This window comes from Microcoleus sp. AT8-B5 (assembly GCF_036705565.1).
In the GTDB taxonomy this organism is placed as follows: Bacteria; Cyanobacteriota; Cyanobacteriia; order Cyanobacteriales; family Microcoleaceae; genus Microcoleus.
This window is the reverse complement of record NZ_JAUBUY010000027.1, coordinates 1-57,671: the sequence shown is the minus strand read 5'-3', so window position 1 is coordinate 57,671 and position 57,671 is coordinate 1. Positions and strand designations below refer to the sequence as shown.

Sequence of the window (57,671 nt, the reverse complement as noted above, 5' to 3'; positions counted from 1 at the left end):
CAATGTTTCGAGAGCTTGTTAGACCTGCAACACTGTTCCAGTGACCTTAGAACTTTTTAATTGCAGATGACAGAGCAGGGGACTAGCTACGCATCCACAGGGTGTCGTGACTCTCAAAACGTAGGCAATTAAGCCTTAGTCTGGTCAGTATGGCTTGCCAGATTTCTCTTGCAAGCCCCGTGTCTTTAGACCGGGGTTACTGACATTTCCACACCTTCTGCCACCGGAGTGCAATTCGTTTAAGGACTTGTGAAATTCCTTGATAGCACGATCGACAGGGCAGAAACCAGATTGTCTAAAAACTTACGATCGCACAAATACGACTTAGCCTCAGAAACCCGGTTTCTACCAAAATATTGGTTTGGTAACGAAAAATCTGAGAAGAAACCGGGTTTCTTAGGAATAGTGCATCCACGACTGAGGAATTGAAACCAACTGTAACGAAGCGAGCTCAAATCTGGGCGTTCCCCAACTTCGTGTCCCGCAATAACCCAGGAACGAGAAAAATTATTTAAAATTTTGTAGGGCGGACACTCCTGGCCCGCCCTACAAAGCAAAGTTAAATTTGGAACAGCTTACAAAACAGTCCCTATTTCCTTCAAATAAACCCGTGTAAAGGGTTCATCATCCCCCAGAGTATACTGTTCGATCAATCCTTGGCGGCGAATAGAAATACTATTTCCTTCCCTCATCACAACAGTATCGTCATCAGTGCTTTCTCTGACCAACATCATCTCAGTTTCCCCCGGATTGTCCAGCACGACCATATTGCTGCCCCGATAAAACATTCCCTCAGCTTCCAAAATTTCTTCGGGATATTCAGCAATTAACAAATCGAGCTTGGGATTCCGCAGCAAACTTTGCAAGTTCAGATGGTAATTCTTATTCAAAACTTTTTCAGAACGGTTAACAAAAAGTCCACCGCGACAAACAGCACCGATTGTCCAATCGGGATGCTGCAACAGAATATGGTCGATGGTTTCTTGTATGTCATGTACCGAAATTCTGTTGAAAGTAATAATCGGAATTCTGGCTGATTTTCCAGATTCAAAGAAAGTTTCGATAATATGGGAAGGTACATCAACTCCTTCGCCGACAGCAGGGTTAAGGTGCATGAAAATTCCCGGCGCGGCATTGATCTCGATAATCCCAAAATTCCCGGTTTTCCAAGATTTGGCGAGAGTTTCTGTTACCACATCAATTCCCAAACAAGTTAACCGAAAATGTAGGGCGATATCTTGAGCCAAAACAATGTTATCCGGGTGAATAGTGCGGGTAGCGTCGATGCTGACGCCGCCTGCGGAAAGATTAGCGACTTTGCGTAGATACACCGTGCGATCGCGACTTAGCACACTATCTAATGACAGCCCTTGTTCTTCCAGATACATTTCCATCGCTTCGTCGGACTGAATTTTGCTCATCGCCGAAGTAGGCGTATCCAAACGTTCTGGTTTGCGGTTTTCACGGCGGATCAATTCGCGAATTGTTGAGTCGCCATCACCTGTTACCGAAGCGGGTCGGCGTTCAGTTGCCGAAACAAATTTGCCGTCAACGCACAGCAGCCTAAAATCCGATCCTTTGATGCTGTTTTCCACAATTACTCGCACCGGATCTGTTTCGGGAATGGCCTTAACTGCTCTTTTAAAAGCCGCCTGCAATTCCTCACCATCTCGGACATCTGCTGTGACGCCAATTCCTTTATGACCGACTACTGGTTTGATAGCAACTGGGTAGCCAATTTCTCTAGCAACTGCCAGAGCTCCGTTTTCTGTGGAGACGATATCGCCTTTGGGAACAGGAAATCCTAATGTAGCGAGAAAAGCTTTACAATCGTCTTTGCGCGTGGTAAAATCTGAGTCTAAATGGCTGTCAGAATCAAAAGTAGTTGCAGAGCCACGAACCAGTTTTTTACCGTACCCATATTGCATTAGTCCTTCATCCCACAAATAAAATGTGGGAATGCCTTTTTGGGATGCCGATCGCATTAACGAATAAACTGTCGGCCCTCCGTAAACTGACTGCCGGAACATATTTTGCAGCGCGCCCATTTGTGCTTCTAAGGGAAAGTCTTGATTTTGATTAATGGCTTCAAACCAATCCCAAACTGCGTAAACTACGGCTCTGGCGGTGCGGGCGTGAAGTGCTTCTATGCTGATTCTGTTAAAGTAAGAAAATGGCTTGATGTTCCAGTGTTGGAAGTGCAAACCCATGTCGAGTTTTGCTAGTTCTGAGGCGGTACGACCGAACAGTTGGGCATGGTTCGAGAAAGTTTCGTGCAGCAGTTGCGGGTAGCGATCGCTAATAATTGTATGGTAATGTGCGATCGGCAAAGGTTCGCTCCCCCCCGTCACCGCTAAATCAAAAACTAAAGCCGCGGTGTCTAAATAAGGGTTGGGCCCGATATAGTGTTTGAAGTTGAACACATCGAAAATATCGGTTTTTCGAGCATTGACGCGCGCTGTTTCTGTGCTTTTTTCTTGCAGCATTTTCTAACCTCCTTTGAGCTAATTTTTTACGGTAACTTTATAGTTGGTGCAGGGGATACTACCTGGGGGCATAGATATTCCAGCAGTCAGACAAATACTCCGACCAATTCTGCCTTCAGTATTGCCCAATAGGGGGAGTGGGAGAGATGGGGGGATGGGGAGAGGGGGAGTGGGTGAGAGTAGGAAAGTATTCCTTCTTCCTTTAACATCTGACTAAGTATAGATGACTAAGCATTGATAACTAAGCATTGATAACTAAGCACTTATGACTAAGCACTTATGACTAATGACTACTTCTTTCCCCCCTCCCAAAAAAAGCTATAACTTTTGAGAGGTACACTGTGTACTTATAATTGTTTATGACAGTGAAAGAAAATTTAAGAGGCAGCAAATTATGAAGATCGCACAAACTGCTCTCAGAGAAAAAGTTCACCACTTAGCTGAGGAAGCATTTCACCGGAAGCTAATTTCTGGCTACGGCGATGGTCAAAACAGCAACGAATATCAGATTGTCTGGAACGGCAAACCCAGACACCTACCTTTAGAACGGGCGAGTACCATATTGAGCAATTTGATCGATCGATCCCACTAACGAGCGATCGGACTAATTAAGGACTTACGCTCATCAACCGGATTTCTACGAGCAATCAGAGGAGGATTAGCGAAGCATCGGATCAGAAACCGGATCGATCACCGCGCGCGGGTGGGCCCTGTAGTTTAAGCTCATTTCTTGACCCCTCCTATCTCCTGTTAGGGGGGGTAAGTTTGTTTTGTCGATCGTCGAAGATCGGTAAACTCCCATATCACCCTTGCTGTGTGCGTTCTAAAGTGGTAAAAGTCTGAGCTTTTTTTGTATCTATATATACCTTTTGGCAGTTTTCGGAAAAAATAAGTTTGTGTTTTAGTGAAATTAAATAAATGAAAAGTAGAGATAATATGGCGAGCAACGAAGTTCAGGGGAAGTTGCTAATTATTGGTGGCGCGGAAGACAAAGAGGGGGACTGCAAAATTCTGCGGGAATTCTTGCGGTGCGCCGGAGGCACTAAAGCCCGCATTGCGATCATGACTGCTGCCACTAGCCTGCCGGGAGAAGTAGGAGATAATTACATCCGAGTGTTTGAGCGACTTGGCGCTGAAGATGTGCGAGTTGTTGACACTCAGAAACCGGAAGATGCCAACAATCGAGATTATTTAGAAGCGATCGAACAAGCCACCGGCATATTCTTTACCGGCGGAGAGCAAGCGCGGATTATTAGCTGCTTGAAAGACACCATACTCGACGCAGCTATGCACAAACGCTTCTCTGAAGGTATTATCATTGGTGGCACCAGTGCCGGCGCGGCGATGATGCCAGACGTGATGATTATTGAAGGAGACTCGGAGACAAATCCCCGCGTTGATGTGGTAGCAATGGGGTCGGGAATGGGTTTCCTTCCAGGAGTTGTCATCGACCAGCATTTCGCCCAGCGAGGTCGTCTGGGACGCTTAGTTTCCGCACTTTTGCTGCAACCTGCCGTGTTGGGATTTGGTATTGACGAAAATACAGCTATTTTAGTCCACGGTGACGAGTTGGAAGTCATTGGCGAAAACTCTGTAACTGTCATCGACTCGTCTGAACAACTCCACGACAATCTGGAGGGACTGTTGAAGGATGAGGCTTTGGCGATTTGCGGGGCCAAGTTGCACATCCTCCCCCACGGATACCGGTTTAACTTGAAAACTCACCAGCCGGTGCTCCATAACGTAGCAATTACAGGAGAGAGAGAAAGGGCGATCGCCTAATTTACTTGCAACTGGCAAACATCTCAAAATTATGTAAGGTGAGCACTGCACACCTTACCCCTTCTACCAAGTAGGATGGTTAAAAACCCAGTTTCTGTATCCAAAAATGGCGTTGCTTAATTGGGGTATGAAATTTGTAGGGGCAATCCCTCCGTGGTTGCCCCACCGCTGACTTAGAATTACTTCATCAGGCAAAATCATACTTGAATTCAGCAGCACCCCAAAAATAATAAAAAGAAGAGGATTTTACCTCTTCTTTTATTGCTGCGGTTTCGGGTTTTTTAAGCACTTTTCTGTTCGCCAAAAATCGACTGCTGCCCTTCTGCGGTCGATATTAAATTCCACCCTTGAGTTCTCAGCTTCTGATATGTTGCCCATCCCTTAGAACCGCCCGGTTCCCGGTAGTCGGATACAGCGAACTGCGGAAAAGCTGTATAAGGCCGCCACCCTTGACGGGCATCGGTGCGTAAGTGCAATATCTTTTCTCCATTACGTCCCAATCTGGGCAACCAACACATTTGTTTTAGCATTTTTAACACTCCAGAGTTTTACAGTAACGGTAATTCGCCAACATCCCACATTAAACTTTTAGAGCCTTAGAGCCACTGCTCGGAATATCTAACGGGTAATAGGGACGAATGAGATTTTCACCAATTACCAATTACTGAGGTAGCAGCAGTCGTTAAAGCTGATGAAAGGTTCTACAAAGTTTGCAAGTCAAAAACTATAAAACAAGTGATGCCAAGACATAAGCAAAAATAATTATTGCTATTCTCTGCTCAAACTTGACTTAACGTCGCGGGAAAACCGAGTTGAATAAAAGATTCATGGTTCTGGTTTCCCTTGCCCTATAATTACAAGCTCATCCTCCCTGTTTCCGCATAAAATGACATCTTTCTACGGTATTATTCCTGTCCGCTAAAAAATGTTTCTTTAGTTACAAATTTTAAATATTCACCACGATTTATCTAGTTATCAAAAGTTAAATTACTTTTCATACAATACTTCGGACAGTTTTTGATAGACAACCGTAGAATAAGGGTTTCAAGGCTCCAAGGCACGTTCGCTACCAACGGAAAATCTAGGGTTTCAGACTACCAACTCAAAGCAGTCCGGACTATTTTTCATAAATAGCACTTAATAATGTTTAGTTACTTTAACTACATTTTTGATTAAAATCAGGTTTCCGGGTGTCTAGGGGCGCACCTTACTCGCTAGGGTTCGCACTACTAAATCCTCCGGGTGCGCCCCCAAGCACCTTACAACATAAGACTTACAGGTTTAACTCTTAAGAACGATGGCGACAGATTTGCAAAATTGTAAAAATCAATACTAATCACACTTATAAATGCGATCGAACTAATGCCAGTTAATGAATATCCGGGCGATTATAGCTGGGGCTACAAAGTCCGCGATTTCTTTGCTGTAGAGTCCAGCTACGGTGAAACCGCAGATTTGAAGCAATTGATTGACGAGTGCCACGGACGGGGCATTCGGGTGATTCTGGACGGGATTTACAACCACTGCGATGAAGATTGTCCCTTATTGCTAGTCGATCGCAATTATTGGTACTACCGCGACAAACACTATCCCGAATATCCGGCTAACTACTGGGGCCCGGAGTTGAACTACGAAAATTTCGACCCAAAACTCGGCATTCGTCTCGCTTGGAAATTCATCGGCGATGTTGTTAATTTCTGGAGTCAAGAATATCATATCGAAATTTCTTACACTGGATAACTCATGAAGCGAAAAAAACCGCCGGCGACAAGCCATTCTAGAACATAGCAGAACACATTCCCGAAATTCCCGAACTCATCGCTTCGGCAAACTCCCAACCAGCCGCATAAACTGCAATGGTATTTGTTGAAAAATCCGCCCAATCATGAGTTTTTGGAATACTACAAACAGGTGATTCGGCTGCGGCAACATTTGTCGGCACTTTATACCGACAATATTGAATTTATCCACGAAAATCCCGAAGCCAAAGTGCTGGCTTATTACCGCTGGAGCGATGAGGGAACGCGAGCAGTAGTTGTCGTTTATTTTTCGGAGACTTATCTATCTGGTAACTGTATTTCTAAGCTTCCGGCTGCGGGAACTTGGTACGAGTGGATGTACAACAAAATAGTAGAAGTTGGAGAAGAAGAGTTTAAGTTTGATTGGCCGGAATGGTCAGCGCAAGTATTTGTTTGAGAGCCGGAGAATTATGTCTCCAGGCAGATGATCTGCGAAGTTGTACAACTGTAAATTGTATTTAGGATGGGCGCACGCAAGTCAACAAACTGGGTTTTTCTACCTAGGTGGATGGCTGTAACGATACTTTATTGTAAAAAACTCGGTTTGTGCATCCAAGAGTGCGATCGTAATTCCTGGTATTGAGAATAACAATTACAGGGTGACGTGCCAATCGCGAATTAACAGGTCAATAAACACAAACTTTGTCGGAGGAAAAACTCTATGGGCTGGTTAAAAAGATTGTTTGGTTTAGAAAAAAAAGAAAATCAAGAAACTGTTGACGCTCCTGCTTACCAAGCACCTGTAGCTCAAGCTCAAGCTCAAGCTCAACCTGCTGCGAGCGCTCAGACAATCCCGCCGGAACGCATGGGCTTGAACGGAGAATACGATCAAAGCGGTTTAGCTAAACGGGTAGCTCAGGCTTTCGATGCAAATCCCGATGTTGCGGATATTGAGACTGTTTATGTGGCTCAACTTGGCTCTACTGTGGTTCTCAAAGGTACAGTTCCCAGTCAGGAAATTGTCAACAAATTGGTGACAATTGCTAAAGGCGTTAAGGGTGCAACTGGGGTGGAAACTAATCAAGTTACTGTCGGCTAAAGCGACTTTATTTCTAACAGTTAGCAGTTGACTGTTAGCAGTAGTTAAGTTTACTGTAACTGTTAACTGCTGCTAACAGTATTTTTTATCTATCATGGTGTCAATAAAAAATATGACAGGGGAAACCTTAGAACCTACTCGTGGTAAATTAGAACGGACTCTTTCGCAGGGAATTCAAGCTTTGTACCGCTCTCAACTCGGACACCCAACGAGTCAGGCGCTGTGCAATCTTTTGGATAACAAATTGATAATTGTTGTCGAAAATGGGCTTACTCAACCCGAAAAACTGCTGGCTCAGAACGGTCAGCAAGATTTGGCCTTGCAGGTACGGACAGAATTAGAATCACTTCTGGAATTGCCACTGAAAGAATTAATCCAAAAGGTTTTGGGCGTGGGAGTCACTGATTTGCTCCGCGATGCGACCTTGGAGACAGGCCGCACTGGAACGATCGCAATTTTGGACTCTGCACCTCAAGTTCGTGATTCTAACTATAAATCTAAAACTCAACCAAAAGCATTGGAGAGTTGAGGTGCTGGCGCATAACTCTTTCTAAATCTTTGATGTTAAAAGGTTTGGAAAGGTATTCCACGCAGCCTGCTTGGAGAATTCGAGCGCGGTCTTCTGGTTTTGCTAGTGCTGTGACAGCAACAATCGGAATATGTCTGATCTCGGGGTTTTGTTGGGCGCGCTTTACTACTTCCATACCGTCTATATCCGGCAGGCAAATGTCGAGTACGATTAGGTCGGGCTGTCGATCGACTGCTGCGGAAAGAGCTGCGTACCCGTCAACTGCTCCCACGCACTCGCAGCCGAATAAATCGAGTATTTGTGTCAGCAGCTCTAAGTTGTCAGGATTGTCGTCTACCGCCAACACTAAAGGACGCTTTTCAACCGGGGGTTGACCGCTAATGAGAGACGAGGATTCCAATTTATTGTTCCAATTAGGGTAGTTCATAAATGCCGATCGCAACGATCAAAAAATTTGTTACCGAGGCATTCTTCAAGTGGCGCTGCGGCACTTGACACAGATTGGCTCGTATTTTTAGCTCTCCCATGACCAGTTTTTGGTCTAACCCGATACAATATCGCTACAAGCTGCGGGCAAAACGACCGCAGTTGATTGATTCCATAGCATCTGCTTAATTCTACCTCTCCCAGCGCCAATTACCAACTGAGGCCCTCTTGGTGCGTCAGCCATGGTAAAAATACGCAATAAATACGAAAACTCTTACCAATAAAGCATTCTCGCTTAATAGCATTGAAGAGTGGCGACAGCTTCTTCGGATATTAACCACATTAAACATGGGTTTCCCTACCTGGATCTACCTAAAGGAATATTCTAACCGTTACTTTATTTGAATAACTTACACCTGCTGAGAGATACTTGATTACTCTACTTTAGACTTCAATGTTTTTAAGTAGTAATAATCACAATTTAAGCCAGTAAAAAAAATCAGTTTTTACATGAGCTTTACCGGATATTAACCTAGGAGGTTTTAATGACAATTCCAATCAGAGACGACCTGACTTACATTTTGCTCAAAAAGATTGGCAGTGGCAACGGCAGGGGAGAGTCAGAAATTAGGAACGCAGCGGAAGAATATGTGGGTCACACGGTGGCGGAAGCGGAATTGCTCGGTCATTTAGACTACCTCAACCAAAGGGAATTTATCAAAGCTCAGTTTAGTGGCGAGCCTTATGGAGGAACTGAGTTATTGCCGCCTTTAGTGGCATTTCAACAAGCTGAGTTAACAGAAAAAGGCCGCAAACTGTTACACAAAATGGAGACTAATCCTCCGACCTCGCTCCACCAGGAAGGATCGGCAGTTCCTATCGCTTCAAAGGATATGCCGTTTTTGGAAAAAGTGATGGTAAAAGGTCACTTGGAGGATATTTTTGATGCCCGCGACATTACCGAAGTAGTGTACCGGATCATGCGCGATGTGATGACAAAAGAAGCCATCGAGCACGTGGAATCTGAATTGCACACAGAAGTTTTGCCTACGGATGACAAAACCCTGCAACAAGAAATAGCAGACCTCTGGAAAGATACCAATCCGCTGGTGGGATTGCTCAGCCGGATACGTCAGCCTTTGACCGGCCCGCCTGCACCTTTGGGGATCGATGGCAATTTGTTTGCACGGAGGGTGGAACTAGAAGGCGCACTTCCTTCGGGAGTAAAACCGGAAACTGCGATCGCGGCTGTATTTTCGGCAACAAAGGATGAGCTGTCCCAGGAGCGAATTCAGGAAATAGCTGGCTTTTTGCCGGACAGAATTCGGGAAATTTGGGACGCGGCTTAATGAGGCCTTTTAAAGTATAAATACTTACTAGCCGGTTTGAGCAATCAGTATTCTCCCTCCAGAGGGCAGAATACTGGTTGATCAACCCGGTTTCTATATACCTTTTGTCTGGTAGCTCTGCAATTGCTTTGTAGTGAGGACTTGAGTCCTGATTCAACTCGATCGAACTTTCGTCCTCACTAATTGTCCGATCGCTCTTGCCTTGCCTTGTAAGTGCTGTGAAAAACCCGGTTTATCACCCGAATTTGTCTAAAAACCAGAAATATCCCCAGAAACCGAGTTTCGCGCTCTGGGGTAGGGTCAAGCCCCTAGACGGCGCGAAAGTATTGTATTGTATAATACAGGGCAAGTTAAGACTGTGGCTCGCAAAAATGCTGTCAACAGCCCGGGAGATCAAAAGGCATGACCCGCACCAAAGTTACACAAATGTCACGATCGACTTTAGAACAAGAGATTTTACTCAATCGAATTACCAATCGCATCCGCAACTCTTTAGAACTGCAAGAGATTTTGACGACAACTGCGCGAGAAATCCGCAGCTTTTTAGAGAGCGATCGAGTAAAAGTTTATCGCTTTGAGGCCGACGGTAGCGGTGAGGTAATTGCTGAGTCCATCAACGGCGACAATTTGCCATCTATGCTGGGTTTGCGCTTTCCACCAGGCGACATTCCCCATAGTGCTCGGGAAATGTTTCTCAAAGCGCGGCAGCGAGTGATTGTAGATGTGGAATTGAAGCATCAAACAATTAATAGGTTAGATTGTCCCGACACCGGCCAAACTTTAGCAGTTGAAGATATTAGCTATCGTCCTGTAGACCCCTGTCACGCTGAATATCTGAAGGCTATGGGGGCACGTTCTTCTCTGACAGTGCCGATTTTGCATCAAAATCACCTTTGGGGGCTGTTGGTGTCTCACCATAGCCAACCGAAACGGTTTAGCGATCGAGAATTGAAAATGGTGCAGTTGCTTGTGGATCAACTTTCAATTGCGATCGCCCAATCTTTTCTGCTGAGTCAAGCCCGACAGCAAGCGCGTGACGAAGCCGTTATCAACCAAATTACCAGTTTGCTGCATTCTCCTCTGGAACTCAACGAAATTCGGAAAGCAGTTCTCGAACAAACTGTCAAGCATTTGCGTGGTTCAGGAGGGCGACTCTACATTGCAGCCGAGTTTGGCGATCGACCCGCTTTGCTTTATACCTGTGGCCAGCAGCCCGCGGACATCGACCTGGAACTCAGCCCATTTTGGCAGCAGATTATGGGGAGGGCAAACCAAGACGATCGATCGCAAACTGCTAACCATACAAGCCAATTAGGTATTTTTGAAAATCTCTATTCCCAGCATTACAGCTCAATTGACACCAATATTTCCAGTTTTCTCGTACCGCATTTGTACGCGATTTCCGATATTTCTAAAGAACCTCAACTCAAATCTGTATCTGCCAATTTAGTCGCAGCTTCCATTCGATCATTTTTGGCAGTACCGCTGCAATATCGCCAACAGTGCATCGGCTGTCTCACCGTTTTTCGCAGCCCTATACAAACCGAAATTTTGTGGGCGGGCCGTTGCAGTTCGGACGCCCGGAACGATCGTCCCCGACAATCCTTTGCAGCTTGGAAAGAAATCAAAACAGGCGAAGCTCAAAAGTGGACTAGCGAAGAACAGAAGCTAGCACAATCTTTAGGAACTCACCTGTACATGGCTGTAATGCAGAGGCGTGTCGAGGCGATGATCCGACATCAAGCTTCTCACGACCCATTAACTGGTTTACCTAATAGATTACTGTTTAATGAAAGGCTGTCTTTGGCTTTAGCTAGCGCTCACCAAAATGGAGAAATGCTGGCGGTAATCTTTCTAGATTTAGATAGATTTAAAAATGTTAACGATACTCTCGGTCATCCAGTGGGCGATTTGTTGCTGCAAAGTGTATCTCGGCGTTTGACTAACTGTTTGCGCCTGGGGGATTCGATGGCTCGTTGGGGCGGAGATGAATTTACTGTGCTGCTGTACAATATCAACACCCCAGAGGAAGCAACTAAAATTTGCCAGCTCATTATCCAGAGTTTAAGCAGTCCTTTTGATTTTGAGGGTCTGGAACTTTATATTAAGGCTAGCTTGGGAATTGCTTTGGCTCCTTACGACGGAGAAGATGCAGAAACTTTGCTGAAAAATGCTGATGCGGCGATGTACAAAGCTAAACAGAAAGGTCGCAATAATTATCAGTTTTACACGCAGGCGATCGGCAGTAAAGTATCCGAGGATCTTAACTTAGAAAATCATCTGTACAAAGCTCTAAAAAATTCAGAATTTGTCCTGTACTATCAACCGCAAATAAATTTAAATACTGGCAAAATAGTGGGCATGGAAGCTCTGATTCGCTGGCAGCATCCCGAACGCGGTTTGATTCCTCCCGATCGATTTATTCCCTTAGCTGAGGAAACAGGATTAATCTGCCAAATTGACGAATGGGTGATGCGGACTGCTTGCTTGCAAAATCGAGCGTGGCAGTTACTGGGATTGCCGCCGATGCGGATAGCAGTGAATTTATCAGCCCGCCAGTTTCTGCAACCTCACACGGTACAAACCATCGCTGAAATTTTATCAGAAACCAAGTTAAATCCCGAATATTTAGAAATAGAAATTACCGAGAGCATTGCCATGACAGATGTGAGCTTTACGGTGTCGGTATTGCAGCAGTTGCAGGACATGGGAATTAACATTTCTCTGGACGATTTTGGCACCGGTTATTCTTCGCTGTGGTCTCTGAAAAACTTTCCCCTCAATAATTTAAAAATAGACAAATCTTTCGTGGCCGATTTGGTGACTGGCAGCAGCGGTGCTACTATTGTGAAACTGGCGATCGCCTTGGGACAGGGCCTGAATTTACAGGTGATTGCTGAGGGAGTGGAAACAGCAGAACAGTTGGCGTTTTTGCGATCGCATAAGTGCGATATGGGTCAGGGTTACTTCTTTAGCAAACCAATACCGGCGGCGGCCATCACCCAATTGTGCTTAGAAAATCAATCGGGGAACAAACAAAAGCTTCTCTTTTGAGCGATATCTGATAGGGACAAACGCTTTCGCCGTTTCCGGCGCGGGGAGTAGGACACGGCGCCATGCCCATAGGTGTCAACTTAGCGTTAAACCCGCACTCCGGCAGTCCGGCAGGGGTTGAAACCCCTGCCTCAAAGCCGAAGTCCTCTGAAGAGGACTGAAAAACTCATTAGTCCTCATAGCGAGGACTTCAGCTATTAGACAGGGACTTCAGTCCCTGGCGGACTGCCGGGTGGGAGGACTGGCGGACTGATAGATTAAGTTGACACGACGAAAGGCAGTGCCCTTTCCTACATAATGATTATTTTGGGCTAGGGAAACGGCGAAAGCCTTTGTCCTCCGTTGCCTTACTGCCAAACAAACACTTTTGCTTCGTATTCCGGCAAGTCAATCATAATATTGTCATCGCCAGATTCAACATCATAATTCCCAGTCCATTCGTGCCAAGTTCCGTTTGCCGGAAAGTGGGGAACGCTGTAACCTGCTAGATAATTTTCCGACATATTCGCCACTACTACAACTCTCGAACCTTCATCGTTCCAGCGAGTGTAAGCAAAAACTTTCGAGTCGGGATCTTCGTGGAAAAACTCGATGTTTTCTGTGTAAAGTGCTTGGTTATTTTTACGCAGGTGAATCAAGCCTTTGTAGTATTCCCACAAACCTTTATTCAGGTCATTTCCTAGCAGCGTCCAGTCAATTTTAGATTGCTCAATAGTTTTGCCTTTGTATTCGCCAAATTCTTCGCCCATCCAAATCAGCGGCACGCCAACTGCTGTCATTAACAGCACGGTTCCCAACTTTGCCCGCTTGAAGGCGGCTTCATCCAAAATTCCCCGATCGCCAAATTCGGCAAAAATGCGATCGTGATCGTGATTACTCAAATAATTGACTACATTCGTAGCACCCAAGTAACCTTGCCGCTTGCAGTCGATTACCTCTTTGAGGCGTTCTAAATCAAAATTGTCCCCGCACAGTTGTGGAATTATCGAGTGATAGAAACTGTCGTGCCAGCAGCCGTCCATCGGCCCCTCTAGATTAGTGATGCTGGGATCGTCGGGAATGTATTCGGCAACGGTATAAAACGGTTTGGGGCCGGCGACATTTTTGGCTTCTTGAACTACCCAGTGCATGAAATCGTAGTTAGCTATTTGTCGCGCCGCGTCGAAACGAATGCCGTCGAGATGATATTCTTGAACCCAATAGCGGACTGTATCGCCAGCAAATCTGCGCGCCGGGAAAGTTCCTAAATTTTCGTCGTAAAATTCGTAGTTAAATTCCGGGCCCCAATTGTTATCTGGATCGCGGGGTTCGTGGTGATACCAATAATCGTGATCGATTTGAGTGAGGGGGCTCGATGATTCCGAGTGGTTGTAAATACCGTCGATGATGACGCGAATCCCCCGCCCGTGACACTCGTCTATCAGGTTTTTGAGTTCTTCTGTGGTTCCGTAGCTGGACTCGGTAGCGAAGAAGTAGCGAGGGTTGTAGCCCCAACTGTAGTCGCCTGGGTATTCTTTGAGGGGCATGAGTTCGATCGCGTTGACGCCGAGTTCGACTAGGTAATCGAGTTTTTCGACGACGTGCTTGTACTTGCCGCGGGCTAGGGGATCGTCTTCGCCACCGGAAAAGTCGGCAACGTGCATTTCGTAAATCACTAATTCCCGATCGGCTGGTAGCGGTTTGTCATCGTGTTTCCAGACGTAGGTATCGACAATGCGCGAGCCATCTTTGATCCGAACAATGCCGTTTTGAGTAGGATCGTCAATGTCAGTCGCGTAGGGATCGACCACATCTACCCACTGATCGGGTTCCAGAAACCAGCTTTTCGACTGAACGCGGAATTTGTATTGATAAACGCCATCCTCCAACTCAACTCGCGTGCGAAAAAAACCTTCTTCGTCCTTTTCCATCGGAATATCTTCCCAATTAGAAAAAGAGCCAATCACGGCAGCTCCTTTGTTGTAGGGAGCAAATAACTTGAATTCAATTGGGGCAGCCATAATACCTCTTTCTAAAATTTTTCAGTAGCAGTTGATACTTTTAATTTTACAAATTTAAGCGAACTCAGCATCACTCTACGGATATAATTTATTTAAGGCTTAACTCTTCCTAAAAGTATCGTAATCTAGTCTCTGTCTCTGCCTTTTATGAAGTGAAATCGCGCAGTATTGGCAGTGCGATCGAAATTTATCTCACTGGCGATCGCTCAACAATAAGTATTAGTAATATGATAGTTTTTTAGCATCTATCTTAAGGTATATTTACTTTTTAAAATTTTGAAAAAAATATCTGTACTGGGATAGATGCGGATTTAAACTCGATCTTTTTTTTAACAAGAAACAATTGCTCGGCTGGTACACACTGCCTGCCCTAATTTTTTGATAACAATTAGTCATTCGGTGTGCACTGCACACCCTTAATCAGTGACCGAAAGCCTCCAGGATACCCGCCCCGTGATTCATTCCAAAAGCAGACTCAGGACCCAGAAATAAAAAACGTGTATCCGATAAAGGAACCCCCGAATTTATCTCGCGCAAGTCAATGCTTCAATTCTTTAATCTAAAATCTCAAATCTCAAATCGATTGGCCGTAAGGTGCGCCCAGCGCACCCTACTTTTAACTTGATTTTGCCTGACGATCGGGCTTCATCCAACCAAGCCAGAACGCAGGGCGAGAACGGCTGCCTGAGTGCGGTCATCAGCGCACAACTTGTTCAAAATATTGCGGACGTGAGTCTTGACTGTACCGACAGTAATGTACAGCTTTTCGGCGATTGCAGCATTGCTGTAACCCTGCACGATTAGTTCCAAAACTTCTAATTCCCGCTCGGTTAAAGGGTAAGTCTCAATGATGTGACTAAACTCTGGTTCGGCAGCCTTAATGGTGACTCTTTTGCCCTCAGCCTTCGGTTCTTCCGGCGCGGGTTCCTGAGTGCGAGCTTGTTTCAGGACGATACGGGCGATCGCCGGATCGATCCAAGAGTTACCTTCGTGAGTTACTTTTACTACATCTAATAACTGATCGAAGCTAATATCTTTCATGCAGTAAGAGTCAGCTCCGGCGGCAAAAGCTGCCAGAACTTCTTCTTCATTGTCCTGAAAAGTCAGAATCAAAATTTTTGTATCTGGATCGGACTCCTCTAAGGATTTTTTGAACTTTTGTGTCAGTTCAATGCCGTCAAAATCCGGCAACCCAATATCTACAATTGCCACGTCAGGTTTTGAAGACTGAAGCAGTTTCAATCCCTCTGTAGCGTTAGCTGCATCGCCAACAACTTCTATCGTGTCACGCTGTTGTAAAGCTGTGCGGATGCCGACTCTTGTCAGGTCATGGTCTTCTACCAAAGCAACGCGAATTTTACTCATCTTTCTTCCAATAGTCCGCTAAACTTTTAAAATATCGTCAACTGACTCAGCTAAACTGAGTAAATTTGAGAATGTGTCCTGATTTAGGGTTTTACAGGTCGCACATCATTGTTAAGCATACTCATGCAGCAGCCAAGAATGCAAGTTAATTTTTAAGTTATTTTGCGACGATGCCTGCACTATCCGGATCGGGACAGGTAAGCTCTCAATGTTTTAACAGTTTAACTGAATTATCTCCTTGTCCGCCCGTTGATAGAGGTAAAGATACCACTACCCAGATAAATTTAAAGTATAAAAAGTTTTGATGCACCAGGGCGGTCAAAATCAATAAAGCTAGCCGCACGAGTCTTTAGCCGATGTTAGGGCTCTAGTCCAATGCTTATTTATATAACCTGTTATGACTCAGTATCACGGCAATAAGTCTTTTCCCTCGGAGTTTTCCGACTCGGAAATCTTACACAAAGTATCTGAAATAACATCCCCCCAACCGCAAGTTGGCGACCGCGAAACTCAGGACGATCGCCTGTGGTCGGCAATTCCTCACATAGTTTGGAAAACAAAGGCCGACGGCTGGGCTACTTATTTCTGTCAGCGCTGGGAGGAGTACACAGGCGTACCAGCAGCAGCAGCTTTGGGTTTCGGCTATCTGGCGCGCGTCCACCCAGAAGACCGCCCTCGTCTATTGGCGAGATCGCACAGTTCTAAGTTCCCACCGCCAAGCTACGAAATTCTATTTCGCCTGCAGACGCGAGAGGGCACTTACCGCTGGAACGTGGCCAAAGGAAGGCTCGCTAACCCCGACAGTCAGGAAGTTTTGGAGTGGGTGGGAACCTACACAGATATGGAGCCGATCGAACAAACTAAAGCCGAGCCCCAAGCAGAACCAGAGTTTTGGCCGCATCAAGCGTGCTCGGAAGCTAATTTCAAAGTAGAAAAATTGTGCCAAGCCCGGACGGTAATAGAGGCTGGGCGGGAGTTACAGGTGATAGAGCAGTTTACAAATATATTGAGCCAGCGCGCGGGCAGTTTGTGCCAGTTGTTGCAAGCCATCGCGGACGCGACTGTAGAGGCGATCGCGGGAGCGGAATTTTGCCTAGTTGCTCTCCTGGAGTCGGATTGCAGCGGCCTCAAACTCAGCGCTGTCGGGGGTACGGAAAACTTTGGTGGGGGCAAAACCCCGCACGTGCAAAACAAGCTGCTGTGGAAAGCATTTGCGACGGGAGAGTCTGTACTGTGGCGGTCGGAGTGCCGCAAAGGCTTGCTGCCGGCGGCGGCTTGTGCAGCGGCGATCGAGTCGGGGCAAAGCGGGCGTTTGGGTGTGCTCGCCATCGGCAACGGGAAAGACAGCACGGCGATGGACGGGCATACTCAGCAACTGCTGGCGGTGATGGGAAAACAAGCGGCGATGGCCATTAATAACGCACTGGCGATCGAAAAATTAAAAAAGCAGGAACAGCTTTTAGACTTGCAAAACGAGCTGCTAATTCGCCAGCAGGAAGAACTGGAAAATCAGGGGCGACGCATTCAACAGCAAAAATTGGAACTGCTAGAAGCAGCCAAGTTAAAATCGCAATTTTTGGGCATCATGTCCCACGAATTGCGAACTCCCATGAATTCGATTATCGGCTTTTCCCAATTGCTGCTGCGCCAGCACAAACAACTGCTCAGTGCCCAGCAAAAAGAAATGGTGGGGCGCATTTTAGATAACGGCAAAAACCTGCTACTGCTGATTAACGATATCCTCGACCTCTCCAAAATCGAGAGCGGCCGCACAGAATTAACAATTGAAAAATTTGATTTAGCAAATTTAGTAATGGATGTCGCCTTGGAATTCGGAAATCAAGCCACCGATAAGAATGTGGCATTGTCCGTCAGCGTGTGCTTGCAGCATCAGTTTATAGTTAATGACAAGTTGCGCCTGCGGCAAATTTTGGTCAATCTCGTTTCCAACGCGGTTAAATTCACACATGAGGGCAGCATCTATATTGAGGTGCGGGAATTAAATCGCGATCGGCTAATTATCACCGTTCGGGATACAGGAATCGGCATCTGTGAAAAGGCTCTTCCCCACATTTTCGACAAGTTCCACCAAGGCGACCAAACCACAACTCGCCAATATCCAGGCACTGGTTTAGGACTAGCTATTTGTGCCTCTTTAGTCAAGATGATCGACGGCACAATTACTGCTGAAAGTCAACCCAAAAAAGGTTCGATATTTCGGATGGAATTTCCGCGAAAAGTTTATCCTAAAAAACTTACTTCCTGACTAAGGATCGCGAATTAAATAACTTACAATTTTAATTGTTATTGTGGGATGGGCGTCCCGCCCGTCCCACAAACTTGTGGAAGTTATTTAATTCTCATTCCTTAGTGCTTTAAATGCACAACAGCTTAATAGACGAAAAAATAAATAGGACTAAGAGCAAAAAAAGGTGTTACCTACTAATTATAGCGGTAGGGTGCGCCGAGACGCACCCTACATATAGAGGTTTTGGGTAATTCCTTTATTCTTGAGTCCCTCTCTGCTAGGAGGAGAGTTTGTGTAGGATAGGTTGCAACAGCAGACTCTTATCTAAAGACTAGAAGTTTTCCCTACTTCTGCCTGAGTAGCAATTGGTTTAACATCGGTGTAGCCCATATTATTAGCTACGTCGCGCAGCACCGAAATTTGCTGTTCAAAATCAAGACCTTCAATTTGACCCAACACGCCATTGACAGCCTCAGTTGCCTCATATCCGTCGGGGATATCGACAATTGTTTCACCCATACCAATCGCCCAAGCATACCAAACCACCAACTGATTGTTAGCAGTTAAAGCTCCGTAAGCGTGAGAATAGGGCGTGTCGTCGCGGTTGACAATACCTCGCATGATATTCAGTTGTTGATCGGCCGAAAGCTTGTAAAAATCATCCAGCAGCATGGGAGCTAATTCTGGTTCGGCGGCGGCGGGAGCGGCTGGTGTAATTGAATCTCCCATTTTTTCATAAACAAAGTAGAGCAGCGCCAGCTTTTCATCTGTACCCAACCCGTTGATTGTCTGAACGATGTTTTGAGTGTCGTTGGAGAGAGAGTGAGGATTGGTGGCGGCGGGTGAGTTCATAAACAAAATTCCTTAAAAATGCTTTCAGAATATATAAATATCAACATTTGTAAGTGCCAGTCACCATCCCGAAGAGGTAATACGATTTGAGGTTTTAAATTTTAGATTTTAGATGAAAGAATTGAGAATGACAGATGAGGTATGGGTTTGAAGCTTGCATATAGTTGGATTAGTTTAGGAAACTCGTGTAATGTTGACCAGCCACATGAGAATAAATCAGCCTTGAGATAGAAGCGCGCGATATATCTACGGGTAGATGAAAAATTAACGAAATAGAATCACAATAAATACAGTAAATTGTTAAATAAAACTAGAAAGGAGTCGGCTATGTCTCAAATCAATACAGAACCAAATAACACTGAAAGCTTTGACGCTCAGCAGATAACTGAAAGCGTGGAAGCTGGAGAACAAAAGTTGCCGACAGTTGATGTATCAGCAGACTACGAAGCTTCAAAAGAATTTAGTGTTAGTGACATCGATCGCACGGGTGCCGGCGCTCAAGCTGCCGCCGCTGCAACTGCACCTAAATTTCCTATTCCCGCTCCTAAAGATATCGCAAAGCCGGCAGATACAAGCGGCAATCCCGCTGATTTTCGTTCGATGGCTCAGGAAATTAAGCCTGCAGGTACACCGGGCGAAGTTACCGACGATTTGATGCAGAAAGCGATCGATCTTGGTACTCCCGGCAGTTAATTTAGAAATTCTCCATCCTCGACGGACAACCTCTGTATTGTAGGGTGCTTATGACGCGCCTTCCCCCTATAATTCGCGCGTCAAACCACTTTTTATATAAGTCCTGCAAGTGACTGTACGATAAGCTGCAATACAGTAGGGACGGAACAAGGTTTTGTCCTTAAAAGCTGCAATAGGGTAGGGACACAACATTTTTGTGTCCTTAAAGCGTTAATTTTAACTCTCCCTAATCGCTTAATTTTAAGTCGATCGCCCGACAGATTTGGCCGACAGTGCGATCGCCCAAAATTTCAATTACTAAATCCACGCGATCGCCCTCCTCAACCATCGACTTAATAAATAACTCGGGATGCAGCGCTTTCCAGAAATATTCGACAAACCGATTAATTTCCGCTTCTGACATTCCCGACTTCCCCGTCGCCATCATTTCCCGTTCCGCCTGATTGCGCCACACTTGAGAAATGCGATAATCTTGGGGATACAAAACCATCAACCGATCTAATCGGTTCCACAGGGGCAGATAGTCGTGCAGCTTCGCATTCATATCGCGCGCAAACTGACAGTCGCTTTCTGTGGAAATCGGAAACGGTGCAGCCGCCAAAAACTCGTTTAATTTGGCATCAACCACCGGATTCACACCGACAAACCAACCTTCAAAAAGTACAATATCCGCACCGGAAATAATTTCGGGTTGACTTCTATCTCCTGCACCTCCATAGGCTGATTTGTCAAACCTGGGAATTTCTATATTTTTAATTATATCCGGTTTGAGGGCATCTGATTTGGGATTGTCAAATGCTGCTAAATTATGAGTTTGAGAACCGCGCAACTTGTCTAAAACTGCGATTCCCAAGTCAATATCGTGAGTGCCGGGGGGGCCGCGCCAAATTAAACGCGGGTCTGCTTTTTGGAGTTGTTGGCGATCGGCATAAGTCTTGTAAAGATCGTCTAAAGAAAGGCTGACAGTAGAATATCCCAATTTTCCCAGAATCAGCCTCAAAACTTGGCATAAAGTAGTTTTTCCCGTTCCTTGCCCTCCTAAAATTCCTTGAATTAAAGGACGGTTTAAACTTTGTTTGGCAGTCGATAATTGCATTGCCAGCGGCAGCCACAGATTCCACAAAGTTTCGAGGAAAACAGTTGACTTTAGGGGGAAAGTATGCAGTTCGTCAAGAAGAGAAAAGAATAAATCGGTTTTGCAGCGGACAACATCGGCTACACTGTCAGGAGTAATCCCAAAAGCGCGCGTTCGCGAAGCCCTCGAAGAGGATCGCACATCATCCGCAAGTTCCCACAAAGCCAGGTGATCGAAGTCGGGAGCGATCGGGCGATCGCCGGCTTGCCATCGATGTAAAATTTCAACAGGGGTTACAGTCGATCGATCCATATCCTAAAAACTCTCGCTAGCGGGGGCTGGTTTTGTCCAATTACTATCTACAACCGACAAATATTTCCCCTCCTTTTAAGAGCCAAGTTTGAAAGCCTCCACAAATAAATTGTAAGTCACGCCAATTTTCAGAGCATAGAGCATATCCACCCAAAAAGAACGGGCTACAGGCCGCGGGCTGCCGTAAACCAGCCAGCTCGCAAACTCAGTCAACAACACCAACAGCCCGGCCGCGATAATATCCCAATCTGCTGATTGTCCGGCGATAGTCGAAATAGCAGTTCCCAAAAAAGTGCCGAAAAGCAGGCTAATTAGCAGTAGCGAAATCCGCCGCCAAGGATTGCTCAGCCAGCCTCGGAATCGCTCGCCCAGAACATCAATCAATCTGTTAATTCGGGTATTCTGCATAAAAAAAGTTATACCATTGGAGATTCGAGATTGGAGATTTGAGATGCGGAATTACTGATGAATATTGGGTTTTGGAGTACGGGCATAGAGTAGCACTTTTTTTTTCAACTGCTATTAAAAGCTATAACGATGAGTCAACAAATGCCCCTCCAGGCTAAATCCAAATTCTTACCGCGGTCAGTATGTCGCCATCTAAAATATAAAATTTAACATCTAAGATGGTATTAAGCGATTGGCGAATTATAGCAGAGAACGGTTAAGTCATTAAGTGTAACTGTATCTTGTGTCACAGCAGCCCCTGGTTTTACATTAAAAATAGTTAAGACTCATTGCGGGTGCAGTCTATCCTTTAAGCCTAAAATTTATGAATCTTAAAATTTACCAGCTCGTAATTGGAGTGTCGATCGTCCTAATTACAGGAATGTTTCTAGGACGTTTTGAAATCACTATCTCCAACGGTTCAAATCAGTCGAGCGATTGGCCCTCACAAGCCACCGCACTCCCCCCCATACCCCCCATTTCTCCAGTTGCGACAGATTCAGCAGACACCGCTAGCGAGCCCAAACCCGACTCAACACCAACCCCCCCAGATCCAGAGGAGGAAGTGCTTTCCTCAATCCCTGTAGATGCTAAAGCCTCCGGCCGTTTGCGCGTCAGCAACCGCAGCGAACACCCAGTGCGAGTGGCCCTGCTGTCGAAACGGCAAGCCAAGGAATCCTACGGCAAACCGGCGCACTGGGATTTTGCGCCGGGGGAAGGTGGCGGCAAGGGACTGATGCTATCGCTGCCGGAGGGAAAGTTACAAGTCAAACGGGGAGACATTTTAGTGGTTTTTGCTCAGGATGGTTCTCGCCGCTACTGGGGGCCTTTCGTCGCCGGGGAGACACCCTCGCCGGCTTGGAACAGCACAGCCGGAGAATGGCAATTAATTTTGCAGCCGTGAACGCTTAGCTGCAGGTGCGGAAATTTGGGTCGAGAATTCCGGTCGATCCGGTCTTGTTGAGAATGGGCTATGGGAGGTTAAACTCACATATCTTGCACCATTCTCGCTTAACAGGCTTTTGGGCCTGTTCCACAAAGAGTGAATTTTCTTGTGGGGAGTAGGGGTTGGGCAGGAGAGCCAGCCCCTGAAAGGCTTGTTGAGAATGGTGCAACATCTCTGTTTAACTGATATCTTGCACCATTCTCGCTTAACAGGCTTTCCGGCCTGTTCCACAAAGAGTGAATTTTATTGTGGAACAGGCCGGAAAGCCTGTTCATAAAAGCCTTCTTGAGAATGGTGTAACATCTGAGTTTAACCAGATTCGATCGAATGGGGAGTTTCGAGAATGCGAATCTTTCGGTAGACTCTCTATGCGAGCTAAAATTTAAAATCTAAAATCGCAGGAAGTTTGCGTGAAGGAAGTTATTAAAAATTTGTCAGAGTTTAGGAAGCGCCCGTTAGCGTTAGCGAAGCGATCCGAAGGAAAGCCCTCGAAGAGGATCGCACCAAAGCTGCTGTCGCTTTTATGGCTGTGCGCGATCGCCTGGGTAGGTTTCTTGTGGAATCTCGGCAACATCGGTTTAGTTGACGAAACCGAACCGTTGTTTGCCGAAGCCGCCCGTCAAATGACGCTGACAGGGGATTGGATCACTCCTTATTTCAACGGCGAAACGAGGTTTGACAAGCCACCGTTGATTTACTGGCTGATGGCGGTGGCTTACCGCACGCTGGGTGTTAACGAATGGGCCGTGCGTCTTCCCTCGGCCTTGTGTGCGATCGGTCTGACTTGCCTCGGATTCTATACCTTATCGAAGGAAGGAGGAAGTTCGGCAACGGATTCTGTAACGGATTTAACGGATGTCAGGAATAAGGAAGAAGGGCACGATACGGATTCGGACACGGATACACGGATGAATGTAACTGTCTTTTCTCCCTCGTTCTCCCACTCTCCCACTCCCCCACTCTCCCCTTCTCCTAGTATTCCTATTTTTCTTTCTACTCCCTGGATTGGTGCTGCCCTAATAGCTTTAAATCCCCAAACTATTGCCTGGGGACGGACTGGCGTTTCAGATATGCTATTAGTTAGTTGTATGTGTTCGGCACTATTCGCATTTTTTCTCGGTTACACTCTAGAAGAACAGAGAGAAAAAGCCGAATTTTCCACCGTTTCCGCTTCCCGATTTCCCAATAAGTGGTATCTGACTTTTTACGTACTAATTGCCTTAGCAATTCTGGCTAAGGGGCCTGTGGGAATTGTCTTGCCAGCGCTGATTGTTGGCTGCTTCGGGCTTTATTTGGGAAATTTTTGGCAACTTTGGCGCGAAATGCGTCCGGTGTCGGGAATCTTGATTATTCTGGCGATCGCCTTGCCTTGGTACATTTTGGTTATTTTAGACAACGGTCAAACTTATATTGACAGCTTTTTTGGCTATCACAATTTCCAGCGTTTTACTGGAGTAGTCAACAAGCACTCCGCGCCTTGGTATTTTTACTTTTTTGTAGTGCTAGTTGGTTTTGCACCTTGGTCGATTTATTTGCCGGTGGCGATCGCCCGCACCCGTTTTTGGCAGCGCAGTTACTGGCGTCGTCAACCGCGATCGGCTCAGTTGAGTTTATTTGCCCTATTTTGGTTCGTCTGCATCTTTGGCTTTTTTACGATCGCCGTGACCAAATTGCCCAGTTATGTATTGCCTTTAATCCCCGCCGCTGCGATTTTGGTAACGCTGCTGTGGAGCGATATTATTGCAGGCAACGAACCAGAAAATAGGCGGGCAAAGTTAGAAAAAAAACCTAATTCTTTACCGCGAGGGCTGTTAGTTACATACATTTTCAATGTCATATTTTTACTGATTATAGCCGGAGCAACTTTCTACTGCTACAACTGGCTCGGAGACGACCCGGCTATGCCCAATTTTCCCCAAGCAATTCAGCAGTCGGGATTGCTGATTGTAGGCGGTACGATTTGGATAATTACAGCGGTGGCGATCGGACTTTTACTTTGGCAGCGGCAACAGCGCTGGATTTTGGTTGCTAACTTCATCGGGTTAGTAGCATTTATCATCTTTGGTCTTACTCCCGCCTACAAATTGGTCGATATCAACCGCCAGTTACCTCTGAGACAGTTAGCGCAGGTTGCGGTTCAACAAAAACTGCCGGGGGAAGAGTTTATTATGGTTGGTTTCTGGAAACCCAGTCTGGTTTTTTATACCCAAGAGCCGGTGACTTACTACCGAGCTGTCAGAAGGGCGATCGACTACATTAAGGAATCTAAAAACCCAAATTCTCCCTCTATTTTGTTGCTGGGATATCCAGAGAAATTTGTGGAATTAGGATTGCAGCCAAATCAATATCAATTGTTGGACAGTCGGGGCGCTTACCAACTCGCCAGGGTTCCGAGAACAGCATTTCGATAGTGGATTGTACTGCGGTGTGAGCCGACCTATATGGTGTGAAAGTAGGGGCAATCCCCCCGTGGTTGCCCCGGAATTTGGATATGGTGCGTCCAGGACTGCAAAAGCTATAATCTAGTCACTACCTAAAGCCCGAAGCTGGGAGCCTACAATGGTTTCAATTCTCAACAAACCCTCCTCATTAATCCATGAGATTTGCATTGAAAAAGTCGATCGGTGGAAGTTGTTCAAATTTAGTGAATCGCTGCCACAGCGTATGGAAAATTTGTTAGAGAAGAAGAAGGACGATCGACTAATAGCAGAAGAGGCAGCCGAACTCGATGCCATTGGGGAATTAGATCGTATCTTTACCCACATCAATGCAATGATGGCGGCTCAAGATGTCAATCAGCGATCGTGAGTTAACTAGCGTTACGGAGTAGATTAGATGAATCCTGAGACAAAACAAGTATCACAGCACATGAAAGAATTTGGGCTTCATATTCTTGGGAGAGCTATTTATGATGCAACATTTAGCGAGATCACGAGGCCTTTTGCTCATATGTTGTCGGTAGTTCATGCAGCACATGGAGCAGAAATACTTATCAAGGCACGCATTGCTGAAGAGCATCCGCTTTTAATCTTCAAGTCCTACCCTAAATCAAATACTACTAAGGATGTATTGAGTATCAAGGAACTCTTTAAGTACAGTCGAACTTTAATTTATTCAGAGTTACCTGAAGTTCTTTGGGCGACAACTGGTTATAGAATCAAGGAATTAGATAGATATCAAAAATTTGGCGATCTGCGAAACATCATTGTCCATTTTTCTGCCGCTCCTGATTGCGAAGCTTCCACAGAGACATTAAAATTTGCTTTGGAAGTTTTAGATTATATAGTTCAGGATTTTTGGGGTGAAAGCTTGATTTACTATTCGCAAGAATGGGACGATGTAATCATTTCTGAGGGTTATCTGCGAGAACAAATTGAGCAATTGAATATTCAGGTGCACCCCGACACACAGAAACAAATAGAAAGTCTTGACCTAACCTTAAAATAAAATGGATATAGAAGCCAGAAAGGGAACGATCGCTCATAATTAAGGGAGTGTCTACAGCCACGCCACATCATCGAGAAAAGCGTATTTAGAAAAGTGGAAGATTATGATTCCAATCAATGAAGCCCAAAAGCAGTTGCAGCAGTTGATCGATGCGGTGAGTCAGTCACACCAACCTATTGTGATCGCAGGACAGACTAGCAATACAGTGTTATTATCTGAATCTGACTGGGCATCTGTGCAGGAAGGAGACACTGTATCTTCTCTCAGTGCCAGGGATGCGGGAATCAATTCGGGAAGGAATGGCAACGGCGATCGAGGATTGCGATCGCCAGTTGCAGTGGTGAATGGGAATCTGGTATACACCAAGCAGGCACAGAAAGATGCCAAAAAACTGGTGTTTAGCAATTTACGATACAAAGCATAAGAGTTCAGGCGCTACTATGGGTATCAGTCAAAGAAAAGACTATCCCACGATATGTATTTACTCTAGATAAGGTGATAACACATAATGCAAAAGCAAACAGACGATCTTAATCAGCAGTTAGAATCAGTTCGTTGCAAAATTATTAATTCCTACCTGGCAACTATTGAAGATAGCTTTCGAGAAAACCGTCCCCAACTAAAACTTATCAATTATGGTACGGGTTCTGGAAAAACTCACCAATTGTTTCAAGCGATTTATAAAACCATAGAAGAACATTCAACTATTCAAATAATCGGCATATATGTTGCGCCATTGAGAGAACACTTATGTGTTCCAACTTCAGTTGAGAGCCAATACCAAAATATTCCCGTCTATAAAATAAATTCGTTAGAAATGAAAACGACGGATGAGTATATCAAATTATACAAGGAACTAATATCTTCTATTCTCAAAAACACAAAACTTTGGAGAATTGATAAAAAAGTATGTTCTGAGGAAAAGGTTCAGGAAAATAAACGCAACCTAGAGAAAGTAAAAGAGGTGATTAAACGCCTTGAATATGTAAAAAACACAGGTTTAGGAGATGAGGATTTTAATGATTCTGAAATTACGAGAGCCAGACGGGAACTGAATCATTTAATTGAAAGCTTTTTAGAGTTTTTTATCAAATGTGAATTAGATAAAAGAAATTGTCCTGCTCAATGCTCAAAGTTAATTGAAATATTTTTCCCCCTCCATCTTCTGCAAAACAAATCTGGAATTTTGATGCTCACCTATAATAAATTTGAAACGGCTATTCCGTACTTTATCCACAATGGTACAAAATGGGTAAAGAAAAGCAGTCATCTCGATAAATACGTTATTGAGCATACAGACAACTCCCGAAAGTTTATCCTTGCCTTGGATGAGCAGGAAGATGGCTATCAAATTATGCTAGAGGAGAAGATTGATATTATCTCTCCTGAAAAACTGGCCATCAATAATGCGCTGTCATCTATCAATAGAGAATTTTCGATGCTGTTTTCAACTCAAAACAATGAAAACAGAGATTTTTTAACTTTTGTAGATAAGAATAAGGGAGCTTTTTACGAATTTCAAGAACACTTGGAAAAAGACAAAGTTCTAGAAGAAAAATTGCAAAAATTCGCCCGCACATATCAAAGACTGACTGTTGAGGAGGGAAACTCTATCAAGTTTTTACAACAAATAGTAAAAATTCAAAAGGGGCTTGACGAATCAACGGAAGAAATTGTGGGAATTTTCGAGAATAATGATGAAGAAAATCCCATTATAGTAGATTTTGAAATGTTATCCAGAGTTATTTCAAAATTCGAGAATAATAGAAGTTTGTTGATTCCTCAAAAGCTTTACAATAAAATATGTGATGATTTAATGAACATTTTTGCATACAACAACCTATACATCTACAACCTAGAACCTCTGCAAAAATTGTTTTTAACCAAACCTTCTGGCGGGCACGTCCAAATCACAGAGGAAAAAGTGGCAGATAATACCTCTGTAGCAGAGTTAATTTATGCCATTCTAGCTGTGCGATCGCAAATCAAAACCATCAAAGATTTTCTAGCTAACGTCTTAGATGCTGAAGATTCTCAATCCCGTTCTTTAGAAATTTGGTCGAAACAAATAGCTAAAGTCCAAAAGGCAAGTGAAGAAACTCCATCGCAAAATCAACTGCTAAAATACTTAAATATTGCCTATGTCTATGAAAGTTATAAGTCGATCGTAAATATCAAAGAAATTTCTCGTTATCAAAATCCTAAAAATAATCTGATCGAGCGCGCCCTTAGAGAAGTTTCTATTGGTAGTACGGCTATATTGACTTCGCCTGAATTCAAGATAAATTCCATGTTATGCAATAATAGTAATGTGATTTTTTTGATTTCAGCAACAGGAGGAATTTTAGGAGATTTAAGCACGAGCTATGATATGCAGTATTTCAAAGATAAATTGCGGAATGCTAGTGAATCCGGTGAAAGTTCCTTTAAGGAAATGAGCGAGGAAGAAGTATCGCTTTGCGAAAACATCAGAGAGAGTCGTGAGGCGAAGCGACAGATTGCAGTAAAGTTTTTCGGTGAGGATTTATTGTCTTTCCCAAATAACGCAACTCAAAAAGTTGTGGAACGATTTGAAGAAAAGATTTTAAAAGGTTTTATCGACGATATCAAGCAGGATGGGAATTGGCTGGGAAATTACAAAATCCAAGAACTTCAAAAGTTTATTCGTTTCTTGTTTTACCTGTTTGAGGATGACTCAATTAAAGAAACAATTGCTTTTACTCAAACTCTACGCTGGATTAAACAGTTAATTCAACATTGCGAGCGGCTCAATCATGCTAACTTTATATTTAAGGTGTCACCCAAACATCCAAATATATATTATCTGCAAGTAAAGCATAAGGAATATCAGAGTAAGATTCAGATTAAAATAATTTTGTATGAGGCATCATTCAACAGTCTTTACTGTGACAAAAAAGCTGAGAACACGTATTTGAATGAGCTGGTTGAAAAAGAAGGGGAAAAAATATTCTTCATATCGGCTTATCAATCAGCTTCCAAAGGATTGAATCCTATCATCAAAAACCCTAACGGCAATGAAAAAGATTTCGACTCTTTAGCTTTGTTAATGGACAGTTACTATACAGTAATGGGCCCATCGCTTAACAAATCAAAAGATTCGGGATTATCTATGACGCTTTACCATTTTGCCTTAATGAAAAGTATTGTAAATTTGGGAGAGTCTGATATTGAAATCAAAGATTTCAACCAATACCTCAGCCAACCAGAAGCTGGAGAATTTCGACAGCAGCAACACCAGATTTTATTAGGGAAACAAGTTTTGCAAGCTATCGGCCGATCTGAGAGACGCGATTTTCCAAACCAAGTAGTAAAAATATTTGTTAATGAAGAAACCCGAAAAAATCTAGTAAATTTTTACAGATACCTGGAACGGGAAGAAAAGGAGGAAATTCGGAAATTTTCCGTTAACAACCACAAAGTCTACTTAAGCGTTCGAGAAGAAGAGAAAAAACGAGCGATTAAGGATTATGACGATCATGTTATTGATGAGATTGATGCCACTCTGGCTTTTCAAGAGTTTAGAACACAAATGTTGGAGGAAATCGAGCGCTTTCATCTTAATACACATACTTTTGATATCGCACAAGCGTGGGATGCGTTGCGCGACCCAATTGTTTTCAAGGACCCAGCCAAGTATCTGGAAAAGTTGCGAGATTCAGAGCTATTTCCTGATGATTTTATTGAGTCATTATTCTATCACAACCCAGAACAAGTTGAATTTACGCCATATTTAGCTTCCGAGGAAGAAAGCGGTCAAAAATTCCAGATTATCAGTGATAGCATCAATGGGGAAAAAATCTATTTTTACCAGAAGGGGTTATATCCTGAATATCTAAAAATCAGCGATCGAGGCTATGACTTAGAAGGTAATGAAATTGACTCGCTAGAGCCTTCGACTGATTTAATCTACAGACTGTACAACAAGTTGATCCCCAAACCCGAAGTTTTTAATACTTATATTCCGCGTCCGCATTTCTTTTACGATGTGTTGTATCCCTCACTGGCTGAAAATTTTGTGGAACGCTGGATTCAAGATATAATTTTCAAAGGCAAAGACTGGAAAGCTATAAAATCCACCTATGGTTTTGAGCCATTGCAAGATTTCACAAAGTATCGTAAGCTATACGAGCGGTTTGATTTGTACTATGTCAAGGAGAAGACGCTATTTTGTATTGATGTTAAAGCTTGGAGCGTGGCTTCGGGAAATCGCCTGTCCAAAAAAACCCTGGATAAAACCGAAAAGAAGCTGAAGGCGATTGTTTCAGACTATCCAGAATTTAGCACTGCGAGAGGGTTACTCCTTAACTTGCACGCCGCCCAAGCAAAAAATCAACAACACTCACCCAGGTTATTTTCGGGAAATTTGATTTTCTTTGACGATCGCAATTGTCCAGTACAATCCAATATCCTCACCGAGTTTTTGTTTCCCAAGGAGAAATAAAATGAAAAATAAAATAGCAGCCTTATCAGATATATCGCGAACCAACCAAATAGAAATATTACAAAACCCACAAGAAGTTGCCGAAAAACTGTTTCAGTATCTATTTAAAATGGGACAAGGGATAGAACATTTTCCTCTTAAAAATCGGCTTGCTGAAGATGAAAATTCTGAGAATGAGGATTCACGGGCTAGCTTTTATAAAGAACAGCATAAATACATTAAAAATGAAATAAAAAAAAGGCTGGCTGAACATGGGCAAGAACGGGAAAATTCAGACATTCAATACTTCCTATCCTATACTGGTGGCAAAAAATATGTGTTCTTTTTATCGCCTAATAAAAATCATTCGGGATGGCAAAAGTTATTTACGGCTAATTCTAGCGATCGAGAAAGAATCTTCAACCTCATTTTCAAGTTTTATATTCTGTCTCTAGGCTTATCCGTTGAAACAATAAATGGTTTTGAAGAATTACTATTACTCCATTCGATGAAGCCCATTGAATCAAAAAAATCTCTTTTTGTCTGGGGACATAATTTGTTAATCAAATACAATCCATATAATGTACTAACATTAACCTTGTCTCGAAAATACCGAAAATTCTTATTGCCCAAAGATAAAAAAGATTACAAGACTGTAGATGGTGATAATTTAGGAGAGTTGTTGGTATGCAAAAATAAAAATTACTACTTCGATCGCGATCTAGATGCTCGTCACAAAAATGATATTCCTTTTATGCAATTTGATACAGAGCCCAAAAATTATGACAAGTTCAAAAAAACTCAGCTTTATCATTACCAAAACCTCATGACAAAACTTGAGGGCTTTTTAAGTGAGTGCCAGATTAAATTTAAATCTCTTGATTTTCAGGCTGACCACTACTTAGAAAACCCTTTCATCAAAAACATAGAATCTGTAGAATTTTTAGACATTATTAATAATACTGGAGTCGATTTAGCTGAATCTGACCAACAATTTTTGCAACATTTTCTGAAACATCAAGGGGTATCTACGATCGCATTTTACAATCAGGGAAAAACTGTTAGTACCTATGAAAAAGTAGAATCTGAAGGTGAGGAAGAGGTTTGCTGGAGAATTACTGAATCTATTAAATGGTCAGATATTCAACTCGAATCAGGAAAAAACTATTTGGTTTTCAATAAACTTTTGGAGGAAGAAGCCGGTTCAAGGGCTTACCAGAGAAAAGATGCTCTGTGGTGTCCATCAACAAAAATAGATAATAAATCGTCAGTAGATTTCTATTCACAGTTAAAGAAAAGATTTAACTATTTAGACACAGGAGTTTTTGTTAGCACGCAGGGGATAAATATACCCGAATTTACTGGTGTAGGAAATAATAAATCAGCTTTGGCGGTTCTTAATTATACAGCTCAAATCGATCGAGATAGTCTCCAAAATGATACGAAAGCTTGGACAGAGGGGAAATTATTGGATGTAGAGGGTTATATTTCCTGCTATCTAATAGGACAAGAAGATAGCAAGGAATGGGAAAATTTCTGCGATAAATACAAGATAAAGATTTCCCCAAAATTTCAGAAAGTCTTGATAGAGTTGGGAATTAAGAACTGGATCGCGCAGAGTTTTTCAAATGAGAACTTGGGCTTGCCTATTACTACTCCTCAATCATTTACTGAAAAACAATTTTTTAGTATTTATGTCCGCAGCCCTAGAAACAAGGAAGCTAAAGCGGTTGCGGTAGAATTTCTTTGCAAAGATGGTTGCATATATATAAAAAATGTAATCTACGATTTGAAACAAATAGAATCTAAGTTTCGATTCTTAAAAAAGAAAAAAAATAAGTCAGAAAAATTAATTGACGATCAAAAATATTTTGTAGATGAATCAGAGGATCTGTATATTAGTTGTTATACAGATGATTTTTATACACCAACGTTAATTGGACGGACTGGTATTATTGAAGACTTGGAAAGCGGAGAACTAACAATAGATCGAAAAAACAAAAGTGAAAATAGTAGTAGATTTTTACCTTTGGTATCCCATTACAATAGCGAGATTAAACCTATTAACAGAATCCAAAAGATGATATCTTTGGATTTAAAGAACGAAATATTTATTCAGTATTATGTTCCTCCCGCGCAAAATATCGTAGGAGTGATTAAGAAAGGGTTTAGAGTCTATCATTTGATTGGGAAGAGATATTCAGGAGAGTCAATTCCCACATCTGAGCTGATCGAGCATCCCATCACAGCTTTACATCTTAGTACGCTAACTCACAATGTTTTAAAAATCGGGGAAAACAGTCAATCGTCATTGTTACAAAAAGTAGCACAAGTATTAATTGAAAATTGAAACAAGGCTGAATTTGAATGCTGCTTTCAGAAAAAATCCAGATAGTTCAGCGAGAGGAGAAGCTCATCGGATACACTCACATCTGGTCTGAGGCCGGAGACAAGTATCAACGTCAGCTAGAAGCCAACCTGCTACTTAGAGCCGATCGAGGATTGCGATCGCCCTTTAGACTGGTAACTTAGCCCACCATACGTGCAATAATCAGCCATATTATCTGGTACGCGATCGCCTGAACCTATGGATGCGCTAATCGGCAAAACTTTACAGGGTGGAAAGTACACCCTCGAACAAGAATTGGGACGCGGCGGCTTTGGGATTACCTTCAGGGCAAATCACCGCTATTTAGGACAGCCTGTAGTCATTAAAACCCTCAACGAATCTCTGCGGCAGCAACCCAATTTTGCTGAGTTCGATCGCAAGTTTCAAGACGAAGCGAGGCGGTTGGCTTCCTGCGTTCATCCCAATATTGTGCGCGTCAGCGATTTCTTTGTGGAAGACGGGCAGCCTTACATGGTGATGGACTACGTTCCGGGTCAGAATTTGGGCGATGTAGTCGGTTCAAATAATCCGCTACCAGAAAATCTCGCAATTCTCTACATCACTCAAATTGGCGCTGCTTTAAAAGTTGTTCATCAAAAGGGTTTGCTGCACCGAGATATCAAGCCGCAAAACATTCTGCTGCGCCAAAACACCCAAGAAGTTGTGCTGATAGATTTTGGAATTGCCCGCGAGTTTACTCCCGGTGCAACCCAAAGTCACACTAATATGGTGTCCGACGGCTACGCGCCCCCAGAACAGTATTTCGCCCAAGGAAAATATACGCCCGCCACAGATGTTTACGGTATGGCGGCGACGCTTTACACTTTATTGACAGCACAGGTGCCGGTGGCTGCAATTTTGCGTACCAGTCAGCCGATGCCTTCACCCCGCGACTTGCGGCCTCAGCTAAGTGCGGCTGTCAGTTCTGCAGTGATGCGGGGGATGACAGTAGAAGCTCAAAATCGCCCTGCTAGCGTGGATGAGTGGCTGTCGCTGCTGCACGGGCAGCCTCATGGTGCAGCGTCGCCGAGCACCGGGCCGACGGTGGCGGTGATGCCGGGACACGGGCCTCAGTCGCCTGCGGGTTCCAGAACAGCGCCTGCTGTGGTGTCTTCTGGGCAAGGCAGCCGCAAGGTTTGGTGGATTTTGGGGTTCGTGACGATCGCACTTATTGTGGCAGGTTTTGTCGGTATTGCTAGGGTTTTCCTCAACCGGCCGTCTTCGGAACCCGCACCGGTGGCCCAGGACGATCGCACTTCGGCCCCTGCAGATCCAGAAGCGCGCGTGAACCCCGCACCAATTCCCGCGCCGACACCAACGCCACCACCAACTCCCAGAGAAACTCCGCAGGCTGCTGAAACTCCGCCTGCTGCTGAGACTCCAACCCCAGCGGGGGCGGGCACGGGGGCACCGCCCCTACAGACGCCAACACCAGCGCCTTCTCCCGAATCTGTCGAACCCACACCAACAGAAAAACTTGTTGACAAAGAGTTGCCGCCCGATCGATCGCCCGCACCCAGCGAACAACCGGGAACCAATTATCAGAAGACTCCCACAATCCCTGGGTATGCGGTTGGTACGCCGGAAAGTCAGATTTTAGCCGAATTGGGAGAACCCACTGACTCTCAAGCGCGGGGCTATTGGCCAAATACTCGCACCGCACTTTACGAAATATTGCCAAATCGGATTACTCTGGGCTACATTTACGATCGCGATTCGGCCCAGCTAGTACAAACAGAGGGTTCTTTTGCCCAGTCTGTGGACGATTTGGTGGTGCGAACCGCCTTAAACGGCATGGTGGGCGGGGCAAACCGGGAGATTTTGCAGGGATTCCGCGACGTGCAGCAGCGCCGGAGTAATCGCTTTACGTTTAGGAAAGGTTCGCTGGAAGGGACGATCGAACGCAACGAGCGCGATCGGATTTACATCGGCGTCTGGGACGAGAACTTGCATTAATTAGGAATTACGCACGGGTGGTCAGAAACCGGGTTTTTGCTCCAAGACTTCGTTAAAGCAGACAAAAACCGCAAAAAACCCGGTTTCTTTAATCCCCAATCGAAAATCCAAAATCTAAAATCTAAAATCGGTTGACGCAACACGAAATATTGTCTATAATTAGAGAACGCACGAGGGGCTGTAATGGTTTCGACAGGGTGGCGAAAGCTGCTCCGTGATGCAGGTCGAGAGGGAGTCTACTCTCGTTAATATCGGCTCAAAAAAAATAGTAAATGCGAACAACATCGTTCCTTTCGCTCGCAAAGCCGTAGCTGTAGCCTAAAAACTTCTTGAGCTTGGTTTAGAGTGTATGCCACCTCACTCCGTTAAAGGTAGCATAACAACCCCCAACGGATGCCCTAGCTAAACGTTTCTAGTCGGCTAGCTAGGAAAGCAATCACTAGAAAATCCCCCCATTTGGGATAAAGATGGTTCCCGCCCCGAGGATTAGAGGGGATAAACCTGTGAACGATCGGAAGGTAAATACCCGCTTTGGACGGCAGTTCGATTCTGCCCAGTTCCATAAAAGAAGTGACGTAAAATCAATGGTTTAAGCCATTTGAAAGCCACTTTATAGCATTAAAAGGGCTCAGAGTTAACTCTGGGCCCTTTTGTTTGGCTCAGATAGCTCAACTCATCCGTGTATCCGTGTCAAAATCCGTGCAGTGCTCTACCTTTTCCCCGCGAGGGGACTGAAATATTTGCTGGTCGTTTTTCAATTGGCGTTCTCACCGCCTTGCAACCGTCAACAGTCAACCGTCAACAGTCAACCATCAACCATAAGTTACCCACCCATTAGCTACGCTGCCGGCTCATATAATTAGAACTTCACCCTGTCTGTGCGTTCTTGGAGCCTGTCGGGCGATATACTATTAGGCGGTAAAGCATTAAAAATCTTTACAAAGACCCCGATTTCTAAGCCTACTCCTACAAAGGACGGGTGAAAAATTATATGCTGAGCGCTCAAAAGCTGGAAAAATGAACCCAGGAATTGACTTACAAGGAAGTTTTGTAGAAGCCCTGATGAATTTGGGCTTACCGGCGGACATCGCCCAAGTGCTTTGGCTACCGCTGCCAATGTTGCTGATGATTGTCGCTGCCGTCTTCGGGGTACTGACTAGCGTCTGGCTAGAACGGAAAATTTCCGCCGCCGCTCAACAGCGGGTAGGCCCGGAATTCATCGGCCCTCTGGGAGTGCTAGCACCCGTTGCTGATGGTTTGAAGTTGGTCTTCAAAGAAGACATCGTACCCGCAAAAGCTGACGCGCTGCTATTTACCCTAGGCCCGGTAATTGTGGTGATTCCAGTTTTTCTGTCTTACTTAATCGTGCCCTTCGGAGAGCATATGCTGATCGCCGATATGGGGACAGCAATATTTCTGTGGATTGCTCTTTCTAGCATTCAGCCGATCGGCTTGCTGATGTCCGGCTATGCTTCAAACAACAAATACGCCCTCCTCGGAGGACTCAGAGCCGCCGCTCAATCCCTCAGCTACGAAATTCCCCTAGCTTTGGCAGTATTGGCAGTTGTAATGATGTCCAACAGCCTCAGTACGATCGACATCGTACACCAGCAAGCCGGCTACGGCATTCTCGGCTGGAATATCTGGCGGCAACCAGCAGGTTTCCTGATTTTCTGGATCGCAGCACTAGCAGAATGCGAACGTTTACCCTTTGACCTTCCAGAAGCAGAAGAAGAATTGGTAGCAGGATATCAGACTGAGTACACAGGCATGAAATTTGCTTTGTACTATATCGCTTCCTACGTTAACCTCGTCCTTTCTTGCCTGTTAGTAGCAGTTTTGTACCTCGGCGGCTGGGAGTCCCCGATTCCTGTCGGAGTCCTGACAAATGCCCTAGGATTGAGCGAAACGACTCCTTGGTTGCAGGTAATTACCGGCTTGCTGGGCATTACAATGACCATGCTGAAAGCCTACTTTTTCTTGTTTCTGGCTGTTCTGCTCCGCTGGACTCTGCCGCGAGTTCGGATCGACCAATTGCTAAATTTGGGATGGAAGTTTTTACTTCCCGTTGCTTTAGTTAATTTGCTGTTGACCGCAGCTTTGAAGCTTGCCTTTCCCTTTGCTTTTGGCGGTTAATTCGTAATAGGTAACAGAACAGATAATAGCTAACCTAGAGTAGCTGTTAACTCTCATGACCTATTATCAATTAGCAATTACCAAAAACTCAAGTACAGAGAGAGAACACGATGCTAAAATTCCTCAATCAAGTAGGCGAATACGCCAAAGAGACTCTTCAAGCTGCTAAGTATATCGGTCAAGGGCTATCTGTTACTTTTGACCACATGAGACGCCGCCCGATTACGGTGCAGTATCCTTACGAGAAATTAATTCCTTCCGAACGTTTCCGGGGCAGAATTCACTTTGAATTTGACAAGTGCATCTCCTGCGAAGTTTGCGTTCGGGTGTGTCCGATCAACTTACCTGTAGTGGATTGGGAATTTAACAAAGAAACTAAGAAGAAGCAACTCAAGCACTACAGTATCGATTTCGGAGTGTGTATCTTCTGCGGCAACTGCGTAGAATATTGTCCGACTAATTGTTTGTCCATGACAGAAGAGTATGAGTTAGCCGCCTACGAACGTCACGAATTGAATTATGACAACGTGGCCCTGGGACGTTTGCCCTACAAGGTTACAGATGACCCGATGGTGACACCGATGCGGGAATTCGCTTATTTGCCGAAAGGTGCGATCGACCCCCATGAAGTTTCCTACACCGATCGCCGCGCCGGTCTGCGTCCAGAGGAAATTATCGAAAAGTAAGTCATTAGTCATTAGTCAGCAGTCATCAGTCATTAGTGAAATAACCAATTATTAATGACTGCTAACTAATGAGTAAAAACGAACAATAGAACACTAATAATTGAGGATAAAAAATTGTGAATCTAGCTGAAGGGGTTCAAATTGTTTCATTTGGAATATTGTCCGTAATGATGATTGCAGGAGCACTAGGAGTAGTGCTGTTCTCAAATATCGTTTACTCAGCCTTTTTGCTGTGCGGCGTATTTACCAGCATTGCCGGCTTGTACCTGTTGCTGAATGCCGACTTTGTAGCAGCAGCACAGGTATTGATTTATGTGGGCGCTGTTAACGTCTTGATTTTGTTTGCGATTATGTTGGTGAACAAGCGCGAAGATTTCCGCACAATTCCCAACGCTTGGGTGCGTCAAGTAGCAACAGCAGTAGTTTGCGTAGGCTTGTTTGCGCTTTTGGGTACGATGGTGGTGTCTACTCCTTGGACTATTGTCGCGACGACAGGAGCACCGGCCGAAAGTTCGATCGTCACAATCGCCAAACATTTCTTCACCGACTTTTTGCTGCCTTTCGAGTTAGCATCAGTATTTTTGTTAATGGCAATGGTAGGAGCCATTGTCTTGGCGCGCCGCGATTTCTTGCCAGATGAATTGTCCAACAAGCTATCTGAAACACCAGCTTTTAGTTTGCCGGAAAGACCTCGCGAATTAGTTTCGGCCGGAGATGTGTCTTCGCCAGAATCTAAGTAATATTATGGTGCGCTGAGCGCACCATAGTGTTAGTTTTGTAGTAACTTTAGATTGAGACAAAATCGCAAAATTTATGCAACTGCAACTCCAGTATTTCCTGTTATTAGCCGCCGCACTTTTCTGTATTGGCATTTACGGTTTGATTACCAGCAGAAATGCAGTGCGCGTGTTGATGTCGATCGAGTTGATGCTGAATGCTGTCAATCTCAATTTGATGGGTTTCTCCAATTATCTCGACCCCGTACAAATTAAGGGCCAAGTATTTACCGTGTTTGTAGTTACGGTAGCCGCGGCTGAAGCTGCGGTGGGTTTGGCAATTGTTTTGGCGATTTATCGCAACCGCAATACAGTAGACATGGAAGAATTTAACTTGCTGAAGTGGTAATTAATCAATAGTCATCAGTCATCAGTCATCAGTCATTAGCGACAAACTAATGCAGATTAAAGACTGATGACTAAGGACTAAGGACTAAGGACTAAGGACTAAGGACTAATGACTTCTAGTAATTTCTAGAGTAATTCTACCCCCGAAATCAGGGATGGGGGCAGCAGGTTTCGAGAGTTGTAGTTTAACTTTTTCGACTAACGGTAGTTGTAAAAGCGCTTGAACAATAGTATCTGCTAGGCGTTCGATTAATAAAAACTTCGACTCTTTGACTAGCTTTTGAATCAGAGTAATTGCGCTGCGGTAATCAAGAGTATGTTGAATATCATCACTTTTTCCAGCTTGCGATAAATCCAGCCAGAGAGTAACATCCACTTCAAACCACTGCCCCAAAACTTGCTCTTCCGGCAGATAGCCCGTATATCCGTAACAGCGAATTCCTGTAAGTTGAATAGAATCCATTTTGCAATAAACTAAAAGTGCGTTGTTCTATACCAATTTGTATTAAACCAGATAAAGTTCTCTTTCTCTTCCCTCTCTTTTTTTGCCCTTTGCCCTCTTCCTCTTCCCTCTGCGCCCTCTGCGCCCTCTGCGGTTCAATCACTCTTATTCTATCTTAAATTTCACAACCGTCCTCCTTTCTCCAACTTGTCCAATAAATCCTCAGCAACTTCATACCATTTCCGCCTAACTTCAGCATCTTCTGGCTTTTCTGTCAAGGTACGACCTTGGAATTCAGGATATTTATTGTAATATAATTCATCAACTTTTTGATAGAATATATCTTGCTCAATGTTGAGATTTTTGCGTCGTTTCCCAATCTTTTCTTGACGAATTATCTCTGCTTCCTCTAAAGATGTATCGGGAGGCGGTTGGCGCGAAGAAAATTTAGGTAAATCCGGCAACTTGGGCAATGTGAAACCAGATTTGACTACACTAAAAGCTAAAATTCCCGGTACCAAAATCACACTTAAACTCCCTAGGGTTTTCCAAGGAATTAACTTGAATGTGCTGTTGTGGTTAACAACTTGAGGAGTTTGGTGAACAGGAGTATGATTGCTAGTAGCAGTTTGAGTGGCGTTTTTGAAAGGGCGGCCGACAAAGTTCATTGTCACCATTTGGGAAATTATACTGCCAATTTGAGAGAGTTTTGGATCTTTGAGTGCTTCGCGGACTGCTTTTGCGGATTGGTAGCGATCGCCCGGTTGTTCTGATAACATCCGATCCAATACCGTGGCTAAATTAGGGCTGACACTGACGTGCGATCGCCAATCCCAAGTTTTATGATTGATATCGTACAATTTTTGAGGCTTTTTGCCGCTTAGCAGTACCAAAGCCGTGACGGCTAAAGCATACAAATCGCTAGCGGCAGAAACTTTCCCCAGTCGCATTTGTTCGGCTGGGGAATAACCCTGTTTGCCGATCGCCGTATCCGATTGTCCGTTAAACTGAAGTACGGCATTGGCTGCAATTTGTTTGACTGAACCGAAATCAATTAAAAATGGTAGTTTGTCAGCATCATGCTGAATAATATTATCCGGGGAAATATCGCGGTGAATTAAATTTTTTGAGTGGATGTATTCTAAAACTGGTAAAAGCTGAAATAGCAGTTGAGTAACTTCAGCTTCGCTAAAATTTTTACCTTGCTGCTGGCGCGATATCAATATTTCTTCGTAGGTTTGACCTTTGATATAATCTTGGACTAAAAATAAAGATGGATTCCCAGCCAAATCGGTTCGCAGGAGTTCTCGAAACCGGGGAATTTGCGGGTGTTGGAGGTGGTAAAGCATACTCGCTTCGCGATCGAACAATTCGGCGGCTTTCGGGCTGTGAACCACCGGAGAAAACTCTTTGAGCACGCAGTGTTCGTTGTAGCGGTTGATATCTTCGGCGAGATAAGTGCGCCCGAAGCCACCGCGGCCCAATTCGCGGAGGATGCGGTAGCGTTTTTCTAGAGTTGAACCTGGGGTGAGGAGGGAGGAGTTAGACATAAACCACGGCAAATTGTTCGATGTGGGGAGTCGCCGAGCACAGTATAGCTTATTGTAGCTAAGTTTGTTTGAATGCGAGGGAAGGAAGGGCGATCGCTTTTTTTGGGATGGATGAAGGAGAAGCGACACTTTGGTTAAGATTCAGTATCTACAGGATATCGTAGGGGCGGGTTTTACCAACCATCTATGTTATCAACCAAAAATATAATAAACCCGCCCCCACTTGGGCGGCAAATCTAAATCTACATTTTTCGCCTGCGATCGAACATCAGGTTAATTTGGATTATCGGCTGTCTAGGGGCGGGTTTATATAAATTGTTCGTGAACATCAAATATTGTTGGTAAAACCCGCCCCTACAGGCTTTTTTATTGTCGGGTTTGATCGGCTATCGAGGATTTACAAATCCCGATGTGTAAATTCCTTAGCATCTTTCCCCACATAACTAGCCGCAATATGGCCATTTCCAAAAACTCGATACTTATAGGTAATTAACCCCTCTAAACCAACAGGCCCGCGAGGTGGCATTTGCTGCGTGCTAATCCCCACTTCTGCACCGAAACCGTAGCGGAAACCGTCGGCAAATCTAGTTGAACAATTGTGATAAACTCCGGCAGCATCGACTCCATTTAAAAATGTTTCGGCGACTTCGCTGTCTTCGGTGACAATGACATCTGTATGTCGGGAACCGTAAGTATTAATGTGATTAATTGCCTCTTCCACAGAATCTACTATTTTGATTGACAAAATCAAATCGCTGTATTCTGTAGACCAATCCGCTTCATTTGCTTCGGCAATATTTTCGAGGAGGGCGCGAGTTTTTTCGTCTCCCCGCAATTCAACTTTTTTCTGCTGCAAAGCTTCGGCCACTGCGGGCAGGAATTTGGGGGCGATCGCCCTGTGAACTAACAAAGTTTCAATGGCATTGCAGGCGGCGGGATACTGGGTTTTTGCATCTACAGAAATCTCTACTGCTTTCTGAATATCCGCCGCTTTGTCTGCGTACAAATGACAAATTCCGTCGGCGTGTCCTAACACGGGAATCCGCGTGTTTTCCTGCACGAACCGCACGAAGGAATTAGAACCTCTGGGAATAATCAAATCTACATATTCATCCATTTTCAGCAGTTCGATTGTTTCTTCCCGCGTCGTCAGCAACTGCACGACTTCTGGATTAACCGCTGTTTCTGCTAAGGCTTGATGTATCACTTTTGTCAAGATTTCGCAGGAACGGACTGCTTCTTTGCCACCTTTGAGAATGACGCCATTTCCAGATTTTATTGCCAATGATACTATCTGAATTAACGCCTCTGGGCGCGCTTCAAAAATAATGCCTAAAACGCCCAAAGGACAGGTGATGCGCTTCAGAATTAATCCTGTATCCAATTCACGGTGGATTTGCACGACACCGATCGGATCTGGGAGTTTCGCAACATCTCGCACGCCCGCGATCGCACTTTTCAACTTGCTCTCATCCAACTTGAGGCGATCGTACAGCGGTTTCGCAATTCCATCAGCCTCAGCCGCCTTGCAGTCAGCAGCATTCGCCGCCACAATATCCGGCGCAGCAGCTTCTAAAGCTTTCGCAATAGCTTCAATAGCTTGATTTTTGGCCTCAGCGGACAAAACTGCCAATTTTCTAGCAGATCCGCGCGTTTTTTGGGCAATTTCAATAATAGACATGGCAGTAACTTTTAAATAGTTTTGAGTGTTGGGTTTTGAATTTTGAGTTGGGAATTGAATCCGCACAAATAAATTTCGGGGCGGTTTTCAGTTTTAACAATTCTAGAGAAAATTCTATATTTTTGTTGAGACCCCTGACAGTAATCCGCATTAACAGGTTAAAACAGTGAAGTATAGATAAAATCCCACGGTCATTTCCTTTTGTCAATAACCTTTGGAGATTATTATGTCATCTCATGCCCCTTTACGCAAGGCAGGGCGAGCAGCCAAAGCCGGCGTTAAACTGATACAGAAAACTGGGGGAAATCTCGTTTTAGCTTCCGGCGTCACCATCAGCCTGCTGTTTGGTATGGTGTTAGCGCTATCCTTAGCCTCAGTTTTGATTCTCAGCAGTCCCGATCCAGTCGCCGGATTGGCGATCGCACTTCCCATAACTCTGATTTTTAACATCGCTGCCTTTTTCCTATCACCTTACTTGATGGACTTAAGCCAAAATTGGTTATACCATACTCGCTGGGTTTCCCTAGCAGAAATTGAAAGCCTAAGTCCAGAAACAGCTAAAGTTATTAAGAAGGTTTGCAAGCAGAAAAAACTCTCTTGTCCGCGTTTAGGAATTATCGACGACCAAAACCCTACTGCTTTTACTTACGGTTCATTTCCCAACAGCGCTCGGTTAGTCGTCAGTCAAGGTCTTTTTACCTATTTAGACGACGAGGAAATTGCCACTGTTTACGCCCACGAACTCGGTCACATCGTCCACTGGGACTTTGCAGTAATGACTTTAGCTTCGACTTTGGTGCAGATTACTTATTTAATTTACACTACAACTCAAAGGATGGGTCGAAGTGGTGGGGAAAAAGCTAAAGATGCGGCCGGTACGGTAGCTGCTGTTGCTTATTTGTTTTACATCGCTGGCACTTATTTATTGCTGTATTTGTCGCGGACGCGAGAATATTTTGCCGACCATTTTGCTGCCGAAACAACCGGAAATCCCAATGCTTTGTCCCGCGCTTTGGTAAAAATTGCTTACGGTATTTTGGAAGAAGGACAAAGAGCAACAGAACCCAGCAGCTTATTAGAAGGAACTCGCGCTTTAGGCATTTACGATGCCAAAGCTGCCACCTCTACTGGCACTGCTTACAGGATTTCTTCGGAACCAGCAAAGATTGGGCGAGTGTTTTTGTGGGATATGTTTAATCCGTGGGGTTGGTGGATGGAGTTGAACTCGACTCACCCGCTGACTGGTAAACGAGTTCGCGCTTTGAGCACTTATGCCGAACAATTAGGCTTAGATATTGAGTTTGACATGGGGCGAATTGTCGGCGAAGGCAACGATTTGAGCAAGCGGAGATTGTACGGCAATTTTGTGTTCGATTTGCTGCTGTACAGTGCAGAAACTCTGGGCTTAGCGGTGGGTTTTGCGATCGGCATTTCCCTGTATGCTGTAAACCCGATGATGATGGTTGCTTGTCCTTTGATCGGTTTGGGTGCAGGAATTTTGCTCAAAACTCTGGTGATGTTCCCGAATTACCAACAAGCAGAACATTTGGATGTTTTAACCTTAATGTCTGACCCTTACGCAAGTCCTTTGCGGGGTCAACCGGCGCAACTACAAGGCGAATTAATTGGTCGCGGCGATGCGGGTTATACCTTCGGTTCCGATCTGAAATTGCAAGATAGAACGGGAATGATTTATCTGCGCTATGCTTCTCGTTTTGGGCCAATTGGTAATTTTATGTTTGGCATGAAACGGGTTGAAAGTTTGATTGGGATGGATGTTAGGACTTTGGGTTGGTTCCGCCGGGGTGTTGCACCTTGGATGGATTTGATTCAGCTTGAAAGCGATAGCGGTACGGTGGTTAACAGTTATCACCGCTTCTGGTCTTTTGTGATGGGTATCGGTGCGATCGTTCTTGGTATTGCGGCGCTATTTGTTTCATTTCCAGCTTAACAGTTGACAGGTAAAACCTTTTAAGTTAAATATAATTAAGCTCGCATTTTAGAGCTTAATTTTTTTGATCCATACGGTACTATTAAATTTAATACCGCTCTCAATCATCTTTTTTGCTGGACAAAAGAGTGAGTTTACGAACCGCTTTAGATTTGTTAGCGAAGGGGCGCGATAGCGCTCTTGGAGAAAAGAAAGAAGAAAGGAAGAAGTAAAGAAGGAGATAGTTAATCTTATGGCGGGAAGGAAATAATTTATTTATGAGCAAACATGACAATCAAAATTGCTACAATTAGTTTGTTGTTGATGGTATTAACTTTAGCAGTCAGCAGTCCTAGCGAAATAGTTAGCGGAAACTTCACAAAAATGACCGCTCAAACGGAAAACCAGAACACAAAAAATACCATGCAAAGTATTCTCGATGACAGCGCCAAACTAGAAAAACTAGCTAGCAATTTCCAATTTATAGAAGGCCCGATTTGGCATCCAGACGGCTTTTTGCTGTTCAGCGATATTCCCGCCAATATTATCTATAAATTTGGCTCAAATCAGCAAGTTGAGGTATTTCGCCGCCCTTCGGGAAAAGCCAACGGGAATACTTTAGACAAAGAAAACCGCTTACTTACTGGCGAACACGAAAATCGCCGCGTCTCCCGTACAGAAAAGGACGGAAAAGTTATCACCTTGGCGGATAGATACGAGGGTAAGCGGCTCAACAGTCCGAACGATTTAGTTGTTAAATCCGATGGCAGTATTTATTTTACCGATCCGTCCTACGGTGTTAGTAAAGAGCAGGAAGAATTGGGCTTTTACGGTGTTTACCGACTGGCACCCGACGGAAAATTAACTCTGCTGGTTAAGGATTTGGTGCTGCCGAATGGCATCGCCTTTTCACCAGACGAGCAAAAACTTTATGTCAACAATTCGGAAGCGGGATACATTGCTGTTTTCGATGTAAAACCGGACGGAACTGTTACTAACCAGCAGCTTTTTGCGGAGTTAAAAGATGCCAGTCAAAGGGGAGTACCCGACGGTTTAAAAGTTGATGTAGAGGGGAATGTTTACAGCACCGGGCCGGGGGGAGTGTGGATCTTTTCGCCGGATGGCAAGCTTTTGGGGAAGATTTCTGTACCTGAGACGGCGACTAATTTGGCTTGGGGAGAAAGCGATCGCAAAACGCTTTATATTACCGGAAGTACAAGTCTTTATCGGATTCGCCTTAAAATTGCGGGCGTGCGGGCTGGAAAATAATCTAAAATCGGGCGATGTTGAAAATAAAGCGGTTTGTCGTGAGGACTAAAGTCCTTACGGCAAACACTTTTTATTAGGGGTAATTGACCTGGCATAATATAATCCTACTTGTCAAAATCAGTCATTCCCAATTCTCAAATCTCAAATCTCAAATCTAAAATGGTATTAATAGCTCGGTTGCACAAATTTCTGACTGCTACAGTCGATCGCACATCCCGATCGCACACAATATTTTGGTTGACTCTGAGCTTGACATTTGCCACAGTTTATGCTGTTTTAGGACTCAAGCAAGTCTTTAGCGCCGAGTATATGGTGCAAGACGATGCGAGGCAGCACGTTTTCTGGATGATGCGGTTTGTCGATCCTGAATTATTCCCCAACGATTTCATTGCTAATTATTTTCAATCTGTCGCCCCCGCAGGATACAGCACGCTCTACAAATTAGCAGCAACAGTTGGCATTCACCCGCTATTATTTCACAAAATATTGCCACTATTTCTCGGCTTAATCTCCACCTATTACTGTTTTGGTCTTTGCCTAGAAATGTTGCCAGTGCCGATGACTGGATTTATTGCATCTTTGCTGTTAAATCAGCATATGTGGATGACTGATGATTTGGCTTCCACAACGCCAAGAGCTTTTATCTATCCGATATTTCTGGCTTTTTTATATTATTTGTCGCGCAGTTCGTTGCTGCCTTGTTTGGGGGCGATCGCGCTGATCGGACTATTCTATCCTCCTTACGCCTTGGTTGCTGCCGGAATTTTAGTTTTGCGCCTGCTATGCTGGAAAAACGGCGGTTTGCGTTTGTCGGGCGATCGCACAAATTACCTATTTTGCAGTACAGGTTTGGGATTAATATTTTTAGTAATGCTGCCCTATGCTTTAGATAACTCTGAATTTGGCCCAACTTATACCGCAGCAGAAGCGAAGCAAATGGCCGAATTTGCACCAGGTGGCAGAAATGCTTTTTTTCGTCCAAATCCGGTAGATTATTGGCTGACAGGGCGGGGTAGCGGGATGTTTCCCAAGTCGCTGTTTACGCCTGTAACTCACTGTGTCGCGCTGTTATTTCCGCTGCTGCTATTTTTGCGATCGGTTTTTCCCTTAGCAAATCAGATTCAAAGCAAAATCTGGCTTTTGCTTCAGCTATTTCTAGCATCATCTGCGATGTTTTTTGCGGCTCACGCTACCATTTTTAAGCTATATCAACCAGGTAGATATACAGCTTACAGCTTGCGATTTATTGTTGTTTTAATAACTGCGATCGCCCTCACTTTAATTATCGATGGAGTCGGTCATTGGGCATCAAAAACAGCAACAATATTTCATTTAAAAAATATCGTGGCACTAATTACGACAGCGACAATCGCTATCGCCGTTGTCCTTTATCCCGCCTTGGTCAAAAAATTCCCAACTGTCGGGTATGTAGAAGGTAAAATGCCAGCTTTGTACAAATTTTTTGAGCAACAACCTAAAGATATATTGATTGCTTCGATCGCCACCGATACGGATCATTTGCCAACCTTTAGTCAGCGTTCGGTTCTGGTGGCAAAAGAATATGCAGTGCCGTATCAGAAAGGCTACTACAGCAGATATCTGCAGCGACTTAACGATTTAATTCGCGCTCAATACACTCCCGATCGAGCTGTATTGCAAAATTTTATCAATCAATATGGAGTTGATTTTTGGATGATAGATCGCAATGCTTTGAGTCTTCAGTATATAAAGGATGATGGCTGGCTAAATCAATTTGATTCTATACCGGAGGCGAGCCTTTCTCTCGAACAAGGGAAAATTCCCGCCTTAGCTTCAGCAATGACAAGTTGTGCGGTTTTTCAGAATGAAATTCTAGTGGTTTTGGATGCGTCTTGTATTGTGAAATAGGCTGGGAGTTAAGGCGAGGCAGAGCCTTGGGATATGTGTTCTTAGGAAGAGCCTGGGAACTAGAGATAACTGTTCGGATTTTGAAGCTACAATTGCTGCATGGATATTCTGTAGGAGCGATCGCACAATGCGTTATAATGCCAATAGGAGATAATGGTGCGGGTCAATGACACAAGTTCTCGATCGGGAAACTCTCGATGGGCGAGTGGTTCTCAACGGCACTTGGGAGCAATTCAAGTTAATCCAGAAGGTTTCGGAAGATTCCCCTGGCATAAAGTTGTCTTTTTTTGCAGGGGCGATTGAGATTCTGATGCCGGGATTCCAACACGAAAATTTTTCGGAAATCATTGGTTACTTGGTGACTACTTTTCTGCTGCAACAAGGTATTAAGTTTTACCCTTCTGGTTCAATGACGCAGGAGAAGACGCCAGAAGCTTCTACTCAAGCAGACAAATCGTTTTGTTTGGGAGAACCTAAGTTGATTCCCGATTTGTCGATCGAGGTGGTTTATACTAGCGGTGGACTGAGCAAGTTGCCAAAATATCGAGCTTTGGGCGTGCCTGAAATCTGGTTTTGGGAAGATGGCACGCTGCGGCTGTATCATCTTCGGGAAGATGGCTACGAGCAAGTAATTCAGAGTCAACTGTCAGGATTGGAAACGCTGGATATCGATTTGCTAAGACGCTGCATTTTAATGGGTGAAACTGATTTGGCTGAAGCGGTTAAGGTTTTTGGGCAGGGAATCTCGATGGATCGTACATGATATCATGTCCGATCGATTGACCATAATATCCCAGCCGGGGCGGGTTTTTGAGATTGTCAATTATTGGCAGATATTGGCAGGTTTACCCGCCCCTACCTGATTTTGGGCGAAGCGAAGCGGAGGGAATCTACCGGACATAATATGACAGCAAAACCTTCGATTTTCCGGTGGAGGCGATCGAAATTTTAGTGGTTTTGGCAACATCTGGAAAAAATAGCATCCCTATATCCGGCACTTCTTAAATAAGTCTGGTTCTGCTGTTGCTGGGAACGAGAAATACAGTCTTTTGTAGGGGGAATCCCTCTGTGGTTGCAACTCCTAATTGGTAATATTGCAGATATCGTGCAATTAAATAACCCCCGCAATCAAAGCTGAATATAGATTCGGGGTCAAGTTCACAGACAATGAAAATTGCACAAAAGCTCGATCGCCAATTATCTATTCAACAAAAACATGACAACACTTTACGTCAACCCGCTAACAGGCAGCGATTCCGCGGCCGGCACTCAATCGGCTCCATTCAAAACTATAGCCCGCGCGATCGTCAGTCGCGCTGCATCGGGAACTACGATTCAGTTATCACCGGGAACTTACAGCGCTGCTAGTGGTGAAAAATTCCCCTTGGAAATTCCATCGGGAGTAAAAGTTATTGGCAATGAAACTAACAAAGGTAGAGGCATTCTAATTCAAGGCAGCGGCAAATTTGTCAGTCCCACCGCTGCGGGCCAAAATATCACCATACTGCTAGCAAGTAATTCCCAATTGCGGGGAGTAACTGTTACGAATCTCGATAGTCGCGGCACGGGAGTCTGGATTGAGTCAACTTCTCCGACTGTGGCTAACTGCACTTTCACACTTTGTAAGCGCGGAGGCGTTTTTGCCACGGGTAGCGCTAATCCTGCGATTCTCGACAACATATTTATGGCAAACTCTGCGGCTGGGGTGATTATGGCGGGAACTGCTAAGGGAGTAATACGGCGCAATATTTTTCAAAAGACGGATTTCGGCATTTCTCTGGAAGCTCAGTCGGCTCCTTTGATTGCTGATAACCAAATTTTGGAAAATCGCTCCGGTATAGTTTTAGCAGGAGAATCTCAGCCGATTTTACGCAATAATCGCATTGAAAAAAATACGGAATACGGTTTGACTGCGGAGGAAAAGTCCCTGCCAGATATGGGGAATGCTAAAGATTTGGGCGGCAATATCTTTCAGAATAACGGCGAATTCGACTTGCAAAATGCGACTGGGGTTAAGATTTATGCGGTGGGAAATCAGCTCAATTCTTCGCGGGTGAAAGGTTTATTTGATTTGGGAAATGTGACGCCAACTCCGACTCCTGGAGGGCTAAAATTTAGCGACATCAGCACGCATTGGGCTAAGGATTTTATCGATCGCTTGGCAAAGATGAATATTGTTAGCGGGTTTCCCAACGGCACTTTTCAACCTTACGAGATTGTAACTAGAGCTCAGTATGCGGCGATGTTGGCGAAGGCGTTTGAATTGGTGCCGCGCCGTGAGGCGACGGTTTTTAAGGATGTGGCGGGGGATTTTTGGGCCAAGGGAGCGATCGACCAAGCTAATCGAGCTGGCTTTTTGGCTGGATATCCAGACAACACGTTTCGCCCGGAGCAGAATTTGACTAGAGTTCAGGCGATCGTATCTTTGGTAAACGGCTTGCAGTTGGGCGGCGGCAACCCCAATTCTTTGAGCGTTTATGTCGATCGAGCTCAGATTCCCAGTTTTGCCACCGACGAGATAGCAACCGCCACAGAGCGTAAAATCGTGGTCAACTATCCCGCGCGCGAAAAGCTTTCCCCCGCCCACGACATCACCCGTGGCGAGATATCCGCCCTCATCTACCAAACTCTGGTAGCCACAAAGCGGGCCGATCCTATAAACTCTCCCTACATCGTCTAAGGGAATTGGGAGACAAGGGAGAGGATAACTTGGGGTACAAATAACTCAAATCTTGCACCATTCTCGCTCAACAGGCTTTCCGACCTGTTCCACAAAGAGTAGATTTTCTTGTGGGGCGTAGGGGTTGGGCAGGAGATCCCGCCCTGAAATGATTATGGAGAATGGTGCAATATCTCAGAAGAACCAACCTATCTCCCCTCCCCCTTGTCTCCGATTGCCTCACTCTCACCCACTCTCACCCGCTTCCCCTCTCCCAAGTCTTGATTTGCTAGTACCCGAATCGTTTTATGATTAAACATTAAGAAATTAAGCAATCCTTAAGGTTCGACTGTCAGATTATGGCTAAAATTCAATTCTCTCGGGGTATAGACGAAGATGCTGTGCCCGAAGTGCGCCTAACCCGTTCTAAAAGCGGAGAGCAAGGCACTGCCACGTTTATCTTTGAAAATCCCAAAGCTCTCAGCAGCACCAGTACCGAAGACATTACTGGAATGTACATGATCGACGACGAAGGCGAACTCCTCACTCGGGAGGTTAATGCTAAGTTCATCAACGGTCAGCCTGCTGGTTTGGAAGCTCTTTATATAATGAAAAGTTCCGCAGAATGGGATCGATTTATGCGTTTCATGGAACGCTACTCGGAAGCAAACGGCTTAGGATTTAGCAAGGCATAATTGATGGGGAATAGGGCATGGGGCATGGGGCGTGGGGCATTGGTTATTGGTTATTAGTTATTTGATAATGAATAACTAATAACGAAAAAATCACAACTAACTAATGACTTCTTCCCTCTTCCCTTTTCCCGATTTCCTCTTCCTTCTTGCTTCTTTCTTTTTCCTTCAATATCTGTTATATGACGCAAATCCCTCACCCCGACTTATCTAAAATAACCGTAAATTGCGCTATCATTACTGTTAGCGACACCCGCTCGGCAGAAACAGACAAGAGTGGCTTGTTAACGAAGAAGCTGCTAAAAGATGCGGGTCACTCTGTGGTAGCTTACACTGTTGTTAAAGATGATGCGGCCAAAATTGTATTGCAAATGCAGGCGTTTTCCCAGCGTGAAGATGTGGATGCAATCATTTTTAACGGCGGCACGGGCATCGCTCCCCGAGATACGACTTATGATGTGATGGAGAGTTTGCTTGACAGGATTTTACCGGGATTTGGGGAGATATTTCGGTTTTTGAGCTATCAAGAAATTGGTTCGAGGGCGATCGCCTCTCGCGCTGTTGCAGGCGTGTATCAAGGCAAGTTAGTCTTTTCTCTTCCTGGCTCTAGCAATGGCGTGAAACTAGCTGTGGAAAAGCTAATTTTACCGGAATTAGTTCACTTGGTGACGCAGTTGCGCGGAGGGTGATATCAATTCCGGTAACACTCCTTATGATGGGGAGTGGGGAGTGATCCGTGGGGGAATGTGGAATTGCGCGACCTTGACTTGATCATTCCCATCCAACCGGAAACGATATGAGGTCGCTTTCTTCAATCTCTTCAATCTCTTCAATCTCTTCAATCTAAAATCTAAAATCTAAAATCTAAAATCGAGTGGCTGCATTCACCGCAAGAAACGGGTGGCTTTGAGCCTACTCTATGGCTAAAGTGAGGAAACATCACTATTCCCTTGACTTAGACTAGATGATTTCGATGCAGAATGCGAGTGTCTATGCTAGCGAAGATTATCACCGGATTGCTCGGGCGATCGCCTTTATGCGACAACACCACCTAAACCAGCCCAATCTGGCAACTGTGGCCCAACACATAGGACTTAGTGAATATCATTTTCAACGGCTATTTACTCAATGGGCCGGCATTAGCCCCAAGCGGTTTTTGCAATATCTGACAGTTGAATATGCCAAGTCAAAAATCACTCAGACTAAAAGCCTTCTCGACCTAACATTGGACGTGAGACTATCGAGTCCCGGACGATTGCACGATTTATTTGTGAACTTAGAAGCAATGTCACCAGGGGAGTTCAAAGCAGGCGGAGCAGGTTTACAAATTCGCTATGGTATTCATGATACCCCGTTTGGCACCTCTCTAATTGCGACAACTACCCGTGGTATTTGTAATCTTTATTTTTTGGATACAACAGACGAACAAGCCGCCGCACAAAGACTGCGATTGGCATGGAAAAACGCTGAAATTATTCGTGATGAGCAAGCCACTCAATCATTGTGTGACCTGATTTTCAATTCAGAAACTCTCAGCGAGCAAAAACCATTAACGCTCTTGGTAAAAGGCACTAACTTTCAGATTCAAGTTTGGCGAGCACTTTTGACATTGCCATTTGGTGCGATCGCCACCTATCAAACTATAGCTCAAATGGTAGCTCGCCCAACTGCTGCTAGAGCTGTAGGAAATGCGATCGGTAACAATCCTATCGGCTATCTAATTCCGTGTCACCGAGTCATTCGAGAATCTGGAGAACTCGGTGGCTATGGCTGGGGAGTAGAGCGTAAAACAGTCATGTTAGGTTGGGAAGCTAGCCGTACAATCTGCGGAACCACCCTCGCAGGAATAGAGCGATCTAACGGTGTCAATCACCCGCTGCAGACTACCTCCGTTCCCAACAAATAACCTCTGTGCGATCGGGTGCATGGGCGTTGTTTTGCTGCGTCGCCTAGAGAACTTTTAAGAACCTCCGACTTCAATCACTTCCCCCGGAGTAATAGTATTCAAAACGTTACGAGCATCTGGTAGCAGAGGAAGTAAATCAGGAAGTCTGTTGCTGGATGCTACAAGAACAACGACTGCTACTCCAGCTTGCTGCAAGTTTTGCTGATAACGCAAATTTTGATCTGTGGTAAGCAGAATTGTGAAGCCCTCTTGACTCATAAGCAGCAGTAATTCACCGTTCTTTTTTCCTGACCATCCCATCTCAACAACTGTGCGTATCTCGTAATCAGCAAGTTCACGCTTTAAAGGTCGTGGGGCACATTCATCAAGCAGGATTCGCATAGGCTGTCAGCATTTCCTTTGCTAATTCAAGAGCTGCAATTGTCTGTTCCCGACTGACACTAGGGAAATGGTCTAGAAAAACCTCTAATGAATCACCAGCCTCAAGATAGTCAAGTAGGGTTCTCATTGGTACACGAGTCCCAACAAAAACAGGGGTTCCCCCCAGAATATCGGGGTCGCTATGAACAACACGGGATGTTAATGTCATAACAAATTCAGCCAACTGGCTACCAGCTTTTACAACAATTGTATCCCAAAGTCAATCGATTTTAGATTTTAGATTTTAGATTTTAGATTAAAGAATTGAAGCATTGACTTGCGCGAGATAAATACGTTCGGCAAGTTTCATCGGATACAGGTTTTTTATTTCACCGGTCCTGAGTCTACTTTCGGAATGAATCACGTGGCGGGTATCCTGGATGCTTTCGGTCATTTGATTTTCGTGAGCATAATGCCAAACACACGATCGCTAGCATCCATTTGATCTAAAACTACAACTTTTAGCAGTTTAGGTTGGGAAGCTAGCCGTACAATATGCGATCGATCCCGATAGCATTACTATTTTTGCTACTTGCCTTCGCGATCGATCGCAGATAAATTTCAGGCTGCAAGGTCGATCGATAATACACTAGAAATATTGCTGTATCGCCAGTTTTTCAATGACCAAGAATTTCAAAGGTGGTACCCGCCACGTGATTTATCCGTGGAATCAATCCAAAATCTAAAATCTAAAATCCTCACGCCCCCGAATTTATCTCGCGCAAGTCAATCCAAAATCTAAAATCTAAAATCTAAAATCGAATGACGCTGCCTACCGGATCTCGTTCTCCTGCTTTGTTCCAAACGCTTTCGCTGGTAGCTGACCCGATCGCATTTTTCGATCGCTCCTGGGCCAAATACGGCGATACATTTACCGCCCGCGTGTTGGGGCCCGCTTCGCCCCCCGTGGTGTTTCTGGGCAGTCCAGAAGCGATTCAGGCGGTGTTTACGACGTTAGCCGATGCCTTTGAGTTTGGCAAAGTGACCAACATATTTCGCCCGCTGGTGGGAAATGAATCCCTAATTATGAATGAAGGGCCGCGACATCTGCGACAGCGACAGCTATTAATGCCCGCGCTGCATCGGGAACAGTTGCACAGTCAAGGGCATTTGATTGTTGATTTGACGCAAAAGCAGACGATCGACTGGAAAGCCCCAGATGCGATCGCAGTCCGCGAAGAAATGTCAGAAATTTCGCTGCAAGTAATCTTGCAAGTCGTGTTTGGATTAGTGCCGGGAGAGCGCTACGAACGCCTGAAACACTTGCTCAGCAGGCTTTTAGAGGCGATTACCTCTGAGCTGTACTCCCTACAATTTTTCTTTGAACCCTTGCAGCAAAATTTGGGATCTTGGAGCCCGTGGGGGCAGTTTTTGCAGCAGATGGCCCAGATTGACTCGCTGATTTATGCGGAAATTGCCGAGAGGCGATCGCAATCTCTCGATTCGTCTCGCACGGATATTCTGTCGGTGTTGATGATGGCCCGCGACGACACCGGCGAATCCCTCGGCGATCGAGAATTGCGCGATCAGTTGATGACGCTGTTGTTATTGGGACATGAAACGACTGGATCGGCCTTGACTTGGGCGTTTTACTGGCTGCATCAGTTTCCCGAATGCCTTGCTAGGTTGCGGCAGGAATTGGATGAATTAGGCGAGAATCCCGATCCGATTGCGCTTTCGCAGTCGCCCTACTTAACAGCAGTCTGCAAGGAAGCGCTGCGGGTTTATCCAATTGCCTTAATTTCGCAGCCGCGCAAGGTGAAACGGACGATCGAACTCGAAGGCTATACATATCAACCGGGAACGATTTTAATCCCCTGTGTCTATTTGGCCCACCGTCGCCCTGAAACCTACGAAAATCCCGCCCGGTTCAACCCCGATCGCTTTTTAGATCGCAAGTTTTCCGCCTCTGAATTTTTACCGTTTGGAGGCGGGAGTCGAAGCTGCATCGGGATGGCGTTATCGATGTTTGAAATGAAGCTGGTTTTAGCCACGGTGCTGTCTTCCCGTGAGTTTGTATCGAATCTCGATCGGCCAATTCGTCCGGCGCGCCGGGGAATCACCTTTGTGCCGCCCGATCGATTCCGATTAACGGTTGTGGGCGATCGGCTGTAGTGTTAATCTGTAGGGTGCGTCGCTGCGAGATATTGGATAAAACTTGCAGATTGTTGATGGCGACGCACCTTACACGGGCGATCTCAAGATTGTGTGTACTACATATACATGGAATATGCTGTATGTCATTCGATGAAAATCCCCGCAACTTTGTCTTCATTCATAGTCATGTGTGCCACAAATTCATCTCCACCATCTTCAAAACTCAGCTTCCACAAATAAATCGGAAAATTACCTTGTTTTATCTCACCAAAATAATTAATTGAGTATCCCTTTTGCAGGCGGGAAGCAAGCTGCTCGCTAACATCGTCAAACATTTGTTGTGTAATGCTCGCTTTGTAGCCTGCATCCCCCACTGTGGTAAAAAGCTCGTAATTTTTCGATGCAGTGGCATCCAAGATAACCTGCAAACAATCGATGATGTTTTGAGAGGGTGCTGTCGAGTTCATGATGATGTCCTTCTTTTAGGGTTCTCTCAAAATGTCTAACAAATGGCGCTGTGAATAGCTTCTACGGCTGTCTAATATCAAATCCGGTAGCATCGGAATTATTTATCAGTAGGGGGCGCGATCGCAGAAATTTTTAAATCCACAGATTAGACTATTTACACTCACGCACCGCCCCAAGGATCGAATAATATCTCTGCAACTTTACCATTTATAGCAGTTTTCAATCGAATTAAATAAATACAACTTTAGACACGGCACTGCCGTGTCCTACCCGATCTAGCCATCCTCAATCATTTGTGAATTTCTTACTCCCTCCCCTTGATAAGGGGAGGGTTGGGGTGGGGTCAAAAATTTACGACTCCTGCAAGGATTGCTATATCTGTACTTCACTCTACTGAAAACCGCTATCTTGCCTCAGCAACAATAGTTCGGTGTCGGACTGTATTACAAGTAATCGTCGGCGCAGCAAAACCAGAATCAACCAAAGCTTGCTCAATATCCAACCCAAAATACTGATCCAAATAAGGCTCCGTACTTTTGAGCAAAGTTAAAATATAAGGAGGCATTTTGGCATAAACTTCCGACTGAGGATTCATATCCATAATTGTCAAATGTCCGCCAACACGCAGCAAACGCCTCGCTTCCCGGAATATTTCTCTAGTAGCTTTCTGCGGCAATTCGTGACAAACTAAACAAATAGAAACTAAATCAAAAGCTGCCGCAGGCAAACCTGTAGATTCAGCAGCAGCATGAACCCAAGTCGGAGATTTTTGATTGAAAGATTGGGATTCTCGCTGTTGGGAACGGTATTTAGCCACTGCTAAGAAATAAGGCGATAACTCTACTCCAGTCATCTTCGCTTCCGGGTAAACCTCCCCAAGAGCAAAGGTACTCATTCCCACACTGCATCCCAAATCAACAATATCTCGCGGCGAAGAAGCAATTTGAGATTTGATGACTTCGTGATAGCTGGCGCGGAGTTTTGCATCGCCTTCTGCACCCGCTTCCGGCCAAATTGTGGCGTGAACTGTACGGGCGGCAACTTCTACTTCTGTAGCAGCTTCCCAACTCATATTACCTTGTTCGTAAGCGTGGAATGAAGTTAGATAATATTTCGGGTAAACCAGATCGGGATTTTGAACGCTGAGCAATTCTGCATCCCAATTTCGAGCTAAAAGTGCTTGGGCTTCTTGTCGCCAATGCACTCCAATTTTTTCGGCTCTTGTTATCATCATTTCCCGCGCTTGGTGCTTGGCTAGATTAGCTAAAGGCTTGATGGAGAGTACGCCATTTACTAAACGCGAGGCTAATCCGGGAGTTTTGTTAACTGCAACAGTCATTTTTTAGGTTTTTCTATTTTGCGCCCTCTATTTTAACACGTTTGGGCGATTTTGAGTTGGTCAATATAAAGACTTTTTTTAATGAACCGCAGAGGGCGCAGAGAACGCAGAGGAGCGAGAAGAGAGAAAAGATCGGAGTAGGGCAAAAGTGGATCGGGTGGTATAATATTTATTTGTGCTTGCCTAGTTAGTGCTGGGGAATTTACCGGGAATCGGGAATCGGATTTGCTGAAGTTGGAGTATTTGGAAGAACACTTTAAATCGGGCTATTCAGGAGTTTTTGATGAGCAAGTCTATTGTTGAATTGGTTGACAATTTGCCGTCGGGTGGCGTCACTGTGATGATGTTAAAATCTCTCGATTTTGTGGTTCCGGGGGAGTGGAACAATCTCACGGGTTTTGATAATACTATTCAAGCGCTGACAGGGGAAACAAAGCGCAAATTAGTTGAGAAAATTCGCGATCGCGCGATCGAGCTTTACGCTAACCCCAACGAGCCATATCAAGGCGTAGTCAGGCTTTACCAGTTAGCAGACAGCGCCGACAGTGCGTTAGGTGCAACGGCTATGGCGAATAAAATCGGCGAAAACATCGGCTTTCTTTCCTTTCTCAACCGCCTCACTCCCAAAGCTGACACAACTCAAACGATCGACTTGTGCGTCAAAGTGGCGATCGGGAGCATGTCACTTTTGCAATAAGTATTTATACTTGTGCAGTTTTTGGCGGTCTACCAATTAAGCCATTTAAGTAA

Annotated in this window: 49 protein-coding genes and 1 other RNA gene; 34 read left to right on the top strand and 16 right to left on the bottom strand. The window is 44.7% G+C overall.

The features are described from left to right. Positions 1–575: 575 nt before the first annotated feature. Positions 576–2,486 carry an ATP-binding protein gene (locus tag QUB39_RS18810; RefSeq protein ID WP_333210262.1) on the bottom strand — a complete coding sequence of 637 codons (1,911 nt, stop codon included), beginning with the start codon at positions 2,484–2,486 and terminating at the stop codon, positions 576–578. 394 nt (positions 2,487–2,880) lie between these two features. On the opposite strand from QUB39_RS18810, the gene QUB39_RS18805 reads away from it, so the two are divergent. Further along, complete coding sequence (locus QUB39_RS18805) at positions 2,881–3,078, top strand: hypothetical protein (protein WP_333057913.1); 198 nt, start codon at positions 2,881–2,883, stop codon at positions 3,076–3,078. Between the two features lie 326 nt (positions 3,079–3,404). Then, entirely contained in the window at positions 3,405–4,268 is an 864-nt protein-coding gene (locus tag QUB39_RS18800; protein ID WP_333485128.1) for a cyanophycinase, read from the top strand. A 281-nt stretch (positions 4,269–4,549) separates the two neighbouring features. On the opposite strand, the gene QUB39_RS18795 is transcribed toward QUB39_RS18800, so the two are convergent. Further along, positions 4,550–4,798, bottom strand: coding sequence for a hypothetical protein (locus tag QUB39_RS18795; RefSeq protein ID WP_333145102.1), 249 nt, complete (start codon positions 4,796–4,798; stop codon positions 4,550–4,552). Between the two features lie 832 nt (positions 4,799–5,630). Between QUB39_RS18795 and QUB39_RS18790 the strand changes: the two genes are divergently transcribed. From QUB39_RS18790 to QUB39_RS18775, 4 genes are all read left to right on the top strand, one after another. Next, complete coding sequence (locus tag QUB39_RS18790; RefSeq protein WP_445243113.1) at positions 5,631–6,008, top strand: alpha-amylase family glycosyl hydrolase; 378 nt, start codon at positions 5,631–5,633, stop codon at positions 6,006–6,008. 126 nt (positions 6,009–6,134) lie between these two features. Further along, the gene (locus QUB39_RS18785; protein ID WP_333057016.1) at positions 6,135–6,464 is read left to right on the top strand and encodes an alpha amylase C-terminal domain-containing protein; all 330 of its coding nucleotides are present in this window, start codon (positions 6,135–6,137) and stop codon (positions 6,462–6,464) included. Between the two features lie 264 nt (positions 6,465–6,728). Next, complete coding sequence (locus QUB39_RS18780; RefSeq protein WP_333057018.1) at positions 6,729–7,106, top strand: BON domain-containing protein; 378 nt, start codon at positions 6,729–6,731, stop codon at positions 7,104–7,106. Between the two features lie 94 nt (positions 7,107–7,200). After that, positions 7,201–7,635 (top strand): DUF2294 domain-containing protein, encoded by a 435-nt coding sequence (locus QUB39_RS18775; protein ID WP_333210257.1) that lies wholly within the window; start codon positions 7,201–7,203, stop codon positions 7,633–7,635. Here the strand turns inward: QUB39_RS18775 and QUB39_RS18770 are convergent. Beyond that, positions 7,604–8,062 (bottom strand): response regulator, encoded by a 459-nt coding sequence (locus tag QUB39_RS18770; RefSeq protein ID WP_333057020.1) that lies wholly within the window; start codon positions 8,060–8,062, stop codon positions 7,604–7,606. The genes QUB39_RS18775 and QUB39_RS18770 overlap by 32 nt on opposite strands. A gap of 114 nt (positions 8,063–8,176) precedes the next feature. Continuing rightward, a complete protein-coding gene (locus QUB39_RS18765) occupies positions 8,177–8,305 on the bottom strand; it encodes a hypothetical protein (protein WP_333485127.1) in 129 nt (42 codons plus the stop codon). Positions 8,306–8,606: 301 nt separating this feature from the next. Between QUB39_RS18765 and QUB39_RS18760 the strand changes: the two genes are divergently transcribed. Both QUB39_RS18760 and QUB39_RS18755 read left to right on the top strand, forming a co-directional pair. Further along, positions 8,607–9,410 (top strand): DUF2267 domain-containing protein, encoded by an 804-nt coding sequence (locus QUB39_RS18760; RefSeq protein ID WP_333210255.1) that lies wholly within the window; start codon positions 8,607–8,609, stop codon positions 9,408–9,410. A 402-nt stretch (positions 9,411–9,812) separates the two neighbouring features. Continuing rightward, entirely contained in the window at positions 9,813–12,464 is a 2,652-nt protein-coding gene (locus tag QUB39_RS18755) for an EAL domain-containing protein (protein ID WP_333485126.1), read from the top strand. A gap of 347 nt (positions 12,465–12,811) precedes the next feature. On the opposite strand, the gene QUB39_RS18750 is transcribed toward QUB39_RS18755, so the two are convergent. Together QUB39_RS18750 and QUB39_RS18745 are read right to left on the bottom strand one after the other, a co-directional pair. After that, positions 12,812–14,464, bottom strand: a complete 1,653-nt coding sequence (locus tag QUB39_RS18750; RefSeq protein WP_333057023.1) for an alpha-amylase family glycosyl hydrolase — start codon at positions 14,462–14,464, stop codon at positions 12,812–12,814. Between the two features lie 645 nt (positions 14,465–15,109). Continuing rightward, on the bottom strand, positions 15,110–15,829 hold the full coding sequence (locus QUB39_RS18745) for a response regulator transcription factor (RefSeq protein ID WP_333259428.1): 720 nt from the start codon (positions 15,827–15,829) through the stop codon (positions 15,110–15,112). A gap of 397 nt (positions 15,830–16,226) precedes the next feature. Here QUB39_RS18745 and QUB39_RS18740 point away from each other — a divergent pair, with 397 nt between their 5' ends. Continuing rightward, positions 16,227–18,095 (top strand): PAS domain-containing sensor histidine kinase, encoded by a 1,869-nt coding sequence (locus QUB39_RS18740; RefSeq protein WP_333485125.1) that lies wholly within the window; start codon positions 16,227–16,229, stop codon positions 18,093–18,095. Between the two features lie 306 nt (positions 18,096–18,401). Here QUB39_RS18740 and QUB39_RS18735 read toward each other — a convergent pair whose 3' ends face one another. Next, positions 18,402–18,929 (bottom strand): orange carotenoid protein N-terminal domain-containing protein, encoded by a 528-nt coding sequence (locus QUB39_RS18735; protein WP_333057027.1) that lies wholly within the window; start codon positions 18,927–18,929, stop codon positions 18,402–18,404. 327 nt (positions 18,930–19,256) lie between these two features. Here QUB39_RS18735 and QUB39_RS18730 point away from each other — a divergent pair, with 327 nt between their 5' ends. Further along, the gene (locus tag QUB39_RS18730; RefSeq protein ID WP_333057028.1) at positions 19,257–19,622 is read left to right on the top strand and encodes a hypothetical protein; all 366 of its coding nucleotides are present in this window, start codon (positions 19,257–19,259) and stop codon (positions 19,620–19,622) included. Positions 19,623–19,848: 226 nt separating this feature from the next. On the opposite strand, the gene QUB39_RS18725 is transcribed toward QUB39_RS18730, so the two are convergent. Continuing rightward, entirely contained in the window at positions 19,849–21,009 is a 1,161-nt protein-coding gene (locus tag QUB39_RS18725) for a glycerate kinase (RefSeq protein ID WP_333057030.1), read from the bottom strand. Between the two features lie 75 nt (positions 21,010–21,084). Beyond that, a complete protein-coding gene (locus tag QUB39_RS18720) occupies positions 21,085–21,417 on the bottom strand; it encodes a DUF565 domain-containing protein (protein ID WP_333057032.1) in 333 nt (110 codons plus the stop codon). Positions 21,418–21,781: 364 nt separating this feature from the next. Between QUB39_RS18720 and QUB39_RS18715 the strand changes: the two genes are divergently transcribed. The 14 genes from QUB39_RS18715 (at position 21,782) to nuoK (ending at position 38,582) form a co-directional block, all read left to right on the top strand. After that, a complete protein-coding gene (locus QUB39_RS18715) occupies positions 21,782–22,360 on the top strand; it encodes a hypothetical protein (RefSeq protein WP_333057033.1) in 579 nt (192 codons plus the stop codon). Between the two features lie 452 nt (positions 22,361–22,812). Then, positions 22,813–24,813, top strand: a complete 2,001-nt coding sequence (locus QUB39_RS18710) for an ArnT family glycosyltransferase (protein ID WP_445243114.1) — start codon at positions 22,813–22,815, stop codon at positions 24,811–24,813. Positions 24,814–24,961: 148 nt separating this feature from the next. Beyond that, positions 24,962–25,210: a hypothetical protein gene (locus QUB39_RS18705; protein WP_333210248.1), complete on the top strand. Its 249-nt coding sequence runs from the start codon at positions 24,962–24,964 to the stop codon at positions 25,208–25,210. Between the two features lie 27 nt (positions 25,211–25,237). Continuing rightward, the gene (locus QUB39_RS18700; protein WP_333057035.1) at positions 25,238–25,849 is read left to right on the top strand and encodes a hypothetical protein; all 612 of its coding nucleotides are present in this window, start codon (positions 25,238–25,240) and stop codon (positions 25,847–25,849) included. Between the two features lie 103 nt (positions 25,850–25,952). Next, entirely contained in the window at positions 25,953–26,273 is a 321-nt protein-coding gene (locus QUB39_RS18695; protein ID WP_333057036.1) for a type II toxin-antitoxin system Phd/YefM family antitoxin, read from the top strand. 84 nt (positions 26,274–26,357) lie between these two features. Then, positions 26,358–30,311, top strand: coding sequence for a hypothetical protein (locus tag QUB39_RS18690; protein WP_333279169.1), 3,954 nt, complete (start codon positions 26,358–26,360; stop codon positions 30,309–30,311). Position 30,312: 1 nt separating this feature from the next. Then, complete coding sequence (locus QUB39_RS18685; protein ID WP_333057038.1) at positions 30,313–32,640, top strand: hypothetical protein; 2,328 nt, start codon at positions 30,313–30,315, stop codon at positions 32,638–32,640. A gap of 17 nt (positions 32,641–32,657) precedes the next feature. Continuing rightward, complete coding sequence (locus tag QUB39_RS18680) at positions 32,658–32,822, top strand: hypothetical protein (protein WP_333210245.1); 165 nt, start codon at positions 32,658–32,660, stop codon at positions 32,820–32,822. Between the two features lie 55 nt (positions 32,823–32,877). After that, positions 32,878–34,635, top strand: a complete 1,758-nt coding sequence (locus tag QUB39_RS18675; RefSeq protein ID WP_333210243.1) for a protein kinase domain-containing protein — start codon at positions 32,878–32,880, stop codon at positions 34,633–34,635. Between the two features lie 174 nt (positions 34,636–34,809). After that, positions 34,810–35,200, top strand: a transfer-messenger RNA (tmRNA) gene (gene ssrA, locus QUB39_RS18670). A gap of 452 nt (positions 35,201–35,652) precedes the next feature. Beyond that, the gene (gene nuoH / locus QUB39_RS18665) at positions 35,653–36,771 is read left to right on the top strand and encodes an NADH-quinone oxidoreductase subunit NuoH (protein WP_333057040.1); all 1,119 of its coding nucleotides are present in this window, start codon (positions 35,653–35,655) and stop codon (positions 36,769–36,771) included. 110 nt (positions 36,772–36,881) lie between these two features. Continuing rightward, positions 36,882–37,457 carry an NAD(P)H-quinone oxidoreductase subunit I gene (ndhI, locus tag QUB39_RS18660; RefSeq protein WP_193975265.1) on the top strand — a complete coding sequence of 192 codons (576 nt, stop codon included), beginning with the start codon at positions 36,882–36,884 and terminating at the stop codon, positions 37,455–37,457. 116 nt (positions 37,458–37,573) lie between these two features. Then, on the top strand, positions 37,574–38,197 hold the full coding sequence (locus QUB39_RS18655; protein WP_333057044.1) for an NADH-quinone oxidoreductase subunit J: 624 nt from the start codon (positions 37,574–37,576) through the stop codon (positions 38,195–38,197). 79 nt (positions 38,198–38,276) lie between these two features. Beyond that, positions 38,277–38,582, top strand: a complete 306-nt coding sequence (gene nuoK, locus QUB39_RS18650) for an NADH-quinone oxidoreductase subunit NuoK (RefSeq protein WP_228042566.1) — start codon at positions 38,277–38,279, stop codon at positions 38,580–38,582. A gap of 105 nt (positions 38,583–38,687) precedes the next feature. Here the strand turns inward: nuoK and folB are convergent, their stop codons facing one another. From folB to QUB39_RS18635, 3 genes are all read right to left on the bottom strand, one after another. Next, positions 38,688–39,044 (bottom strand): dihydroneopterin aldolase, encoded by a 357-nt coding sequence (gene folB, locus QUB39_RS18645; RefSeq protein WP_333057046.1) that lies wholly within the window; start codon positions 39,042–39,044, stop codon positions 38,688–38,690. A 161-nt stretch (positions 39,045–39,205) separates the two neighbouring features. Continuing rightward, positions 39,206–40,573 (bottom strand): serine/threonine-protein kinase, encoded by a 1,368-nt coding sequence (locus QUB39_RS18640; RefSeq protein WP_333203105.1) that lies wholly within the window; start codon positions 40,571–40,573, stop codon positions 39,206–39,208. Between the two features lie 397 nt (positions 40,574–40,970). Then, positions 40,971–42,254, bottom strand: a complete 1,284-nt coding sequence (locus QUB39_RS18635; protein ID WP_333312939.1) for a glutamate-5-semialdehyde dehydrogenase — start codon at positions 42,252–42,254, stop codon at positions 40,971–40,973. 226 nt (positions 42,255–42,480) lie between these two features. Here QUB39_RS18635 and QUB39_RS18630 point away from each other — a divergent pair, with 226 nt between their 5' ends. The 8 genes from QUB39_RS18630 to QUB39_RS18595 all read left to right on the top strand — a co-directional run bounded on the left by QUB39_RS18630 (position 42,481) and on the right by QUB39_RS18595 (position 52,597). Continuing rightward, positions 42,481–44,205: a zinc metalloprotease HtpX gene (locus tag QUB39_RS18630; protein WP_333057049.1), complete on the top strand. Its 1,725-nt coding sequence runs from the start codon at positions 42,481–42,483 to the stop codon at positions 44,203–44,205. A 267-nt stretch (positions 44,206–44,472) separates the two neighbouring features. Next, positions 44,473–45,453 (top strand): SMP-30/gluconolactonase/LRE family protein, encoded by a 981-nt coding sequence (locus tag QUB39_RS18625; RefSeq protein ID WP_333210240.1) that lies wholly within the window; start codon positions 44,473–44,475, stop codon positions 45,451–45,453. A gap of 159 nt (positions 45,454–45,612) precedes the next feature. Then, complete coding sequence (locus QUB39_RS18620) at positions 45,613–47,340, top strand: hypothetical protein (protein WP_333210238.1); 1,728 nt, start codon at positions 45,613–45,615, stop codon at positions 47,338–47,340. 166 nt (positions 47,341–47,506) lie between these two features. Continuing rightward, a complete protein-coding gene (locus QUB39_RS18615; RefSeq protein WP_333210236.1) occupies positions 47,507–48,103 on the top strand; it encodes a Uma2 family endonuclease in 597 nt (198 codons plus the stop codon). A gap of 453 nt (positions 48,104–48,556) precedes the next feature. Further along, on the top strand, positions 48,557–50,020 hold the full coding sequence (locus QUB39_RS18610; protein ID WP_333210234.1) for a DUF1565 domain-containing protein: 1,464 nt from the start codon (positions 48,557–48,559) through the stop codon (positions 50,018–50,020). A 338-nt stretch (positions 50,021–50,358) separates the two neighbouring features. After that, entirely contained in the window at positions 50,359–50,694 is a 336-nt protein-coding gene (gene psb28 / locus QUB39_RS18605) for a photosystem II reaction center protein Psb28 (protein WP_333210232.1), read from the top strand. 179 nt (positions 50,695–50,873) lie between these two features. Then, a complete protein-coding gene (locus QUB39_RS18600) occupies positions 50,874–51,380 on the top strand; it encodes a MogA/MoaB family molybdenum cofactor biosynthesis protein (RefSeq protein ID WP_333201484.1) in 507 nt (168 codons plus the stop codon). 275 nt (positions 51,381–51,655) lie between these two features. Further along, positions 51,656–52,597: a methylated-DNA--[protein]-cysteine S-methyltransferase gene (locus QUB39_RS18595; RefSeq protein ID WP_333279173.1), complete on the top strand. Its 942-nt coding sequence runs from the start codon at positions 51,656–51,658 to the stop codon at positions 52,595–52,597. Between the two features lie 54 nt (positions 52,598–52,651). Here QUB39_RS18595 and QUB39_RS18590 read toward each other — a convergent pair whose 3' ends face one another. Together QUB39_RS18590 and QUB39_RS18585 are read right to left on the bottom strand one after the other, a co-directional pair. Next, positions 52,652–52,978, bottom strand: a complete 327-nt coding sequence (locus QUB39_RS18590; RefSeq protein ID WP_333041785.1) for a hypothetical protein — start codon at positions 52,976–52,978, stop codon at positions 52,652–52,654. Continuing rightward, positions 52,962–53,186: a DUF433 domain-containing protein gene (locus tag QUB39_RS18585; protein ID WP_190662860.1), complete on the bottom strand. Its 225-nt coding sequence runs from the start codon at positions 53,184–53,186 to the stop codon at positions 52,962–52,964. Before QUB39_RS18585 ends, QUB39_RS18590 begins: the two co-directional genes overlap by 17 nt. A 593-nt stretch (positions 53,187–53,779) precedes the next feature. Here QUB39_RS18585 and QUB39_RS18580 point away from each other — a divergent pair. Then, on the top strand, positions 53,780–55,132 hold the full coding sequence (locus QUB39_RS18580; protein ID WP_333210228.1) for a cytochrome P450: 1,353 nt from the start codon (positions 53,780–53,782) through the stop codon (positions 55,130–55,132). Positions 55,133–55,257: 125 nt separating this feature from the next. On the opposite strand, the gene QUB39_RS18575 is transcribed toward QUB39_RS18580, so the two are convergent. Together QUB39_RS18575 and QUB39_RS18570 are read right to left on the bottom strand one after the other, a co-directional pair. Then, complete coding sequence (locus QUB39_RS18575) at positions 55,258–55,581, bottom strand: hypothetical protein (RefSeq protein ID WP_333057064.1); 324 nt, start codon at positions 55,579–55,581, stop codon at positions 55,258–55,260. Positions 55,582–55,985: 404 nt separating this feature from the next. Continuing rightward, positions 55,986–56,921, bottom strand: a complete 936-nt coding sequence (locus tag QUB39_RS18570) for a class I SAM-dependent methyltransferase (protein WP_333057065.1) — start codon at positions 56,919–56,921, stop codon at positions 55,986–55,988. A 283-nt stretch (positions 56,922–57,204) separates the two neighbouring features. Here QUB39_RS18570 and QUB39_RS18565 point away from each other — a divergent pair, with 283 nt between their 5' ends. Then, positions 57,205–57,618 carry a hypothetical protein gene (locus QUB39_RS18565; RefSeq protein ID WP_333210225.1) on the top strand — a complete coding sequence of 138 codons (414 nt, stop codon included), beginning with the start codon at positions 57,205–57,207 and terminating at the stop codon, positions 57,616–57,618. Positions 57,619–57,671: the final 53 nt, after the last annotated feature.

Bases quoted from the DNA above. Each gene is read 5' to 3' on its own strand.
- QUB39_RS18740 (WP_333485125.1), top strand. From the start codon at position 16,227: ATGACTCAGTATCACGGCAATAAGTCTTTTCCCTCGGAGTTTTCCGAC.
- QUB39_RS18700 (WP_333057035.1), top strand. From the start codon at position 25,238: ATGAATCCTGAGACAAAACAAGTATCACAGCACATGAAAGAATTTGGG.
- QUB39_RS18575 (WP_333057064.1), bottom strand. From the start codon at position 55,581: ATGAACTCGACAGCACCCTCTCAAAACATCATCGATTGTTTGCAGGTT.
- QUB39_RS18720 (WP_333057032.1), bottom strand. From the start codon at position 21,417: ATGCAGAATACCCGAATTAACAGATTGATTGATGTTCTGGGCGAGCGA.
- QUB39_RS18750 (WP_333057023.1), bottom strand. From the start codon at position 14,464: ATGGCTGCCCCAATTGAATTCAAGTTATTTGCTCCCTACAACAAAGGA.
- QUB39_RS18585 (WP_190662860.1), bottom strand. From the start codon at position 53,186: ATGACATTAACATCCCGTGTTGTTCATAGCGACCCCGATATTCTGGGG.
- QUB39_RS18695 (WP_333057036.1), top strand. From the start codon at position 25,953: ATGATTCCAATCAATGAAGCCCAAAAGCAGTTGCAGCAGTTGATCGAT.
- QUB39_RS18735 (WP_333057027.1), bottom strand. From the start codon at position 18,929: ATGAACTCACCCGCCGCCACCAATCCTCACTCTCTCTCCAACGACACT.
- QUB39_RS18610 (WP_333210234.1), top strand. From the start codon at position 48,557: ATGACAACACTTTACGTCAACCCGCTAACAGGCAGCGATTCCGCGGCC.
- QUB39_RS18775 (WP_333210257.1), top strand. From the start codon at position 7,201: ATGGTGTCAATAAAAAATATGACAGGGGAAACCTTAGAACCTACTCGT.
- QUB39_RS18625 (WP_333210240.1), top strand. From the start codon at position 44,473: ATGACAATCAAAATTGCTACAATTAGTTTGTTGTTGATGGTATTAACT.
- QUB39_RS18640 (WP_333203105.1), bottom strand. From the start codon at position 40,573: ATGTCTAACTCCTCCCTCCTCACCCCAGGTTCAACTCTAGAAAAACGC.
- nuoH (WP_333057040.1), top strand. From the start codon at position 35,653: ATGAACCCAGGAATTGACTTACAAGGAAGTTTTGTAGAAGCCCTGATG.
- QUB39_RS18590 (WP_333041785.1), bottom strand. From the start codon at position 52,978: ATGCGAATCCTGCTTGATGAATGTGCCCCACGACCTTTAAAGCGTGAA.
- QUB39_RS18570 (WP_333057065.1), bottom strand. From the start codon at position 56,921: ATGACTGTTGCAGTTAACAAAACTCCCGGATTAGCCTCGCGTTTAGTA.
- QUB39_RS18745 (WP_333259428.1), bottom strand. From the start codon at position 15,829: ATGAGTAAAATTCGCGTTGCTTTGGTAGAAGACCATGACCTGACAAGA.
- QUB39_RS18780 (WP_333057018.1), top strand. From the start codon at position 6,729: ATGGGCTGGTTAAAAAGATTGTTTGGTTTAGAAAAAAAAGAAAATCAA.
- QUB39_RS18620 (WP_333210238.1), top strand. From the start codon at position 45,613: ATGGTATTAATAGCTCGGTTGCACAAATTTCTGACTGCTACAGTCGAT.
- QUB39_RS18580 (WP_333210228.1), top strand. From the start codon at position 53,780: ATGACGCTGCCTACCGGATCTCGTTCTCCTGCTTTGTTCCAAACGCTT.
- QUB39_RS18730 (WP_333057028.1), top strand. From the start codon at position 19,257: ATGTCTCAAATCAATACAGAACCAAATAACACTGAAAGCTTTGACGCT.
- QUB39_RS18595 (WP_333279173.1), top strand. From the start codon at position 51,656: ATGATTTCGATGCAGAATGCGAGTGTCTATGCTAGCGAAGATTATCAC.
- ndhI (WP_193975265.1), top strand. From the start codon at position 36,882: ATGCTAAAATTCCTCAATCAAGTAGGCGAATACGCCAAAGAGACTCTT.
- QUB39_RS18755 (WP_333485126.1), top strand. From the start codon at position 9,813: ATGACCCGCACCAAAGTTACACAAATGTCACGATCGACTTTAGAACAA.
- QUB39_RS18765 (WP_333485127.1), bottom strand. From the start codon at position 8,305: ATGGCTGACGCACCAAGAGGGCCTCAGTTGGTAATTGGCGCTGGGAGA.
- QUB39_RS18725 (WP_333057030.1), bottom strand. From the start codon at position 21,009: ATGGATCGATCGACTGTAACCCCTGTTGAAATTTTACATCGATGGCAA.
- QUB39_RS18675 (WP_333210243.1), top strand. From the start codon at position 32,878: ATGGATGCGCTAATCGGCAAAACTTTACAGGGTGGAAAGTACACCCTC.
- QUB39_RS18810 (WP_333210262.1), bottom strand. From the start codon at position 2,486: ATGCTGCAAGAAAAAAGCACAGAAACAGCGCGCGTCAATGCTCGAAAA.
- QUB39_RS18795 (WP_333145102.1), bottom strand. From the start codon at position 4,798: ATGCTAAAACAAATGTGTTGGTTGCCCAGATTGGGACGTAATGGAGAA.
- QUB39_RS18805 (WP_333057913.1), top strand. From the start codon at position 2,881: ATGAAGATCGCACAAACTGCTCTCAGAGAAAAAGTTCACCACTTAGCT.
- QUB39_RS18800 (WP_333485128.1), top strand. From the start codon at position 3,405: ATGAAAAGTAGAGATAATATGGCGAGCAACGAAGTTCAGGGGAAGTTG.
- QUB39_RS18705 (WP_333210248.1), top strand. From the start codon at position 24,962: ATGGTTTCAATTCTCAACAAACCCTCCTCATTAATCCATGAGATTTGC.
- QUB39_RS18760 (WP_333210255.1), top strand. From the start codon at position 8,607: ATGACAATTCCAATCAGAGACGACCTGACTTACATTTTGCTCAAAAAG.
- QUB39_RS18635 (WP_333312939.1), bottom strand. From the start codon at position 42,254: ATGTCTATTATTGAAATTGCCCAAAAAACGCGCGGATCTGCTAGAAAA.
- folB (WP_333057046.1), bottom strand. From the start codon at position 39,044: ATGGATTCTATTCAACTTACAGGAATTCGCTGTTACGGATATACGGGC.
- QUB39_RS18715 (WP_333057033.1), top strand. From the start codon at position 21,782: ATGAATCTTAAAATTTACCAGCTCGTAATTGGAGTGTCGATCGTCCTA.
- QUB39_RS18565 (WP_333210225.1), top strand. From the start codon at position 57,205: ATGAGCAAGTCTATTGTTGAATTGGTTGACAATTTGCCGTCGGGTGGC.
- QUB39_RS18630 (WP_333057049.1), top strand. From the start codon at position 42,481: ATGTCATCTCATGCCCCTTTACGCAAGGCAGGGCGAGCAGCCAAAGCC.
- QUB39_RS18685 (WP_333057038.1), top strand. From the start codon at position 30,313: ATGAAAAATAAAATAGCAGCCTTATCAGATATATCGCGAACCAACCAA.
- QUB39_RS18770 (WP_333057020.1), bottom strand. From the start codon at position 8,062: ATGAACTACCCTAATTGGAACAATAAATTGGAATCCTCGTCTCTCATT.
- QUB39_RS18600 (WP_333201484.1), top strand. From the start codon at position 50,874: ATGACGCAAATCCCTCACCCCGACTTATCTAAAATAACCGTAAATTGC.
- QUB39_RS18690 (WP_333279169.1), top strand. From the start codon at position 26,358: ATGCAAAAGCAAACAGACGATCTTAATCAGCAGTTAGAATCAGTTCGT.
- QUB39_RS18790 (WP_445243113.1), top strand. From the start codon at position 5,631: ATGCCAGTTAATGAATATCCGGGCGATTATAGCTGGGGCTACAAAGTC.
- QUB39_RS18680 (WP_333210245.1), top strand. From the start codon at position 32,658: ATGCTGCTTTCAGAAAAAATCCAGATAGTTCAGCGAGAGGAGAAGCTC.
- psb28 (WP_333210232.1), top strand. From the start codon at position 50,359: ATGGCTAAAATTCAATTCTCTCGGGGTATAGACGAAGATGCTGTGCCC.
- QUB39_RS18615 (WP_333210236.1), top strand. From the start codon at position 47,507: ATGACACAAGTTCTCGATCGGGAAACTCTCGATGGGCGAGTGGTTCTC.